This window comes from Hominenteromicrobium sp. (assembly GCF_046974225.1).
Lineage (GTDB): Bacteria > Bacillota > Clostridia > Oscillospirales > Acutalibacteraceae > Hominenteromicrobium > Hominenteromicrobium mulieris.
Genome location: NZ_JBKWAE010000009.1, coordinates 57672 through 104271, shown reverse-complemented (window position 1 = coordinate 104271; position 46600 = coordinate 57672). Strand labels below are relative to the sequence as shown.

Genomic DNA, 46600 nt, shown 5'->3' with positions numbered 1-46600 from the left:
GGAGGAACCGATGAAGATTCATGCGTCCGGGGAGGATTATCTGGAGGCTGTGCTGGTTCTTCAAAAGAATCACGGTGCTGTCCGCTCTATTGATGTTGCACGGCGTGTTGGAGTTTCAAAAGCCAGTGTAAGCTATGCGGTGTCGGCTTTGCGTGAAGGGGGCTTTTTAACGGTAGATAGTGATTACGTTTTGCATTTGACCGAAACAGGCCGGAATGTTGCCGAAAAAATTTATGAGCGGCATCAGTTCTTTACAGAGCAATTTATCGCAGCTGGCGTTGACCCTGAAATTGCAGAGCGAGATGCTTGCCGGATTGAACACGCCATCAGTCAGGACACCTTTGAAAAGATCCGGGATGCACACAAACAGGAAAAATAGGATACTAATGCCCGTCGTTCCAACTGTGCGGACAAGAGCAGCCAGTGGGGAAAATATAAGCCCACTGGCTGCTCTACATGAAAGACAATCATCGGCCCTTTTGTTTTCCCCTGTACATCACTTCAGCTTATCTGCGCTCATGCACAGGTCTATGTACCGTTGCGACTCTTCTTCACCCTTTCCTGCAAAGTAATCAAGAACGCACTTGGCAACGGTCTGCGGCGCTCTATCGTGGAACACGATTCCATCCAGACTGATGTCCATTTCTTCTGAGATCAGCGCAACCGTTTCAAATTTCGGATTGCTCTTGCACTTTTCAATCTCAATGACAGTTCGGGTACACATATTAAGCCGTTCCGCTAATTCGCGCTGCGTGATCTTTTTCTGCTCCCGCTTTTCGCGAAGCTTTTGGGCGAACAGGTCAAGAAAGTTCATTGTAAATCACCTCTACTACATTGTAGAGTGAGCCTCAATTCACTTAAATACACATGAAGCTCACATTGAATGAGCCGCAAATCACATTCAGCGAGTTGGAGGTAATTTTATGATGTCACGGATGAACAGGAGATACTGCTAAGGCCGCTCGCGGTCATGTAAAAAAGCATAAGCACCGATTAGCCGTCCACTTCAAAAAGCACGCGGCTATCCCCCAGACGAGCTGCACTCACGAAAGCGAGTTGCAGCTCTCTTTTTATGCGGTTTGGTTCATCCGTGATTTAGCCCCTCCCGGTACAGTATTCGTTACTCATGTTTTCACTCGCACGCAAGGCGCTCGTTCAGGTCATCATGCCTGTTCGAGCGCCTTTTTACGTTTTCCTGTCGGCTGTCGTTCTCCGCCGGTGTTGGTCTGGTTCACCACCCACCCAACACCGAAACGGAGGACATATTATGTTTAACAGAAAGAGCAGCTATGCGCTGAACAAGAAAGACCCCAACGCTATCGTTTACATGGATGCCAACGAAGCCATCATCCGCCTGACCCGCGAGGACTTTGCCAGCGAGGAAGAATTTCTGAAATGGAAGTCCCTGTCGGATGCAGACTATCATGCTTCCGAGAAAGAGGATCATGTCTACGCTAATCATACCCTTGCACTGGACGAGCTTTCCGAGGAAGCAGCATCTATTCCCGCTGCGGATATCTGCATGGAGCAGGCGCATGACCGGGTGGCGGAAATCCGCCGTAGCACCCAAAAGGTTACGCAAATCAGGAAGCACCTGACGGACACTCAGTTCCGCAGGATGTGGATGTATTTCGTGGATGGAATGACGATTGACGAGATTGGAAAAGTCGAAGGCGTGTCGCATCAGGCTATTTCTCTCAACATTACAGCAGCAATCAGAAAAATCAAAAAATATTTCTGAGGTTTTTCAAAAACACCTTGCAAAAGTGGCCCAAAATCGGCGATAGGTGAAGGGACATTCTCCACGAAGCCTTTCGTTGAACGTTGAAAACTGAATAGACCATGATGCAGGCACAAAACCCGCGTGATAGCGGCATAAGGTGCGCCGCCACGACGATGGCTTCAAGGAGGTGATTCCGGAAAAGCCATCCGAGCGATCTACGCAGCCTTAGACCCGATTCGGCAAATCGGGCGCGATGACAGCGCGGCGGATAATGAAACTTGCTCACGCCCTCCCACAGACTTGAGGGGGAACCCTGCGGTATGCGCCAGCTCTTTGAGGCAGCGGTATCGTGGAGTTATGACAGCCCTGCCAAGGGCGGCCTGCATCATGCCCACTATCCGGGGCGCGTGGCAAATAGGATGGATCTTCTCAAATGGACAAGCAGAGCGGCTGCGCCGGTATTCGCCATTATGTTATGTGGCTCCAATTCTACCCGCGCAGCCGCCTCTCAAAGTCAGATACCATGCGCTGACGGCCTTTCCGTCAGCGCATTCATGTGACCTTGAGGAAACCCACCAAACCGAGAAAGGAGATCGCCATGATGCAGCCGACGCCAAACGAAACCCAAATCCACACGGATGAACTGGTGGACATCCGGGAAGTATCCGTAGACAAAAATCTTCCCAAGGAAGAACGCATTGTCGCCTTTATCCGCCAGATCAAAAATCCTTACCGCTTAGCCATGGGCTAATAAGGCAGTATTTAAGGAATTATGGTGTAATCCCGATAAAGGGGGGGTTACACCTTTTCTTTATTTAAGCGGATTTTTCCGCATTTTTCTGTTCTACTCTTTCCATTGTTTTCAAAAGTTGCTGCTCAGTTGGAATGTCAAATAATCCGACTGCGGTAAAATAAATATCCACTTTAACATTGTTATGCGAGTGCTTTTTCTCATTATTATGGATTTCAATACGCTCGATAAGCTTGTTGACAACGGTCGGCGTAAGCTGTTTCATTTCTGTAAATTCCATAAGCCCTTGATAGAGCATTTTCATATCAACAGTTTGCTTTTGAAGTTCAATGAGAGCTTTTTCATTTTCCTCAACCTCTGATATAAGTCGCTTTTGCTCAGCTTCGTATTCATTTGCCATACGGGAATAACGCTCATCGGATAACTTACCGAGAATATTATCCTCATAAATTCTTGAGAATAACTTGTCCAAATCGGATATTCTTTGCTTTGCACTTTCGGTTTTGGCTCGCAAAGATTTTTCTCGATTTATAGATTCTGCACCTTTCTTTTCGGAGATAAGATAAAGAAATGCACTGTTGTAGCAACGAACAAAATCCGCAAGTTCGGATATGGCTTCTTTAACGATTGCTTCAAGTACAACATCTCGTATAAAGTGAATTGTGCAAGTACCACGACCGTCTTTGTAGGAAGAACACCTCCAAAACTCTTGATTTTTCTTTAAGCTTTTAGATGCACAAAAGTGAAGTTTAGAACCGCAATCGGCACAATATACTAAACCTGAGAACAAACTCCTTCTTCCTGTTGCGGTATTTCGCCTTTTATTCTTCCTGAGTTCTTGCACTCTCAGCCAAGTGTTTTCACTGATGATTGCTTCTTGTGTGTTTGGAATAATCTGATAATCCTCTTGTAATTTCTCAATTTTCTTATGCACTTTATAACTGACTGTTGTACTTTTGCCGTTTACAGTACAGCCGGTATATTGTCTGTTTTCAAGAATATGAACAATAGAATTTTCTCTCCAATGATAGATATTAATAGGCATAGGATTGCTTGTTTTCTTACCTACGGAATTGAAATATGCTGTCGGCGTAAGCACTTTTTCGGCTTCAAGTTGTCTTGCAATTTGCGACGGACCTTTACCCGAAATGCAAAGATTAAATATCTTTCTAACAATTTCAGCCGCAGGATCATCTATGTACCATTGTTCCTTGTTACCTTCAATTTTCTTGTAACCATAAGGCACTGTTGAAGAAATCCTCATACCCTTTGAGGCTTTCATTTCATTAACGGCACGGATTTTCTTTGAAGTTTGTGCAGCATACCATTCGTTAAAAATGTTATGAAACGGCATCATTTCCGTTCCCATGCCTTTCGTGGTATCAACATTTTCCTGTATGGCTATGAAGTTGACACCTAAGGTCGGATAGACAATTTCCGTATAATGACCGCAAAGCAAATGCTCTCTGCCAAAACGGGATAAGTCTTTTACAATTACGGTTGATACCTTACCTGCTTCAATAAGGCTTTCCATTTCCTGAAAACCGGGACGGTTAAATGTTGTTCCGCTGATACCGTCATCGACAAAGAATTGCGGATGTAAATATCCGTTTTTCTTTGCATAAGTCATAAGAATTTCCTTTTGATTTGATATTGAATTACTCTCACCCTCTAAATTGTCGTCTTGAGATAAGCGGCAATACAGAGCGGTGATTTTTTCTTCTTGTCCTTGTATATTTTTGTTTGTTGCCATAAATTATCTGCTCCTTTCTGTGACAACAGGGCATTGAAATGTATAGGTATTGTACACTTGCAATGCCGCAGTGTCGATTGTGCAAACTTATGCTATCTTTAATTCTGTAAGTAAATCTTCAAATTGTTGAAGCACATTTTCTCTGCCGTTAGGATTAAAATGTGTACTGACTTCATAAGTTGTGTTGCCTATTTTCATAAAGAACAGTTCATCATTCTTTTCAAAATACGGTGCATATATTGATTTGTTTTTATCTGTCATCTTTCGTCCCTCCTGTTTCTTTCTCTTTGTTTCTGCCATTTTTCAAGCAGGGAAATTATTGTCTTTTGCATATCGGATTTGGTGTAGCTTTTCGGGAAATATTTGCGTATATCCTCTTCCATAAATCTAACTTGCTCTTTTTGATTTGGCTTTTCTTCATTGAGAACGGCGAAAACCGTATCGACGAAAAAGTTACCGTCTTTACTGAATTTTCTTAATCGCTGTGCCTGTGATAATGACGGTGTTGCGTCGGTAAATTCAATTTGGTCAAGCAATGTTCTTTGCTCATATTCCGACAAATATGAAATTTCCACCGCAGGAGTAAAGGCTATCCTTTCCTCATCAACAAGTTTAAGCAATTCGGGGATTAAATATGTCAGGCAAATATATCGCTGTATTTGTCTTGCACTGTCATCGACGGTTTCTGCAATCTTTTCATCTGTTCTTAACTTTGTGCCAAGTTGGCACGAAGTTTTACCCTGATGCTTCAAAGCCTCTGATTTCATTTTGTATGCAAAGGCTTTTTCACTCGGTAAAATATGTTCACGGTGTATGTTTGAATCCACCATTTGCACAATTGCCTCGTCTTTTGTGAGTTCTTCGATTATTGCGGGTACTTCGGTTATCCCCAATTCCTTGCACGCCTCAACTCGTCTGTGTCCGCTGATAATTTCATATTTACCAGCCGGAAAAGAACGAACTATTATAGGTTCAAGCAATCCGTTTTCTTTTATGCTTTCTGTTAATTCTTGTTGCTCAATCCCGCTTCTTTCCTTAAACGGATGATTTTCAAAAGGAACAAGCAAATCTATGCTTATGTTTTTTATCATTTTAACCTCCATATATATTCTTTTCTCGGCCGGTAACAGTCTTAATCTTCTAAGTCTTATTAACTTCTGTTATTCGGAAATCAAGAAAACCGAAAATCAGAATTGTTTCAGATAGATAATGCTCGGCTTCCCCTGACCTTGTCTTTTGCGAATAATCAAATCTGCGACTTCAAGTTCGAAGAATAACTTGCATATCTTTTCGTGACCGAAATGCAGTTTTTCCTGAGCGGATTTTATTGTGAAATATTGATATACTCTGCCTTGATTATCTATCCAACCGTTTTTGACGGACAGATACATTCGGTCAAGTAAAAGTCCGTACAGCATTTTGGCGTCTGTTGAAACTGATTTGTACTTTTCTTCAAATAACGCTTTAGGTACTTTGTAGAATGCAAAGTTTTTGGCATCCGATGTTTTGAAATATCTGTTCACCGTGTTACCTCTGTTTCTGTATTGATTTGGTGCCGAAATCGGTAATTTTTTCTTTTGTATCGACATTTTATTGAAAACAAGTATCGCTATATCAAATTAACCGCTGTCGTCATATTCACGGCGATTTTTAATGCTTTTTGCACCTCTTTTGAATTTGTACTTCGGGCAGAAAACAACGATTACCTTATGGCTCTGCTTACATTTGCTTTTGCATTTACGACAAAGGCTGTTGTATGTTCTTCTGCCTGTTTTGGGATTTATGAAAAAATCCCATTCTTGTTTTGCTTTCTTTGATAATCTCGGCATTGTAAAAACTCCTTTCACTTGTTTGAACCGGGAGAGGCATTTTGCACCCCCTATTTGCAAATAATTTTTCCCTCTCACTTGGTAGGCAACGAAAACGGGCAAAAATTAACCCTCTGACCAATATTTTTTTATTACCCCTTCACTTGTTAGAACTGAGAACGCTTTTTTGGGGGGCGTTTTTGAAAAATTTATATTTTTTAATATTTACCTCTCTACTCATTTGGACAAAGGGTGACGAAATGCACACCCAAAATTGACGGTTTAATGAAAATTATTTGGAAAAATTTTTTATGCCCTTTACTTGTTTGAACAGGGGGAAGCGTTTTGTACCACCATAAGATGGAAAAGTTAAAAAATTAAAATAGCCGCCTGTGTGTTCAGACGGATATTTATTAGTCAATTTGATTTTTTGAGAGTTTTAAAGTATAATTAAGAAAAATATTTATCATTTTGATATACAACAGATTGTGATTTAATTTTGTTATGTAGGTGGTGGGATGATGTATAATCCACAGATAGAAACATTTATAAAGGTTGCGGACGCAGGAAGTTTTAACAAAGCGGCAGATGAATTGTATATCACGCCGACTGCCGTTATTAAGCAAATCAATTTGCTTGAAAGCTCGCTTGACTTGGTTTTGTTTGAGCGTACGCACCGTGGGTTGATACTGACTAACGCAGGCAAGTCGCTTTATCAAGACGCTAAGTACATTATCGGCTATTGCAAGGACAGTGTTGTCAGGGCGAAAAACGCAATGAGCGAGGGCGAAAATATTATTCGTATCGGCTCGTCGCCTACAACTCCTGCTCAATTACTTATGCAAATGTGGCCGAAAATTCAAGAGCAATGCCCGGATATAAAATTTGAAATTGTTCCATTTGAGAACACACCCGAAAACGCAAAAGAAATACTTGCGAATTTGGGAAAGAACATTGATATTATCGGCGGAATATTTGACGACACAATGCTTAAACTCAGAAAATGCGAGGGCTTGCAATTATCCCGTGAGCCGTTTTGCTGTGCCGTATCCATTCACCACAAGCTTGCACAAAAGGATAAGCTTCAAATCAGCGATTTATACGGCGAAAATTTAATGCTTATGCACCGCGGCTGGAGCAATTATGTTGACCAATTGCGTGACGATATTTGGCAAAATCATACGCAGATACATATTGTTGATTTCGATTTTTACAATATGAGCATATTTAACAGATGCGAAAACACGAACGATGTTTTGCTTGCGATACCGGGTTGGGCAAATGTTCATCCTTTGCTAAAAGTTATTCCTGTTGAGTGGGAATACAGCATTCCGTACGGTCTTTTACATTCGATGACTCCAAGCGAAAATGTTCAACGGGTTTTAGATGCGGCTAAGAATATAGTTAAAACTAAATAAACAGTTATAACCGAAAGGTATATACTGAATAACAAAACGAGACTTCATACGAGGTCTCGTTTTTCTTATAATATAGTTGAAAAGAAAAGCAACGAAGGAGTGGCAGATATGAAAAAGTTAAAAGCACTGCTTGTAAACGGCAGTCCGAGAGCAAAGGGGTGTACTTACACGGCATTGACCGAACTAAAAAACACATTGGAGCAAGAAGGTATAGAGGTTGAGCTTATCCATGTAGGTCACAAGGATGTGCACGGTTGTATCGCTTGTAGAAAATGTAAGGAAATCGGTAAGTGCGTATTTGATGATATTGTAAACGAGGTTGCACCTAAATTTAACGAGGCAGACGCTTTTGTTATCGGAGCACCTGTTTATTACGCATCTCCTGCCGGTGGAGCAATCGCATTTCTTGACAGATTGTTTTTCAGTACGGCGAATGTTGATAAGACAATGAAAGTTGGCGCAGCAGTAACAACCTGTCGCAGAGGTGGTAACACAGCATCATACGATGTGCTCAACAAATATTTTTCAATCAGCTCTATGCCGATTGCCACAAGTCAGTATTGGAATATGGTTTACGGCGGTCAGGCAGAAGAAGTTTTGAAGGACAAAGAGGGCTTGCAGACTATGAGAACGCTCGGCAAAAACATTGCTTTTATGGCAAAGAGTATTGCACTGGGCAAGGAGCAATTCGGTCTTCCCGAAAAAGAACAGATTACATTTACAAATTTTCACCACTAAGGAGAAATAATGGATTACAAAATTTTAGGCAAAGACTTAAAGGTATCGGCTGTCAGTCTCGGATGTATGGGAATGAGCCACGCTTACGGCTCACCTGCCGATAAAAATGAAATGTGCGAGCTTATCGCAAAGGCTGTTGATTTAGGCTATAACTTTTTTGATACGGCAGAGGTTTACGGTACTGCAAATAACCCACACGATAACGAGGAGCTTGTAGGCAGAGCGTTAAAGCCATACCGTGATAAGGTTATTATCGCAACAAAGTTTGGCATTGAATTTGACAAAACAAGCAATGCCACAAACCCACCTCTTATACCGAATTCAAGACCGGAGGTTATCAGAAAATCGGTTGAAGGCTCGCTTAAAAGACTTGACACAGACCATATTGATTTATACTATCAGCACCGTTTCGACCCTAATGTTCCTATCGAAGAGGTAGCAGGAGTAATGGCAGATTTGATTAAAGAGGGTAAAATAACGCATTGGGGTATGAGCGAAGCGACCGAGGAAAATATAAGAAAAGCAAATTCGGTTTGTCCGCTGACTGCTATACAAAATCGCTACTCAATGATGGCAAGGCATTATGAATCGCTGTTTCCTGTTCTTGAGGAGCTTAATATCGGTTTTGTTGCATTTTCGCCGCTAGCAAACGGATTTTTAAGCGGCAAGTATAACGAAAATTCCAAGTTTGAAAAAGGCACGGATTACAGAACGGTTATGCCACAGTTCACTGCCGACGGTGTTCGTCAAAATAAAGAATTGCTTGAGCTGTTAAACACGCTTGCAAAGGATAAAAACGCAACGCCTGCACAAATTTCGCTTGCGTGGATGATGTGCAAAAAACCGTATATAGTACCTATTCCGGGTACAAGAAAGCTTGACAGACTGATTGAAAACGCAGGCTCGGCAGATATTATATTAACGAGCGATGAGGTATCAGCGATTGATAATAAGCTTGATAATATAAATATGTCCGCTGTTTTCGGTGGGTCGAAAGTGATAAAAAAGAGGGAGTAATTATGGTATTTTATTTCACCGCAACGGGCAACAGCCTTTATGTTGCAAAGTGTATTGAAGAATATCCTGTCAGCATACCGCAGGTTATCAAAAATTCGTCAATCTATTCAGACAATCAAATCGGTATTGTTTGCCCTGTTTATTGCGGCGAAATACCGAATACGGTAAAAGAGTTTTTGAAAGAATCGAAGTTTGATACAAAATATATGTATCTCATTTTAACCTATGGCAACAGTGCAAGCGACTGCCCCGAGTTTACATATAACGAGTTTAAGGCGCTCGGTATCAACTTTGATTATATAGATACCGTTCACTGCGTTGATAATTACCTGCCTGTTTTTGATATGGCAGAAGAAAAGAAAATTGACAAAGATACAGATGTTCAAATTGCATATATTATCAAGAATATTCGACTGATGAAAAAAGGCATTCCCTCTGCAACAGACGCAGACAGGAAACTCCACAAGCAAGTAGCAACGCTGAATAAAATCATTCCGTCATTTAATAACGGCAAGATGATTAAAATAACCGATAAATGTGTCGGCTGTAAAGTGTGCGAAAAGGTTTGCCCGACAGGCAATATAATTGTGCTGACGGATTACGCACAAAGGCGAAGCAAAAAATGCGAATACTGCCTTGCCTGCGTTCACGCTTGCCCTCAAAAAGCAATTATCTTTAAGCACGAGAAAAACAAAAACGAGCGATACAGGAATGAAAATGTATCACTCGATGAAATAATAAAATCAAATTTTCAGGATAGGAGAAAAAGCCATGAATAATTTTATTTTTGAAAATTCCTCAAAAGTATATTTCGGCGAAGGCTGTGTAAAAGAATATCTTTCAAATATTCTTTCAGCTTACGGCAACACGGTTATGCTCTGCTACGGCGGTGGCTCGATTAAGAAAAATGGCATTTATGACGAGGTTATAACCGTACTCAAAAAAGAAAACAAGGCAGTTGTTGAGTTTAGCGGTATTCCGTCAAACCCGACTTACAGCAAGGTGCTTGAGGGGGTTAAGCTTGCTAAAGAAAACAACGCCGATTTGATTCTTGCAGTAGGCGGCGGAAGTGTTATGGACTGCTGTAAGGCAATTTCACTCGGTGCAAAATATGACGGCGACATTTGGGCTGACTTTTGGGCAAGACCGGGTGTGATTGATTTTGAACCGTTGCCGCTCGGTATTATCGTCACTGTTTCAGGCACGGGCAGTGAATGTAACGGCGGTGCCGTAATCACAAACGAAGAACTTAAAATCAAAACAGGCAAAGACTATCCTCAGCTTAACGCAAAATTTGTCATGCTTGATCCGACATATACTTACAGCGTGCCTAAATTCCAAATGGTATCGGGTGCTTTTGATACTCTTTCACACATTATGGAAATCTATTTCAGCGAGCCGAATGAAAGCAATGTATCGGACGATATATCCGAGGCTCTTATGAAAAATGTTATCACCAATTTGCGTGCCGCTATCAAAAATCCCGAGGACTACACAGCAAGAAGTAACCTGATGTGGGACGCAACAATGGCAGAAAACCGTATCATCAAACTTGGCAAAAAGACGGATTTTGAGTGCCACCAAATGGAGCACCAGCTCGGCGCATACACTAACTGTAACCACGGTGCAGGTCTTGCCGTTCTTCATCCTGTTTATTACAGACATATTTGCAAGGCAGGCGAAAAGAAATTTGCTCAGTTTGCAGTTAATGTTTGGGGCATTTCAAAGGACGGCAAAACAGATGAAGAACTTGCAAAAGCAGGTGTTGAGGCCCTGGCAGATTTTATTAAGGAAATCGGTATGCCGACAACCTTTAAGGAACTTGGAATTGATGAAAATATCAACCTTAAAGAAATTGCAGACTCATGCGGCATTGTACCGGGTGCATACAAAAAGATGACACACGAAGAAATTCTTCAAATTTTTGAAGAATGCAAATAACTATTTAATCTAAAACTAATTTTAGATATTAGATTTTCAAACAGAAAAGGAGTAATCAGTATGAAATTTATAAATTTAAACAATGGCGTAGAAATGCCAATGGCAGGCATAGGAACATTTTTGCTGTCCCCTGACGAGGCAGAAGCATCTGCAACCTACGCTCTCAAAAACGGATGTCAGCTTATTGATACGGCAAATGCTTATTGCAACGAAAAAGCAGTAGGCAGAGCAATGAAAAACGCAGGCATTGACCGAAAAAATATTTTTCTTGAAACAAAGCTTTGGCCGTCATTTTATGAGCAGGACGATGCAGTAGACAAAACTCTCGAAAGACTTCAAACAGATTATATTGATTTGCTTTTAATTCATCAGCCTGCCGGAAACTACATTGCAGGATATAAGCAAATGGAAAAAGCATACAAGGAAGGCAAGGTTCGTGCAATCGGTCTTTCAAACTTTAACGAAGAGCAGATTTGCGAAATCCTAAATATCTGCGAGGTTAAGCCGTCTGTTCTTCAAACCGAGGTGCACCCGTATTATCAGGAAAAGGAACTTAAAAAATTCCTTTCTCACGAGGATATTAAAATTCAGGCTTGGTATCCGCTGGGTCACGGTGATAATGCGCTTCTCAATGAGCCACTCTTTAAGAGCCTTGCGGAAAAATATGATAAGTCGACAGCTCAAATCATTCTTCGTTGGCATATTCAGGAGGGCAACATTATTATCCCGGGTTCAAAGAACAGCGACCATATCAAGGCTAATTTTGATATTTTTGATTTTTCACTTACTGATGAAGAAATGGCAAAAATATCATTACTTGATAAGGGTGTAAGATATTATACCTCAACACCGGAAATGCTTAAAAAGTATGTCGAGATGATACCGCCTGTTGACGAACAAAAATAATTAAACTAAAGGAGATTAAGATTATGAAAAAATTAACCTCAATTCTTTTGGCACTTGTGCTTGTGTTTTCGTTCGTAGCTTGCTCTAATAATTCGAGCGACAATTCAAATACAACCTCAAGCACTTCACAAACGGCAGATACTTCAAAATCTATCGATGAAAATACCCAAAATTCTAATACAAGTTCAAAAATATTAGTTGTTTATTATTCTGCAACAGGCAGCACAAAAGCTGTTGCAGAAACTATAGCCGACACTTCCGGAGCAGATTTGTTTGAGATTACACCTGTTGACCCTTACACAAGCGATGACCTTAACTGGACTAATGACAACAGCCGTGTAAGTGTTGAGTACAACGACGAAAGCAAGCGTGATGTACCACTTACAAAGACTACGCCTGATAATTGGGCAGATTATGATACAGTATTTATCGGCTATCCGATTTGGTGGGGCATTGCTGCTTGGCCTGTAAACAATTTTGTTAAGGGCAATGATTTCAGTGGTAAAACCGTTATTCCGTTTTGCACATCAACATCATCAGGCTTAGGTCAGAGTGGTGACCTTTTAGCCGATATGGCAGGCACAGGCAACTGGCAGGACGGCGAAAGATTTTCTTCAGGTGCCTCATCAAGCAAGGTCGAATCTTGGGTAAACGGTCTTGACCTTAAATAAAATCCGCAAATTTACAGTTGTGCTTTTGGCGGTTACTGTTACGGGGATACCATTATGTCTTGGCTTTTCGGCGAACATTAAATTATTAAGAGAGGTAATATTATGAAAATTCTTTTTATTAACGGCAGTCCGAACGAAAACGGAAATACTGCTAATCTTGCCTCAATTCTTTTGAGCGGCAAGGAATACGAAACACTTAATTTAACTAACTTCACAATCGGCTCATACGGTCAAACTTTACCTTATGACGGACTTGACAAAGTGATTAAAAAAATGAAAGAGGCTGACACAATCGTTATCGGTTCTCCGCTTTATTGGCACAATATTTGCGGCTCTGTTCGTAATGTTTTAGACCGTTTTTACGGCAAGGTTGACGAGAGCGAGCTCTTAGGCAGAAAGCTTTATTTTGTATTCCAAGGTGCGGCACCCGAAAAGTGGATGCTTGACGCAGGCGAATACACGATGAAACGCTTTGCCTCTCTTTACGGTATGGAATATATGGGAATGGCAACGAATAGCAAAGAGGCTGAAGACTTAAACAAAACCGTATGAATTCAAAAATAAAATTAAAGCTAAAACCGATAATTGATATTTTAATGACATTTGCTCTGCTTCTTTTGATGTCCTACGAGCTTTTAGGCTCAACTGCACACGAGGTAGTCGGCGTTGCTATGTTTGTGCTTTTTGTTGTTCATCACGCACTCAATATAAATTGGGCAAAGCATTTAACGAAAGGCAGGCAAACACCTATAAGAATTTTTCAAAATATTCTTGTTTTGCTTGTGCTTATGTCATTTGTCGGCTCAATCGTCAGCGGAGTAATTGTTTCAAGGCATCTGTTTGCATTTTTGAATATAAAATCAACCTATGCAGCGAACAGAATCCATATGCTTTCTGCATATTGGGGCTTTATATTTATGTCGCTCCACCTCGGACTTCATTTCAATATGATTTTGCTAATGATAAAAAAGAAAAAGCAACTCTCACCAAAAGTGAAGACTGTTTTCAAAATATTATTCATACTCATTTTTGCATACGGAATTTACGCATTTTTCAAACGGGATATAGCATCTTACCTGTTCCTGAAAAATCAGTTTTTTCTCCTTGGCGATAACGAGCACCTACTGCTTTATCTCTTTGACTATATGTCAATAATGTTTTCCTTTGCAACATTGAGCCACTTTGTTTTTTCAATATTAAAGTCGAATACAAAAAGCGGGTCTTAGGGTGTCCCTAATGAGAAAATTACCGTTTGGATAACCAAATGGTCTGCTCGCTAAGATTGTACATTCAATTTTACAAAAAAATCAAGGCACAACATACGAAAATTTTCTCCGTAAGTTGTGCCTTTTTCTCATTTATAAATCACTTGTTCATTAACGATTTCTGTTGCTCTGTTGCGAATATTATTCATCTTTTGCACCCACAACATCATATTTTCGGCTTTGAGTTTTTCCGTAACTTGTTCCTGCTCAGCAAGTGATTTTATTGTCTGTTCAAACAAATTCTCTGCCTGAAACTCAACATCGGCAAGGTAATTGTAAAGCTTACCCGATGTAAGAAGATTGTAATAAAGCACTCGATGACTTGATTTCAAATAGCGTCTGTGCCTCATTGCCCACACACTGATTTGCCTTTGGTTTTCATCAGGTAGCGTAAGAGTTGGCAAAAGATAATCGCCTTGTTGCGAATAACTACCGCCTATATTTTCAAAATTTGTTTTCATATCGAAGCCTCCTTGTATTTGGTAACTTCATTATACTGAATACAAAATAAAATGACGAATGTGCGAATTTCTGATACAGAAAAAGGCTCTGACCTTTTACAGTCAAAGCCTCATCTGCCATTGCAATGCCTTAGTTTTATTAAGTTTTATCATACTGCCTTATAAAACCTCAGCATTCCGCTGCGGCGATTTTGTGGTAAACGCCTGCTTTGCCGGGAACGGCGTTACGTTGGAGGAATGTCTGCAAGGCATTTTGCGCTGAGCGACATCCTCGCTTTTTTCCGCAGAGAGTGCTATGATCGGTGTGGAAAAGGATGAAAACCTAATAGCCAGATAACCACTCTTTTCATGCGGGAGCAGTCCGGGAGAAAGGAGTGCTTTTTCATGCCTAAATACAAAGCTACCGCTTACATCCGCCTGTCCTACACCGACGATCATTCCAGCGAAAGCGACAGCGTTTCCAATCAGCGCAAGCTCATTGAAAACTTTGTAGAGCGTAACCCGGATATTGAGGTCGTTTCCGAAAAGATCGACGATGGATACAGCGGCATCATCTTTGACCGCCCCGCGTTCAAGGAAATGATGCAGGATGTCACCGATGGCAACATCAACTGCGTCATTGTAAAAGACCTCTCCCGCTTAGGGCGCGAGTACATCGAAACAGGCCGGTATCTGCGCCGGGTATTCCCGGCCTACGGGGTGCGTTTCATCGCTATCACCGACAGCATCGACACCGCCCACGACAGCGGCGATGATCTGACCGTATCGGTCAAGAACATTATGAATGAAGCCTACTGCCGGGACATTTCCATCAAGACCCGTTCTTCTCTGGACGTGAAGCGGCGCAATGGCGATTTCGTCGGCGCGTTCCCGGTGTACGGCTACATGAAAGCCGAGGACAACAAGAATTTGCTCGTCCCTGACCCCTACGCCGCCCGCGTTGTCTGCGACATTTTCCGTATGCGGCTGGAGGGCGCAAGCGCCTCCAAGATCGCATCTGAGCTGAACCGGCTGGGTATTCTCTCCCCGCTGGCGTACAAGAAGAACAACGGTCTGCCCTACGCGAAAAAGGGCTATGCGGACAAGGCTGACTGCAAGTGGTCGGCTACCACCATCATCCGCATCTTGCAGGACGAAACCTACACCGGAACGCTGGTGCAGGGCAAACAGGGTACGCCGCATTACAAGATCAAGCAGATGGAGCAGCGCCCCGCCTCCGAGTGGGTGCGCGTCCCGGATGCCCATGAAGCGCTGATCGCCCGTCAGGATTTTGAGCTGGTGCAGCGCATCAAGGGGCTGGATACCCGCACTTCTCCCAACGAGGACACGGTGTACCTGTTCTCCGGTATTCTGATCTGCGGGTGCTGCGGAAGCCGCATGACCCGCAAGACCAACCGTGCGAACGGCAAGGAGTACCACTACTATTATTGTCCAACCGGCAAGAAAAAGGGCTGCGCCCATCCGGTCATGCTGAAAGAAAGCAGCCTGATCGACTGTGTGCGGGACAGCCTGAAAGCCTATATCGGCAATATTGCTTCTCTGGAGGCGCTGCTGACCGGCATTGACCAGACCAGCATCAATCAGGCGCTTGCCAAGGAATACAGCGACCACATCACCGACAACGAGCGCCGGTTGGAGCAGGTGCTGGAGTTCAAGGCACGGCTTTATGAGAGCCTTGTGGGGGGTATGCTTACCAAGGAAGAATACGCTTCCTATAAGGCAAAGTACACCAAGCAGGCCGAGGACATCCGAGAAAGCGTCCGCGTTCTCAAGGAAAAACTCACGGAGGTGCTGGAAAACCGGAGTGAGCGCAACCGCTGGATTTCACAGTTTACGCAGTTCTCCACGCTGGAAACCTTAGACCGCAGGGCGCTCATTCACATGGTACAGAGCATCCGCGTCCGTGGGAAGAAGGAGCTGGATATTACCTTTACCCATGAGGACGAATACAAAAAGGCGTTGCAGCTTCTGGCGCTGGCAGCGCAGCAGAAAGATTACGAACAGAGAAAGGTGGGCTGAGCATGGCAAGGAAAAGCAGAAAAGAAACGGCTGCGGTGGCCGTGCAGGAGGCTGACGCCGCTTGCCGCGCCGCGATCTATGTCCGCCTTTCGGTGGAGGATACCCACACGCACAGCGTATCCATTGAAACCCAGCAGATGATTATTGCCCGCTATCTGGAGCAGTACCCGGAGATCAGCGTGTACGATACCTACATTGACAACGGCGCGACCGGGACAAACTTCCACCGTCCGGGCTTTCAGCAGATGCTCTCGGATATTGAGGCCGGTCATGTAAACTGCGTGATTGTCAAAGACCTTTCCCGTTTGGGACGGAACACCATCGACACCGGCTATTACATCGAGCAGTATTTCCGCATCCGCAGCATCCGCTTTATTGCGGTCAACGAAAACTTCGACACCGCCAACCCGGAGGACGCCCATTCCGGTATCATTATCCCGCTGCGGAACATGATAAACGAAGCCTACGCTTTAGACATTGGGCGCAAGATCAGGGCGCAGCAGCGGCAGGCCATGAAGGACGGCAAGTTCATCGGTGCGCGTACTCCCTACGGCTATCTGAAAGCCGAGGACGATTGCCACCAGCTTATCATCGACCCTGTTGCCGCCGTTGTGGTGCAGCGGATGTTCCGCTGGGCTTCCGAGGGCGCTGGCCTCAATACCATCGCCGTGCGGCTGAACGAAGCGGGCGTCCTCACCCCCAGCCACTATAAGAAGATGCAGGGCAAGATCACTCACGAGAATTTGCTCGGCAGCGGCAAGTGGCAGACCCGGACAGTCGGCGTTATTCTCCGCTCCGAGGTCTACACCGGAGATCTCGTTCAGGGGCAGACCAAAACCGTGGATCACCGGCAGGTCAAGGCCGATGCCGAGGAATGGACGGTGGTACGGGACACCCACGAGGCCATCATCAGCCGGGAACAGTTCGCGGCGGTGCAGGAAATACTCAATCAGACCGCCAGCCGCGCCAAGGCACGGGAGGTCAAAGCCTACACGCCGAATCTTCTCAAAGGCAAGGTGTTCTGCGCCCATTGCGGCGGCAGCCTGCACCGGCAGAGAAACATCCGCAAGAAGTCCGACGATGTGTACTTCTACCATTGTCTGAGCCAGAGCCGAATCAGCAAGGATGCCTGCCCCGGCGTGACCATCCGCGAGGATGCGTTGCTGGATATGTTGGCAGATATGCTTCAGGACTCGCTTGATACGGCGCTGGGGCAATACACCCTCTCTCTTGCGGAGCTGCCCCGGCAGGCCGCTGACCGCGCTGAGCTGCGGGAGAAGATCACCAGCCGCAAACAGGAAATCCAGCGGCTTCGCAGTATCGTGCGGAGTTTATATGAAAACCTCGTCCAAGGCGTTCTCACCAAGGATGAATACTTTGACTACAAGGAGAAGTACGAAAGCCGCATTGCCGACCTCGCCGTGGAAATGGAACAGTTGGAGGACGGCCTGCGAACGATGGATGCTCAAGCAGAGCAGCACCGGGCGCTGGAACAGGATGCCGCACAAATCAAGACCGACCGGGCGCTGACCGGCGCACTCATCGAGCGGCTGATCGACCGCATCGAGGTGTCCCATGATAAGCAAATCACGGTGCGCTATCGTTTCCAGAGCGAGTTTGAAACCTATGCGGAGGTGCTGGAACAATGCAGAAATATGTGATTGCTCTCTATATCCGCCTCTCCATTGAGGACTACAAGTATGACAGTCTGAGTATCGAAAACCAGAGTCTTGTCCTCCACGAATATGCGGCCTCCATGCCGGAAGCCCTGAACGCGGAGATCATGGAGTTCATCGACAACGGGTACAGCGGCACGAATTTTGAGCGTCCGCAGGTACAGAAGCTCATTGAGCTGGTGCGGGCCAATCAAATCGACTGCATCATCGTCAAGGATTTTTCCCGCTTCGGGCGAAACAGCATTGAAACCGGCTACTTTATCGAGCGCGTGTTCCCGCTGTTCCATACCCGCTTCATTTCCATCAGCGACGATTTTGACAGCAGCAAATTCAAGGGTGACACCGGCGGCATGGACGTGGCGTTCAAGTATCTCATCAGCGAATATTACAGCCGCGATATGTCCATTAAGACCAAGAGCGCCAAGTACGCCAAGATGCAGCGCGGCGAGTATCAGAGCAAAATCTGTCCCTATGGCTACCGCAAAAGCGCCGATGGCAGAATGGAGCCTGACCCGGAGGCCGCTGCCGTTGTGCAGCTCATCTTCCAGCTTGCCGCCGAGGGCATCAACGCCACCGCCATCACGCGAGAGCTGTTCCGCAGAAACATCCCCACCCCCGGCCAGTACAAAGCGGCGCACGGCAATCATACCCACGATATTTCCCGCTGTCACGGGATTTGGAGTACATCCACCATTCTCCGCATTTTGGAGGACGAACGCTACACCGGCGTGTATGTGATCGGCAAGCGGGCGGTTCTCGAAGTAGGCGGCACCAGAAGCCGCCTGAAGGACAGAGAATCGTGGTACATCATCCCCGACCATCACCCGGCCATCGTCGAGAAAGCCGTGTTTGATACCGTGCAGGCCAGCCAGCTCCGCTTTTCCCAGCCCAACAAAAAGAAGCGGGACTACCCGCTGAAAGGCAAAGCCTTCTGTGGCTGCTGCGGTCATGCGCTGTCCCGCACCATGCAGAAAACCTCGTATTATCACTGCCGCCATTCCGAGGCGGACGTAGAAAGCCGCTGCCACAAGATGCGTCTGAACGCCGCGGAGCTGGAACAGGCGGTATTCCTGACGCTGAAAAAGCAGATGGAAGCCACCGCGCCGCTTGCCCCTGACGGTACGCTCCGGGTAGATGCTTCCGTACCGGAACGCGCCGAATATGAGCAGCAGATTGAAACGCTGCAAGACGGCAAGCGCACACTTTACGAACGCTATCTCATGGGCGAGATCGACCTGAACACCTACAAGGCGGAAAAGGCCGCGTGTGACGAGCTGCTTTTGAAAACGAAAAATGCCTATGCCGCAGTATTGGCACAGGCGAAACAGAAGCAGGACGAACAGGCACGGCAGGACAGCCGCAAGGAAGCGTCCAAGGTGATTTTCGATGCGGACACGCTGACCACCGAGCTGGCCGAGCTGCTGATCGACCGGGTGCTGGTATATCCCGATAAGCGCATCGAGATCGCATACAAAATCCAGGACATTTTTGATTGAGGTGGCAGTCATGAAAATCGCTTTCTATTGCAGAGTGGACGGACAGGGCTTTGGCTTTGTCCTCCCCGATGAAGCTGACAAGCTCCGCGAGTTTTTCGCCGAGCATCAGGATAAGCCTGCGCTTGAAAATCCATCAAGCGCAAGCTAAAAATTTTTGTCGTGTGCTTGACATACGGGTGACGCAGATCGTGAAAGCGCATCCGGCGCAAACCGTGACTCTCCAGAAATTTCGGAAATGCGTTGGTCAGGTATTCCACCCGCATCCGCTCGCCCAACTCATCCACGAATACAAAGCCATCGTATTCATAGTTGTAGCAGTTGCCGCAGACCTGCTTGTTCAGCTCCTGCGCCTCTTTCACCTGCATAAAGTATTCCCGGAAGCTGCCGATGAGCGGCAGGGTGCGCAGACTGGACTTGGTCTTGGCGGATTGCTGCTCGAACTCCTGATACTTGCCGTCGATGATCGTTGAGGTCACGGTGCGCTTTACGGAAATGGTGCCCTGCTCAAAGTCGATGGCATCCCATTTCAAGCCCACCACCTCGCCACGGCGAAGTCCGTAAAAGGCAGCCACCAGCACCGGCAGCTCCAGCTTGGTTCCCCGAAGGGCTTCAAACATCTTCTGCATCTCGTCCGCCGAGAGAAAGACCGGCTGAAAGCTGTTCTTTCTGGGCCGGTCCACCTTGTCCGCCACATTCTGGATCAGCATATCGGTCTTGACTGCATATTTCAGTGCCGAGTGAATGACGGCGTGATAATGGATAACGGTATTGGGCGTGACCCGCCTGAGCATTTCAGAATAAAACATCTGCAAATGTCGGGCTTCCAGTTCCCGCAGTGTCAATTTCTTCTTGCGGAAATAAGGGACGATGGTGCTTTTCAGCAGTCCTTGGTAGGCACCGTAGGTTGCGTGGGCCAGCCGTCCCTTGGCGATCTCCAGCCATTCCAACAGATAATCGGCGAACAGCATATCACTGCTCAGGTCGCCCGCCTCTTTGGGCGGCTCAAACTCCGCCCGAAGCCTCGCCAGCTCCGCCTCCGCCTTGCGCTTGTTGCCCTTTTCGGGAAGCCCCAGCGAGATCCATTTCGTTTTCCGCTGCCCTCCGGCGTTTCTATAGTTCAGCACGGCGTAATACCTGCCGTTTTTCAATGTCAGATGTCCTGCTACCAATTTCATCTCCTCCTGTCCTTTGTATTTGCAGAACAGAACTCCAAACCGACAGCATCAGTATACCATCGGTTTGGGGTTCTCTCTATTCTGCGATTTGTTTGATTACAGCCGCATCAATACGAATCAGCGGGCATCCCGGTTCCGTTCTCTCTGCCGCTTCAGTAATTCCAGCCCCTTGATGATGTCCCGGCGCATCTGCTCCTCGGTGTAGCCGGAGGGGAAGTATTTCCGCAGCTCCTCCCGTTTGAATTTCAGCTGCTCCTGCTGGTTGGGCTTCGTCTCCGCCAGCACGGCGTAGACTATCTGGTCATCCAGCAAGCCCTCCTGCGCCAGCTTTTTCAGGCGGATGCTCTGGGCGTGGGACGGGGTGCAGTCGTTCAGCGCCATCGCGTCCAGCACCGCCCGCTGCTGATACGAGTCTAAGTAGGAAAGCTCCACCGCCGGGTTGAAGGCGATCTTGCCGTCGTCCACCATCGAAAGCAGTTCGGGGATCAGGTAGGTCAGGCGGATATATCTTCGCACTTGGTCTTTACTCTCACCTGCATCGTCTGCCACTTTTTCTACGCTAAGCAACTTCTCTGCAACTTGCACAGAAGCGATGCCTTGATGCTTGATGGCATCCAGCTTCATCTTGTAGGCGAACGCCTTTTCGCTGGGCAGGATAGTCTCCCGCTGCAAATTGGCGTCCACCATTGCGATCACCGCTTCATCGTCAGACAGCTCCCGGACGATGACGGGCATCGTCTCGACGCCCAACACCTGACACGCCGCCAGTCGCCGGTGGCCGGAGATCAGCTCGTAACCGCCGTCCGGCAGCGGCCTTGCCAGCGCCGGGGTGATGGCTCCCACCTTGCGGATGCTCTCGATCATTTGCTGCATCTCCTCGTTGTTCTGCACCTTGAAGGGGTGACCCTTGAACGGGTGCAGCTCGGCCAGCGGAATGTTCCGCACCCGCTCCAGCTTGGCATCGTCCCGCTCCGCCTGCGTGGAGAACAGGTCGTCCAGCGTGGGTAAAGTAAAATCCAATTTTCTCATTGTGTTGTCCTCACTTTCATAGTTTTTTCTTTCAGGGGTTTTAGGGCACGCCCTAACGAGTGTTTTTGCGCTCCGGCCCTGCCGGGAGTAAAAACGCACTGCTCGCTCAGATGACGCAGGCATCGGCGGCAGGGGCACTGTTTGGCTCCGACAGGAGTAAAAACAGTCTGCTCGCTTAGACTGCGCAGGCGTAATTCTCGCTTACTTTAATTCATTCAAAACTGCTTCCAGTCTGCTTATAATTTCCTCTTTCTGAAGCTGTGGGAGTTCCGCTTTCAGGCCGTTCAGCATCCGAAACAGGCGGTAATCCCGCTCCGTGATGGCCGCTTTGACCTCTTTTCCAAGCCCCAGCCGCCGCAAGTATTCCGACAGCGGCAGAGAACAGAACCGGGCATTTTCCAGCAGCTTCTGCTTCTCCTGCTCGGTCACACGGACATTGATCCCGTAGTTTTTGCTGCGCATTTGTTCACCCCCTTTCTTCGGTTTGTGACGGCAATGACGGTTGTGACGGGGATTTCCTTATATAGCGATCCCGGCGTCATTTGCGTCATCACCGTCACGGCGCAGAAATTTGATGAGTCGGCTTTTTCCCGTTCGCTTGGTGCGATACTCGATGCCCAGCGGCTCCAGCACCTCATAGGCAAACTGGCCGAGATACTTCGTGGCCATATTGGGCGTGACCTCCTGCTCCTTCATTTCGGTCAGCAGCTCCGTGGCCGTGCCTACCCATTCGGTGCGGCACTCCATAAAGTCCACCACCCGAAACAGAAATTTCGGCAGCTCTGCCTTGTGAATATCCTCGCTGTTCTTGCGCTCCACCAGTTCCCAGACAAGGTCGTTAAACTGCAAGGTCAGTTCCTGATATTCCACATCCCGCCCGCTGACCAGCAGCGTAGCGGCGTTTCCGCTGCGCTTACGGCGCAGAATAAAGTTGGTGTCCGCAGCGCCGATGATGCCGGTAGAGCCGCTGACATCGTTAAAGGGATCGTCGCTGTCTTGCAGCTTTCGCAGGTGATGCACCAGCAAAATGGCGATGTTGAAGCCGTCGGCAATGCGCTTGATGGAGGAAATGTCGTCGTAGTCGTTGCCGTACATTCCCGCCTTTCCGGCGCTGCCCTTGGAGTCCCGCACCTTTTGCAGCGTGTCGATGATGACCAGCTTGGTGGCGGGATGCTCGGTCAGGAAATCCGTGATCTGCTCCTCCAGCCCGCCGCCGATCAGCCCGGAGGTCACGGCAAAATACAGGTTGTCCGGGGCGCTGTCGGTGAGGTTGTAGAGCCGGTCTTTGATGCGGCGCTGGGTGTCCTCAAGGCTCATATAGAGCACATCGCATTGCAGTGTAGGCAGCCCCCAAATAGAGTTTCCCTGCGCCACTTGCAGCCCCAGCCACAGCATCAGCCAGCTTTTGCCGATCTTGCTGGCACCGCTGATGACATTGACACCCTGCGAAATAAGGCCGTCTACGATGAACATCGTCTTGCTCATCGGCGTGGACAGCAAGGTCTCTGCGTCCACGGTTTTCAGTTTGTTGCCCATAGAAATTTCTCCTTTGTAGAATGTTAGAAATGGATTTTGACAGGTGCAGATGGAAACGGCCACCCGCACCCGCTTCGCCCTCAAAAAAGCCCCGGAAATCAAGGCTTTCCCGGTGCTTAATGTTCGACACTGCGTCGCCGCCTGGCCGAGTCCGCCTTCTGCTTGCGCCGGATGGAACGGCCGCATTCCGGGCAGTACTTCTGCCGGTTGCTGCCGGGTGCAAAGGGCTTTCCGCATCGGTCGCAGAGCCGTGTGCGCTGCCGGTAAATATCGGCGCAGAGTACCTTGTCGGCGGGCAGAACCGCCCGCCGGAAGTACTTGCACAGCAGCGAATAGGAAATCGTCTGCACGCACACGCAGCCTTCGCCATCGTCCAACGGCAGACAGTTGCCACCGTCGTAGTTGGCGCACAGCCGCCGGATCAGCCGGTTACAGCGTGCCCGCTGTGCAGGTGTCAGGCGTTTGATCTCATCCAACCTTCTTCACCTCTTTCTCCATCACATAGTTGATGACACTGATTTTCGGGATCTTCAGCGTCGTGCCGATCTTCACGGCGTGAATGTACCCATAGTCAATCAGCTTGTAAGCCAGCTTGCGGCTGATGCCCAGCATCTCCCGAAGCTCTTTAACGGTCACAATGTCCGGGTATTCCGGAAACATCATCTGATAAAGCTCTCTGAGCTCTCCTTTCTTCATAGGTTTGAACCTCCTTTGTCTGTTCTTGACGCCGCATTTCTGCGGTGGTTTTTGCTTGCTGCCGCTCATCCGCATCGTTCCTGCCCCGGAGTCTCACCACGGCGTATCGCTTCTTTGATGCGCTCGTTCCTTTTTCGGGAAGTCATGGCATCACTTGCCGGAAGCATATCCTTTGGAGGCGGCGATTCAATTTTCAAGGTACACAGGGAGACAGTCCCCTCAATAGGTAGCCAGCGAGAAAGGCATTTTATAGACCCCCTCACTAACCAACTGGGAAAAATTTTTCGATTTGTACGAAGGAATTTTGAAAAAAATCTTTGAAAGTCTCTCTACTAACCAACTGGGAAATTTTTTTGGATTTGAACGAAAAAATTTTTGAGAATTTTTCTGCGACCCCCTCTACTACTTAATTGGGAATTTTTCCGGCAAAAATAAAAAGAATTTTGAAGAAAATTTTTAAGTGCCCCTCCCACTAATCAACTGGGAACTTTTCGGGCAAATAACAAATGGGTTTTAGAAAAATTTTTTAAGTGCCCCTCCTACTAACCAATTGGGAAATTTTTTGAGATTTTGGCAAAGTAATTTGAAAAATTCTCTCAACTTTTCAAAAGGTCCCTCTACTTACTCTGAATAAGGGGTGCCATTTGGCAGGGTACTTTTCAAAATTCCCCACAAAAATATTTCTCCCTTCACTTACTCTGAATAAGGGGCGCCGTTTGTGGGGGTGTTTTCGAGAAATTTCTCAAATATTTTTTATCTGAACGCAAAAAGAGGCGCAGCCTCCGGATTTCTCCGAAGGCTACGCCTCTAAATATACTATTCGGTTTTCAGCAGTTATACTGATTCGCTATTTCTGTTCGCAATGTCCATTCTATCTTATTGCTGATAATGATGTGCGTTGCGTGAAGCCGTGGCTATCTGTTTCTCCAAAAAGTTAGATACATCTGAGCAACCGATTCAAGCAACACCCCAAGAATATGCATAATGGCAAAGATGCATACTGCAGCAACATATTTCAATGCCTGTAAAGGAATAATTGGCCGTATGAGAGCAATTCCTATGAGAATAACTAAGTAAATAATTTCAACAATGACATTGTATGCAATGTTGGAAAGCAAAATTTGGAATAGAGACAGCTGTTTTCCGCCAACAGGCTTATATTGAGTAGAGTCAGCCATTTCCTCCTTTAGACTTTTGGTGTTTGCATTGTCTGCTGTAACCAGTATAGAAATAATTGCAACAGAAAATGAAACAAGGATGGCAACGACATTAATTTGGACATTCACAAATTCGGAAAAAGTTGACCGGATGGTTTCCTCGTTGCCGATGTTAAATATGAGTGCACCTGCCAATGCCAAAAGCCCCAAAACTACCGGAATCAAATATTTTACCCATATTCGTTTTCTGGATTGATAATAGTCCCTAAGTGGAACAAGTAATATTGTCTTCATATTCTACCACCCATTGAGGCAATGAACTCCTGAGCCTTCACAAAAAAATCTGAGCTCTCCACTTCGTTTGTGACGCTTTCACCCTTCACCTTTAAGAAATGCTTCATTCCCGTGATATTAGTATCCACTTCAAAACTTCCGGCGTCATTTGTCCCTATAATCTTAATACGCTTAATCTTGCCCTTAGCTTTGTCTTGCGAATCCTTAAAATATTCCTTAATTAAGTTTTCAGGAAAGCATTTATATCCTTTAGGACGCTTCAAGCAAATATCGACTTCGTCAGCGATGTCAGTTCTTCCCGCAAACCGCATAAAGCCATCCTTAATATCGTCTTTGTATACTGTCAACTTGAGGACTGACATTGTTTTGGCTCTTTTGATTGAAGACAGGAAATCTTCTCCCGGCATAATCTGACTTTCAATGGTGTAGTGGTACGGGTCATTTCCGTCTTCATTGAACTTCTTGAATTGTTCATTCAAGTAGTCGATAATACACTTTAGAGTTATGCCATAGTGATTGCTTTCGTGAACTGCAAGAAACCTGTTTTCGCCTTTTGCAAGGCGAATGCATAGATGTGTCTTTTCTTCGTCTCCATCCTGAGGTCTCTTTCGTCGTCCTCGCTCCTGCATAGTTTCAGTGTCGATTTCATTCCGAACGTGGTTGTATTTTGCCGACTTGAAAATCACATCATAATTTCCGTTTTTCAAATCCTCGTAAGAATCTAACCACACGACCTTTTCTGACGATGTAATGTCTTTCTTGCGTTCAGAAAGTCCTTTTGTCATTATATATTCCAGCAATTGGGAAAAAGCGATGATAATCTGATCCGTACTGTAAGCCGAATCATCTTTTGCATCTTTATGCTTAGAGATAGAAAGGTAGTAGAAATAGATAGGCACTTTTTTCCACAGTTCTTGCTCTCTCATATTCCGCCTCCTTAAAGCACTTCCGAAAGCAGTTGCCAGTTTTCATCGTGGATATTGTCTGAGTACTTGTCTACGCAAATGCATAGTTCTCCACTTTGTTTATCCTGTCTGACAATGCCACCCTGTAGGTTGTATCCATCAAGGTATTTTCTCAAAACGCCGAATTTCTTTGCAGTGAAGCGATCAATATCTTCACTGCTTCCTGACTTTGTAAAACCACCTTTTGTTTCTATAATCCAGATATCGCCACCATTTGTGCCAACCACATAATCGGGGTAAAAGGATTTTTGTTTTCCAAAGTTATCCGTATAAACAATCGAGAAATACTCTGAGCCCTTATCTCCGTTCTTATAGAACCACTTCACTTTGCCACTACCTTCGCAAAAACGCTCAAACAGCTTCTCCGGCATAGATCTCTTTTCCGCAGAAGATAAATACCCTGTATAGACATTCTTGGTGTATTCCATCTGTGACTTTGATGTTCCGTCATATGTGAAAATCATTTCAAGAGGAAACCCCACTGGTTTTTCTGTTATCCGGGGAATTGCAAGCGTTAGCTGCAAAGACTCATCAGCCATAGCATCACGGACATCTTCTATAAGCCTTCGCTCGTTGTTGATAATAAATGCATATAGGTTTCGTGTTTCCAGACGAAGAATTTTTGCGTCGCACCGAACTCCTTTTAGGAACAGCTTACGCATAATGGTATTAGTGCTGCTATAGTCCAAATTGGCTTTGTATCCAATCTCAGCGACACAGTGATGATACTCTTTGCCGTGTTTATGCGTATTCAATGGCTCGTGAATCGAGATGTCATTTAATTCTGTGATTTGGTCTTTGCTCAGTACGCTGACGGAACCAGATTTGGTAAAATCCACAATATCTTCGTCGAAAGAATAGCCATAAGCTTCTAACTGACTTTGGTTTTTATCGAGGTCCGTAGCGGTATGGTATTTTTTCTCAAAGAACTTCCAAATAACTTTGAGTGCAAACTTAGCATCGCGTGGAAATGGAATATCAGTTTTAAATTGGCTGATAAGCGTAAAGGAACGATATTCCGGCTTCAAGAACACTTTATAAGCATCTAATGCTCCCGTGCCCAAACTCAATTTAACGCTTTCCGTAAATTTCTCATCCAGAGTATAAAGATAACAGCAATCTAAAAGATCTTCACCATAATGCTTTGCTTCCGGCATCCGGCGAATCCTTCCAATCGTCTGAATTTCAAATACCTCGCTCATATTGTCACGGAGCTTCACGAGAATCTGCGCTCTTGGGCAATCCCAACCGGTAGCAACCGCCTGTTTGATAATTACAGCTATTGGAGTAGCGTCATTATCTTCAATATCCTCAAGGTTCTGTTTCTTATCAGACAACCATACCGATAGAAGGTTATTCTCGTAAGTAATGCCTTTGCTTTCGAAGTACTCTTCGACACGGTCAAGCAGTGCATCTGATTTATTCGGTAATTGGACGATAATCAATGGATTTACGCCAGAATCTTTCTTGGCGTATGCGGCTCGTAAGTCTCGTTGTTTCTCGAGGGCTTTATCCAGCAGGTAGGATATCTGATCTTCAACGCTAATATGCTGTTCAAAATTTTCATTGATTATCAGGAGCTTTTTTATCAGGCCTTCAGCAATAACATCTTCTTCTGGAATCTCTATCAGCAGAGCATTCTTGTAGTTTTTAGGTGTAGCGGAACAACGGATAATCTTATTCGCATTGAACAGAGCAAGAATGTCATCTGCTTTGATCGTATCATTCTGATGTGACTCGTCAACAATTATGGTAAAAGTCAAACCGTTGTCAATTGCATTCTGAATATGTTCGACAAAGTTTGTTCGCTCACTATCCTTAAGTGCATTGTTCCCTTTCTTAGTAAGCTTTTCCCAGTTGATGAAACAGGCATCATTTTCTTCAAAGCCAGAAGACATTATATCGGATAAGAGTTTTGTGTTGCTGCCGTGAATGTATTTATCCATTTTGGCTTTACTCTGTAATTCAAGATTACCTTTTCCGGGGGTAAGCCAAACAAACACTGCTTTGTTTGTGCTCTTCAGATACTCATCCATAAAGTGTGTAAGGATAATGGTTTTGCCGCTACCAGTACAACTCTTCAGGATAATATCCCTATTGGGCTCTCCCATAGCTTCCATAAGGGCCTCAATGGCTTTAAGTTGAAAATTTGCAAGCGTGATCCCCATATTTATCCCTCCAATTCTTTGTAGTAATAATCCGGAATAACATTCACTGCAATGTTATATTCCTGCAGCGCTTGCGCTTGCTGAGCGTCCAGCAATACATCGTGCCCCATATAGAGCTTTCGGCATCTCTTACAGATACCTTCATCATCCAAAAATATCTCTAACTCCTCATCCGTCAGCACGATGGCAATTTCCTCGTTGCCCGTAAAATTGATGCCGTTTTCCAGCTCCACCAGCTCCCGGATATGGCGGAGCAGTTCATCGGCGTACTCGTAGTACATACGATCCGAAATAGGTACATAGTCAACTTTATAGTATTTCAGGCTGGCGGCATAGTCTTCTTTATCAATGACACGGCGGATGCGTTCGTAGGTCACATCCCGACAAATGCCGTTTTCGTTGTTGGTGCAGAGGATAAAGCGGCGGGTTCCACCATCCTCTGCGTTGAGCTTCATAACAGCGTGACCTGTTGTACCAGAGCCTGCAAAGAAGTCAAGTACGGTAGCATCTGTTCGTGATATCAATCGTAGTGTGCGTTCAATTAAACTTGTAGGCTTAGGGGTTCCAAATGCGCTCGAACCAAAGATTTCTTTGATTTCACTCATTGCGCTTCGGGTTGTTCCAACATCTTTTCCAAACCAAATTGTTTCTGGCGTTCGTCCTTCTAATGTATCCAAATATATCTTCCTAATAATACGGGTCTCATCTTTGCTAAAAATAATTTCACCGCTTTTAATCTTTTCTTCTACCGTTTCTTTACTCCAACGCCATCCATTAGCACAGGGTTTAATCACATTTCCGGACGGAGAAATAATGTCGTAAATTAGGTTAGGTCGATATAATGCATTGCGTACATCACCACTCCTCCATCTTCCCCGAGGATCGTTATCTGGATTTGCATAGGCCTTATTGTCTTCATCTGTGCGAGGCAAAGAGTTCAAAACAAACTGAGCTGTCTTCTGATAGCACAAAATATAGTTATGATGCACCGAAAACGTCCCTGAATATCCTTTAGGCTGAATGCTATGTTGCCATATAATACTCGCAAGGAAGTTTTCTTCCCCAAACAATTGATCGCACAGTAGCTTTAATGCAGCTTGCTCATTATCATCTATGGCAATAAATATTACGCCATCGTTTTTTAGCAATCTCCGTGCTACCAATAACCGCTCGCTCATGAATGAGACCCATTTGCTGTGACGGAATGTATCTGTCAAATCAACACGAGAATCATCATATCCGAAATCTCCGTTTCTTGTGTTATACGGAGGATCAATAAAAATTAAATCTATATTTCCCCGATGCGTCTTTTCCAACAGTTTCAGTGCGGCAAGGTTATCCCCTTCAAGCAGGAAATTCATCTGCCCGCCGTGGTCAATAAACAGATCTGCATCCTCGGTCAGCACCGGCGTATGGGTATCCAACACCTCATCGATTTCCTCCCGATGCTCCTCGAACACGAGACCGTACTTTTTCCCGTTCACATCTTTTTCGAGTTCGGACAGGTAGGAGAGCAGGTTGCCCGTATTCTCATCCTGCGGTGCTGCGGCGATAAAGGCACGAATCTGCTTGATTTTGTCCAGCAGATCGTCCCGCTTCTTTTTCGAAATATTGGTGCTCATCGTGCATCCTCCAATATGGTTTAATTCATAATTTCTGCCCCAAAGTGCCAATTTGGCACTTTGGAACCACCGTGTTGGCACTTTGGGATTTCACCAAAGTATCAATTTGATACTTTGGAAGCTGAAAGCTGATACTTTGGAATTCTCACTCCTCATCCAACTGCCACTTCGACCTTTTTACCGCTGAAGGCCACGCCGTATTTATAAATCGTCCTGACCCCGGCTGTCGTCAGCTCGGTTTCGTATTTCTTATCGTTGATCTGCTGCAAGGCCGTCTCGGACAGCTTTTTCAGCTGCTCATCGCTGCAATTCTTCTCCGTTTTCAGCTCAATCAGGATGCCCGGAAGTCCCTTTTGCGTGGGCTTCAGCTGAATGTCATAGCGCCCGTCGCCGGATTCCCGGTTGGAGGTCACGAAAGCGCCGCCCAGCAGGGCGCACAGGCCCAGCATAAAGCCGTGGTAGAAGTTCTCCCCGGCAGTATCGAAGGAGCTGACCGACTGGGTCAGCAGCGTCTGTATCTGCACTTTCAGCCGTGCGTTATCGCCGGAGAAGATGGCTTCCTGAACGGAAATCGCCGTGGACGGCGGGATCAGATTCTCCAGCCGCTGCAAAATCTCCTTGTTATACACCAGAGAAATCTCCCGGTTGGGCAGGGAGACATCGCACATAAAATCGCCGCTGAAGGAGGGCGTGGTTTTCAGCGCCTTCAGATAGCCGGTCACCAGCAGGAAGCTGTAAATGGTGGAGGGATTGCTCTTGATCTGCGGATAGATCACGCCGGTGTCGATGAAGGTGGTGAAGGTCTCGCCGTTGACCAGGGAGGTCAGACGGTTATAAATCTCCTCGTCCGCCTGGGCAAGCACTTCCCCGATAATATCGTTGCTGCCGGTGGAGACCCAGAAGGGCCTCGGCTCACACTCGTTGCTGAAGTAGTTGACCACCGACCACGGGTTGAAAATTTCCGTCTTGCCGAAGCGGTAGCCGTCGTACCACTGGCAAATCTCGTCATACTTATCGGCAGCGCCGTAGTATTCCGCCATCTCCATCACCTCGTCGGCGGTGAAGCCGAAGTAGGCGCTGTATTTGTTGTCCAGCACGGAGTTGATGGACAGGTTGTTCATCCCGCTGAAAATACTCTCTTTTGCCACCCGCAGAATGCCGGTGAGGAAGCCGAAGGACAGGTGCTGATTATCCTTGAAACCGCCGGAAAACAGGTTCCGCATAAACCGGATGACCTTGTCGTAATAGTCCTTCTGGTAGCCCTGCTGGATGGGGGTGTCGTACTCGTCGATGATGATAATGGGCGCAACGGCATAGTGCTTGTGCAGCATAGCGGACAGGTCCAGCAGTGCCGAAGCCAGCTCTACCTCGCTGACCTTGCCGTCTGCCAGCTTTTCATAGGTCTTTTTGCTGTACTCGTCGCACTTATCGCTGGCCAGCAGCTCCTTGTGCCGCCGGGTCTCCTTTGCGAAAATATCCCGGATGGCCGCAAAGGTCTCCTCCCAAGTGTCGAACTTCACATCCTTGAAGGTCAGGAAGATCACAGGGTACTTGCCCTGATAATCCCGGTACTTCTGGCCGCAGGCCCAGATCTTCTTATCCCGGAAGTAGACGGAGGTATCCTTGTCGCTCTTTTCAAAATAAGTGCGCAGCATATCCATATTCAGCGTCTTGCCGAAGCGCCGGGGGCGGGTGAACAGCGTCACCATCGGACGCTCGTCGATAAAGTCCTTGATCATCATCGTCTTATCGATGTAGTAGTATTCCGACGATGCAAGGCAGTAGTTGGACACGCCGATGGGCAGGGGCAGCTTCGGCGCGCGCTCCGTCTTGCGGAAAGCGCCCGTCTTGAGCCGCTGATCCGCCGGCTTCTGCGTATCAGCGGGGATCAGCCAACGATTGCCCTGCTTTTTCGCACCGGCGATTCTCCCATTCTTGCAGAGCGTCGCAACTCTCCGCTCCGTTATATTCCAGCGCACTGCTGCCTCTCTTACCGAGATCATTTCAGCCATAGGGGATACCTCCACGCATAAAATCACAAGTACATTATACCCGAATAAAAGAATAATGTCAACAAGGTTCGGAACAATGCCGTTTAAAAACAGCATTGTTCTTTTCTGCACACAAAACAAGCGGAGGTCATCGACCTCCACTTGCTCATCATCCGTATACAATTTCCTGCATTACGACCTCATTTGCCCGATGTCGGATGCCGTTCATTTTTCGCACCCACGCCTGCGGGTCATTGGCCTTTACCTCCTCCGTCACGCCCTCGGTGTCTGCGTATTGTTTTACCAGCCGAAGAAAGAGTTCCTGCGCCTGCTCCTCGATGTCTGCAAGGTGCCCGTCCAGCGTCCCGGCGGTCAGCAGGTTATAATACAGCACCCGGTGATGTTCCTTCAGATAGGCTCGCCGCCGCTGGCCGTAAACACCAATGGGGCGTTCTTCTTCGGGTGGTAAGCAAACATCTGGCAGGCAGTAGTCGCCCTGCCTTGTGTAAGTGCCGCCCAGCTGCTCAAATAGCGATTTCATATGTGATCCTCCCATTCAAAATTTCCCCGGCAGGTCTGCAATGCAAAATGCACCCGCCTTTCGGTTACAGTCTACCAAAACCGAAAGGCAGGTGCGAGTGTGCGAATTTCAGAATCGCACATTATTTCTTCATCTTCCTGTTGAACTCATTCAGCGTCTGGATATGCCAGAGGCTTTTGGCTTTTTGCGCGGCCTGCACGCTGGCGCTGATCGCGCCGTTCACCACGCTGTGCATGTACACGCAGGGTCACACGGATGTTCAGAACGGCCTGATCCTCTCGATCGTCATGGTGGTGCAGGTGTTCTTCTCCTCCTTCGGCAGGATCCTGACAGATACGGCCTGGCGCGGAGGCGTTATCTGTGGGAAAGGCCGCAGCTCTTACAGAACAAGCCATTTGCCCTGTTCCGCGGAGGCCAAAACAGCATCTACGGCCTGCTGGTTTTTCAGACCGTCTTCGACGGTGGCGGCCAAGCCGTCCCCTTTCTTCAAAAGGATGTCGGCAAAGCTCTGCATCTGGTCGCTGCGGCACCGGTCCGGAATTGGCAATCTGGAGAACACGCGCCCCTCGGCGTAAACGTCGCCAGTGCAGACCTCGATAACATCTTCTTCGCCCGGCTGCGCGTCCAACGAATATACGATGGCACCCTCACTACCGTAGATTTCCATGCGTTGGTAGTTACCGCGCCCGTAGCCGAAGCGTGTAATCTGGAAGCTGACGGAGATGGCATCCTCCATATCCGCCATGTAATTACAGAAATCGTCGACGTCTACCGGGCCCATCCCGGTGCCGTCCAAATTCTGGCGCTCGTGGACGTACGTGCCTACATGGCCCACAAGACGCGTGTACTCCTTCCCGGTGACGAAGCGGACGAGATCCAACGCATGACAGCCCAAATCGCCCAGCGCGCCCGAGCCCGTACGCGACTTTACAAACCGCCATACACGCGGCGTGTTGAAGCGCGGCAAGCCCCAGGCTTGAAAATACTGCATGTCAACGTGGTACACCCGTCCGATTTTTCCGCTTGCGATCAGCTCCCGCGCATAGCGAGCCGCCGCCTTGAACCGGTACGAAAAGCAAACCATGTTGGGCAATGCCTTGACGCGCGTGGCCTGTGCAAGCTGCTTCGCCTGCGCCGCCGTCATAGTGATCGGCTTTTCCAGATCGTACGGCTTGCCGGCCTCGATTGCTGCCATGGCAATCTCAAAATGCGCGTCGTTCGACGTGCAGATGTCCACTGCGTCCACATCCGGACAACGGATCAGGTCGTGGTAATCCGTAAACCGGCGCTCCGCGGGGATGCCGTATTTCTCGCCGACCGCATCCAGCTTTTCCCGGTCAATATCGCAGATGGCCACAAGCTCCAGATTCGGGCTCTTGCGTATGCCGGGCTCATGCACGCCGGACCAGATGCCGCCTACGCCGACGGAACCAATTCGAATGACTTGATTTTCCATATACAATTTCTCCTTTTAACGCGTCCTTATTTCGGTTGATGCAGCCCCTGTATGCTGTGCTCAAGCTTGCCGTGTACTTCCATAATGGCGGGCGGATTGCCGTAGGTGACAGGCGGAAAATCAATCGGCGTAGCCCATTTGACCGCATTCACGATGACCTGCTGGATCTCCGGCTGATAATAGATTGGGAACGCCTCATGACCCGGGCGGAAGTAGAACACCTTACCCTTGCCGCGGTGCCAGCAGCAGCCGCTGCGGAACACCTCGCCGCCCTCGAACCAGCTGATGAATACCTGCTCGTCCGGTTGCGGGATATCGAAGTGTTCGCCGTACATCTCCTCGTGCGGGATCATAATCTTCTCGTCCAGCCCCGCGACGATCGGGTGGCTCGGATCGATGACCCAGAGAATTTCCTGCTCGCCGTCCTCGCGCCACTTCAGCCTGCCCGAGTTCGTGCCGCAGACCTTCTGGAAGATTTTCGACGCGTGGCCCGAGTGCAGCACGATCAGTCCCATACCGTCCAGCACGCGGCGGTACACGCGCTCGACGATCTCATCCGCTACCTTGTGGTGCGCCATGTGGCCCCACCAGATCAGCACGTCGGTGTTGTCCAGCACGTCCTGCGTCAGGCCGTGCTCCGGCTCCTCCAGCGTCGCTGTCTGCACCGTCATGCCCGCTTTCTGCAAAAAGTCGGCGATGCACCCGTGGATGCCCTTCGGATAGATAGACGCAATTTCCGGAAACTGCTTTTCGTGCAGGTACTCGTTCCATACTGTTACATGAATTGCCATTTTATTTTACTCCTCTCCAATGTCGATGTCAGTTGATCTTCTGCGCAGCAGTCACTCTGGGACGATGTCCGCTGCCTGCTTAAAAACGGTCTGTCTGCCTCCCTTCCAAAAGAAAGCGGGTATTTGACCCGCTGCCGTGCGTGCCGCGGCTTTTCTTTCTTAATTTAGAATACTGAATTCACAACAGCCAATCTATAATTTTCCGGTTAGAAAATTGTGATTTTTATGTCGGTTTACGGTTCGTTCGGCGATTTTATGCGGGACAGCTTGATGCGCACTTCCACAATAGCGCCGTAGTTGTCAGCCATGTTGGAAAGCTGGAAAGTCGCGTCGTTGCCGTAAATCAGCTTCAGGCGCTCTTTCAGGTTGGACAGCCCAATATGCCGCCGACCGTCCCGGTAGATTTCCCGGTCGTGCAGGATGGCGTCCATGACCGCATCGCTGAATCCTTTTCCCGTATCGGAGACACAGCAGTAAAGCCAGGTCTCGTTGTCCATGACTTCTTTTGTCAGGAACAGGGAAACCTCCACAGGTCGCTCATAGATGGCGTTGTGCTGTATGGAGTTTTCGACCAGTGTCTGCAGTATCAGCTTGGGGATGAAGTAATCCCGAAGATCCTCGTCGACGTCTATAGTACAGGAAAAGGCATCGCCGTACCGCTTGTGCTGCAGCTGTATGTACAGCTTTACGTGGTTGATCTCCTCGGAGATTTTTCGTAGGTTGGCCGTCGGGCCGAACAGGTATCGGATATAGCCGGAAAGGTCTTCGAGCAGTTCCGTAATTTCCCAGTTGCTGTCCCGGTCGGCCAGACTGTGCACCAGGCTCAGGCAGTTGAGGAAGAAGTGAGGTCGGACCTGTTCCTGCAGCAGCTCCAGCTCGGTCTGCTTCTTGGTGATCTCCTGCTCATACAAGGCGATGCGCATGTCCTTCAGGCGGTGTGAGAGCGTTTTGAACTGCCGGTTGATGGTTTCCAGCTCCAAAATGTCATTTTCGTCCAGCCGATCGAATATCTCCTCCGTCCCGACGTTCTCCAGACCGGTCACGAATTTCGTGAAAGGGTGGAACAGCCACCTGTAGCAGAGCCGCACGACCAGAATGACCTCCAACCAAAGCAGGACCATTTCCATGTTGAACAGGCCGAGCTGGAAGTGGACGTTTTGAAGGATCTCTCCGTCCTCAACCTTTTGAATGTACGCGGTGCCGAGGTTTGCAAGCGGGTATGTGTATACCTCGGCGCCGTCGGCGATGGCTTGCTCGGCCTGTTTTCGGTAAGCCTGCGGCGCAATCACGCGGCCGTCGTTCCACCGCAGAAAGGAAATGACCGAGTAGCTTTTCGGCATATCGTTGATTTCCGCAAAAAGCTGATTCAGGTCGATCAGGCAGGCGAGCATGATCTCCTTCTGTCTGTACCACCCCAGTATGTAGGCTTCCTCTCCACTTGTCAATATTTCCCAGCATACCTGGGTGGACAGGCTGTCCTTCTGCTGACGCAGCCGCTGCTTTACCTGACCGGTAATGCCGAAATCGTCCGTCGATGCAAAAGAGAGGCCCGTAGAGAATGCAAGCAGGTCGGATGCCGGCCAGTAGAGAAAGGACTGCTTAAGCTCCGGATAGCGTGTCTTCAGGCTGCCAACGAGGTCGCTGGCCATAAACAGAACGTCGTAGTATCCACCGTCCCGGGGACTGATATTTTGAGGGATGCCGGGAAGGATATTCCGCAGATTATTGGCCAGCATGAGAAACTCCTGATTGATGGACTGGATTTTCCGGTTGATGTTCTTTACGTACAGGATGGCGGTTTCCTCAATATATTGATCCTCCACAGCACGCAGCGTCTGGCCCAGATACAGGTGGATGACGGAGAAAATCAGAAATAGCCCCAGGAACAGAACAGAGAAAAAGCGCAGCAGTACGCGCAGTCTCTTTTTCTTATATATCTTGACCACCTCCCAAAATCGGTAAAGTCTAAAGAAGAAAATACCGAAACCGGACTGCTGCAGAACAATACGGCAGTCCGGTTCAGCATTTTTCCTTATTATCCCTTCACAGAGCCCAGCATAATGCCGTTATTGAAATACTTCTGTACGAACGGATACAGCAACATGATGGGGAGAGAAGAGACCACAATGGAGGCGTACTTAATCAGCTCTGCCAGTTGTCGTGCCTCTACGGCAGCCGCGCCGATTTGCGTCATACCCATCATCTGGTTGTTAATCAGGATGTTGCGTAGCGCAATCTGGATGGGTTGGAATTCGGGGCTGCGTAGATAGATTAACGCGTTGAAATACCCGTTCCATTGTCCAACGGCCGACCACAGGGCGATCACGGCCAGAACGGCTTTGGAAAGCGGAAGCGCCACGATGAAGAAGTATCTGACCTGCCCGCAGCCGTCCAACTGTGCGGCCTCCCACAGTTCTTCCGGAATGGTGTTCTGAAAAAAGGTACGGCCCACGATGATGTAGTAGCTGGCGACCGAGAACGGCAGGATCATCACGAGAGGGTTGTCCACCAGATTGACCGCCTTCACAACCATATAGGTCGGAATCAGGCCACCGGTAAAAAACATTGGGATGAGATACATGGCCATCAGCGCGCGCTTGCCGAAGAGTTGCTTTCTGGACAGAGCAAACGATGCGGGAATGTTGACGGCTAGGGTGATTGCTGTGCCGCCAATCACGTAGAGAATTGTGTTGCGATATCCGGTCCAGATGTCGTCAAATTCTGCCAGCTTTTCATAGGCCCGCAGGTTAAATCCATTCGGAACCAGGACAATCTCGCCGGAGGATACCAGAGCAGGGTCGCTGATCGATGCGATCAAGATGAAGTACATGGGGTAAATGGCAATCAGGATCATTAACCCGGTGATGATGTACACCACGGTGTCGAAGATAACGTCTCCTTTGCTACGGCGCACTTTATTGGATTTTCTGATGGTTGCTTGCATGATAGTTCTACCGCCTTTCCACTTTTTAGAACAGGGAGTCTTCCGATATCTTCGCCGATATGAAGTTGAACACCAGAAGAAGAATAAGGTTGATCACATTGTTAAACAGGCCGATGGCGGCGGACAGGCTGTACTGAGATTTCAGCAGGCCCATCTTGTAGACGTACGTAGCAATGATTTCGCTGGTTGCGTTGTTCAACGAGTTCTGCAGCAGGTAGACCTTCTCAAAACCGACGCTCATCACGCTGCCCATGCGCAAAATCAACATGATCATGATGGTGGGAAGAAGAGACGGAATATCGATGTGGAAAATCTTATGCCATTTGTTTGCGCCGTCGATGGTTGCCGCTTCATAGAGCGTGGGGTCTATGGACGACAGCGCGGCGATATACAGGATGCTGTCCCACCCGATATGCTGCCATGCTTCGGTCCAGACGTAGATGTGCGGGAACGCGGAGGCGGAACCCATCAGGTTCGGCATATCGATGCCGACAAAGCTCAGTAGCTTTGCGATGATACCGCTGGACGGAGAAAGAAACAGCATGATCATGCCACACATAACAACAGTGGAGATGAAGTGCGGCAGATAAGTCGTCACCTGAAAGAATTTCTTGTAGCGCGACGACGTAATCTGCGAACAGATCAGGGCGACGAGGATAGGCAGCGGAAACATCACCACAATAGAGTAAATGCTGATGACCAGCGTGTTCCGCAGGATAGGCCAGAACTGGTAAGAGTTGAAAAAGGTGGTGAAGTTTTTAAAGCCGACCCATTCGCTGCCGAAGATGCCCAAACCGGTCTTGTAATCCTTAAAGGCGATAGTTACGCCGTACATGGGAATGTACGTGAACACAATCAATAAGATCAACGAGGGCAAAATCAGCAGGTAAAGCGGCACGCTCCGCTTCAGCAGCAAAAGCCTGCGGCTTTTTTTCTCTTTTGCGGATATAGCGAATCCATTCGCGTGCATAGTTTTCTCTCTCCTTTATGTTTAGATTCACCGGGATAGTTCTATCACGGCTTTCAGTGTGGCAGTGCATAAACCGGGCGCAGCCCGCAAGAGCGGTCAGCGATCCTTTCCGGGTTCTTTTCAGGTTCTTTCCAAGTGTCCTCCGTCCCGTGCAGATGGTACATTCTCCACTCGTTCGGGGTAAACCCGGTATAATCGTGAAACGTTTTGGAAAAGTAGGAAAAATTAGAGTAACCGACGCGCATGGCGACTTTTCCAATCTTGATGTCCGGGTACTCCAGAAGCTCCTTGGCTTTTTCCATCCGTTTCTGGGCGATGTATGCCGGCAGCGTCATCCCGACGGCGCGCATGAACTGCTTCGAAAGATAGTCTTCTGACATGAACACGAGCTTCGCCAGCATTTTTCTGGACAGATCTTCTTCCAGATTGTCAAGAATATATTGGCATACGGTAGTGATGGCGTCCGACTTGTGATCCCGGCTGTCTTCGACAATGCCGAGGATCTTGTGCATAAACCAGGCAGTCGCACACAGGCTGGAAACAGCAAAGGTTTCCATCTGGTCGTACTCCTCTGAGTCGATGATATCCTCCAGAGACATATCCCGGCTTTGCAGGTAATTGGACAGCATCAGCGTGCAGGTCCGCAAAAAAACCGTCAGTCGGTTCACCGTCCATCCTTCTTCCGCTTGGACCCGCACCATTTCTTCCCGAATGGACGCTTCTAGACTTGTGAGGGGACCGAAGCCAACCAACATTTTTTTCCATGTCTTTAAGGGGAAAGAGCGCCGCTGTGTCTTGTCTGCGGGCAGGTCGACTCCCTGCGCGATTCTCTGCATATCCGGAACGGTGTGCTTTTCCAGCTGGCAGAGCGCCTCCCACATGGACACTGCCTGCCCGACGGTGCCTTTTTCTCCGCAGTATGCGCAGACCTGAAGGCCGATCCGCGCCTCTACGGCGTCGAGAAACGCCGCCAGCGGCGCGCGAGGAAAGGGATCTTTCCCTGTGGCACGGCAGACCAGGATCCATCGGGTCTCGCTCAGGCGAACGACGGTTTGCAGGGCGTTCTGGTCGGCCAGATCCAAAATGGCCTGCCGGACCAGCGGCCTGCCATAGTGCGAAGGGACGGGCTGACCGGGCACGGGGACAAAGCGCAGTAGGAGAATCGCGAGACTGGAATTTTCGGTCAAGCCATGCTTTTGCGCTTGACGAGTGAAATCCGCCTGTTTGACGGCGCCGTCAAACAGGGCGGCCCACAGGGTTTCCAGCGGTTCCTCCTGCCAGCCGCGCCGTGCATCCAGAAGCCCAACAACCCGGGAAATCGTCTCTTCCAGCTCCTTGGCCTTGATGGGCTTTAGCAGGTAGTCACAGACATCGAACCGCAACGCACTCTGGGCATAGGAAAATTCTGCGTAGCTCGAAAGGACAATGCATTCCATCGACGCGTGGTTTTCCCGAATCCACTTGAGCAGCTGAAGACCGTTGCCACCCGGCATTTCGATGTCGCAAAGAACGATGTCTGCCTTCGTCTTCGAGAGAAACGCGATGGCTTCCCTAACGGAAAACGCCGTGTATACTTCGGTGATCCGCAGCCGGTTCCACTGCAGGGCCGACTTGAGCTCCTCTACAAAGGTCCGGTCATCATCTACAATCAGGATGGAATATGCCATAGCTTTCTCTGCCTCCTAACGGGTCGGGGTATCGGTTCTGCAGGCGCTTTTCACCATTTTACCGTGAAAGGCCCGGTAAATTTCCGAAGAAGAGATAACCCGGCGCCGCCGTGATCACCTCTTCCTTCGGTTTCGATCAGCCCATCATTTCCACATAGGCGTCATAGGCGCCCTGATCAATCTCAATCAGTCTCTGCAGGCCCATGGCGTCCAGCTGCTGCAGATAATCGTCCCATTCTTCTTCAACGCCGCCTTCGGTAATCCAGTGTGCCCACTGGGCTTCCACGTAACTATTAATGTCTACGTTCAAGGCGGTTCTCTCGTTGATTTCGTCATCGGTGAACTTAATCGTACCCGGCCAAGCGTGCAGCAGATTCGGGTTGTCGGCGTACTGCGCGTTGAGCTCGTCTTCGACCAGCTTGAGCCCGTCGCCCTGATCGGTGGGCAGCGTGACCTTTTCTTCAAATTCCTTGCGCATGTACTTGGGACCGAAATCGCGGGGAGAGTACCACCAGGCGGAAGTATCCAACGTGTTGTCCTTCGGCGTCAGAAGCTCATAGGTGCCATCGCCGTTATCCTTGATCTGACCGGTGGATATGGAGCCGTAGAAGGTCTGGAGCGAAACCAGATCGTCGTAGAACAGGTCGGCCCACCTCAGCACCTTTTCGGGATTCGGGCAGTTAATGTTGAGGATCAGCTCCTTATCGCTGTACTCTGTGCTCGCGATGCTCTGAGCGTTCTTCGTGCCCCATGGGCTTTCCAGCGTGGGCATCTGCACAAACTGCTTGGTATTGGGGCCAGCCCAGGAGTCTGCCGTCCAACCGGAGAAGATGCCGATCTGAGAGCCGCCTTCCTTTTGCAACTTGGCAGTGTACATAGATCCTTCTTGGGTGAAGTATTCCTCGTCCATCACGCCGAGCTCCCAGAGCTCGCGTAAATACTTGACTGCTTCTTTGTAATGATCTTGCGTGGGAACAAAGACGACCTTGTTGTTGGCGTCCAGCGACATGTGCTCGTCACCGCGCTCGATCAGGTCGAATGAATCCAGAAGCACGCTACCGTATCCGGGCTTGTAACCGCTGATCGGGATCTCATTGTTCGGGTCGCCGTCGCCGTCCGCGTCCTGCTCCTTGAAGGCGATCAGTACTTCCTTCAGCTCGTCGTAATTCGTGGGCATCTCCAGATTCAGATTGTCCAGCCATTCCTTGTTGATGTAGTTCTGGCTGTTCAGCTTCGGCCGGAAGGGGATCTTCTTCGGCAGGCTGTAGATCTGCTCGTTTCGGTCGGTGCAGGCCATGCGCATAGTGGGATCTTCTTCAAAGATTTTCATCAGGTTGGGCATGGTCTCCTCGTTGATCAGATCGGTGAGCTCCAGAAGCTTTTCCTTGTTCTGCACGATGTCGGAATCGCCGAGGCCGCAGGAGCCGAAGAAAGCGTCGGGCAGGTCGTCACTGGCAAACAGCAGTGCCTTCTGCTCACCGAAATCATTGGAGTAGTAGATTTGCCACTCGATGTCAATGTCGGCTTCCTTAGCCAGATCCCCCATGACACCGTCGGTCAAAAAGTCCGTGGGCCAGGTGTCGTTCCAGCGTACAGTTGCGATCTTGTACGTGTAGCCTTCCGCTGCGCCTACGGTTGTGTTCTGTTCCGCACCAGGGGATGCCGACGTAGAGTCCTGACCTGGGGTGCCGCATCCGGCAAGCATGGAAAGACTCAGACCGGCTGCCATGAGCAGAGCAGCAGTTCTTTTGAGTTTGTTCATGATTTACTCCTCCTTGTTTTTTCGCCATGTCTCCTTGGCGTTTTACAATATTCTACCGTCTTTGTTCCAATAAGTCTGTCAAATTTGCGATAAAAAATTGTCAAAAAAAGCTTTTTTTATAACTTTTTCCAACACAAATTCGGCGGATCGCCGGTAAGTCCGGATGGGCGGCAAAAAGGGAAGCCGCCGTATCTGTGGAAAACGCAAAACCGAAAAGGCAACAAATATCGCGCTGTTTTTTTATAGATATCCGGGCGGTTGCGCCACTATAATGGGTTCAACCACCGGGCGAAAGGCACCCGGAAACAAAACGGATGGAGGTAATTAGAAATATGAATCAGCACAGATTCGGAGTAAACGCAGCCTATCTCGGTGCCAAGGCGGCACGGACACCGGACGAGCGACCCGGCCCGGCGGGGTGGAGCGGTGCGCTCCTGCTCGATGAGTTCTACCGAGCCAACGGGAACCCAGGATTGGTTACGCCGACCAAAGCGCAGGCTGCATGGGATGACACCTTTCTCTACGTGTTGTTTCTTAACTGGGAATCTGCGGAGAACGCGGACCAAGTGCGTCGAGACATCGACGAGCTTGTGGTGTCTTCCGGCACTTTGGGCCATCGGGACTTCGCGGTATTTTCGGTCGGACGCAATGGAGAAGCGCATGGGGTTCTGGAAAGTGGCATGACGTACATCGGCGGCGATGAGGCGTTTGGTGGAAGCCAACCCAACCTGCCGTTTCGTCACGTCGGCAACCAAGCGGACATCCAGACAATCGACCCGCAGTCGTATACGGTCGTGGTAGACCACCAGGCGGGCTTCTGGAGCGCGGCGTATAAGATTCCGTGGACGCTGGTGGGGGGATTTCCGAAAGGCGACTGCTTTGCGTTTCAGGTGTACCGCAAAAAGCAGGCAACCGGAGAGATCCTGTGCCCAACGCCGCTGGACCTGTATATCAACCTACCTTATTGGTTCGAGTACGATCCTTCCACGTTTATGGAAGCGTATCTGGGCGGCGACGCCGGTCCGGTATACGGAACCGAGCTCTACGCGGTGCTGCCCAGCGCCCGAAGACGCTGGACGCGCTATACGGAGATTTCCGGCGTGCAACCGGGCGAGCTAAAGCAGCTCTGGACGGAGTTAACTGCCCTGCCGGAAACGACGGAGGAAAATGTGGCGGCACATGTGGCGCTTGCCCAGCGCCTGCAGGATGTGCTCTATCAGGAGGCTGTGGATTTCTTCTGGGATGAGGCCGGAAGCCGCCCTGTGGGTCATATGGAACCGTGGAATGAGCGCCATGTGTTCAACGAACTGCTGGCGGCCGGTGAGGCTGGAAAAGCCTATGCCCGCCTGAACCGGTTCCTACGCTGGCTCGCCCGCTATATTCAGTGGTACTACACCGATGGAACCTTGGGCGACCAGTCTGCCGATTGGACACCGTATGAACAGCTTCGGCAGGTTACAACGGAAAACAGTAAGATTGTTTTGGATTTTGGAAACGCGGTGCCCACGCTAGAGCTTATCTTTGCCGAAGCGGGATTCCGCCTGAAAAGCAAGCCGGATGGCGGTCTTTTTTCTGCGGTACCGGATACGTTTACCGTCTCGGAGGACGGCGCCGTACTGCGTGCGGCGGCGGGAAACCGAAATGTCGTGATTACGCGCGGTGCGGACTGGAGCGTCGTGCTGTCTGTCGGGGACCGGCAGGTTTTCTTCATGGACAAAGAGACGCTTTCCTGCGTGCATGTTTGCGGGAAGGACGGTTTCCGCCTGCAGATGCCTTTGCTTCAGGAGGAGTCCGTCATCGGGTTCGGCGAACGCTTCAACGGCGTCGACCAGCGCGGGCATATCGTTGCCATGTACCAGCGAGACGCCTACCTTTCGGTGATCGCTGGACTGGCCAATGAGAGCTATAAGAATATTCCGCTTGTCCATTTCAGCTCTGGCTATACGCTGTACATCAACAGCACGTACAGAATGCGTGCGGATATCGGTGTGCAGGTGCAGGACCGTTTTTCCATTACTGTACAGGATCCCCATGTGGATCTGTATTTCTGGGGCGATACGCCGGTGGAAAACATGGCGTCATATGCGCGATTGACCGGCCTGCCGATTCTCCCGCCTCGGTGGGCGTTTGAGCCCTGGAGCGGCGCGGGCGGCGGACGGTGGATGAACGGGCCGCTGCACAACGTGATGGAGGAGCAGATCGGCGTGCTGCAGAAATTCAAAGAGCTTGATATCCCGCACGGCGGGTTCTATGCCGAAGGTGCCGGCGCGGACGGCAAACACCTCGCCGAATTACACAGGGTTTCCAACTTTGCCGCGCAGAACGGGATACACACCTTCTCCTGGGAGTATTCGGTTATGCCGGCGGAACGCGCCAAAGCATTCCTGCAGAATTCCGGCGATACGGAAGATCTGCCCATCAGCAAAACGCCGCAGTATACAGGGAACATGCAATATATCAGTTACATCGACTTCACGCATCCCCGGGCCATGGAGCTACTGCAGGCACAGTGGAAAGACCGGTTTGATGCCGGCATCTGCGGAACTATGGTGGACTTCGGGGACAAGATTCCAGACGAAGCGGTCTTTTCCGACGGGCGAAACGGTAAGGAAATGCACAACGGCTACGCGCTGGACTACGCGCGCGGCTACCGGAAGCTCTTCGAAAGCGCTTACGGAGACGACCACGTCCTGTTCCAGCGAGCCGGTGCTCCCGGGTGTCAGGCCTATGCCTGCCAGTTTGGCGGAGATCAACCGACTACCTTCCCAGGCATGCAGCAGTCCCTGTCCGGCATGATTTCCGTCTCGGCCTCGGGCCTGCCGTTCTGGGGCGTCGACGCCTGCGGGTACGACGGCTTTTCCGGCGGCGATGCGGAAACCTATATACGCTGGACGCAATGGGCGGCATTTTGCCCTCTGATGCGGTACCACGGCACGTTCCCGAAAGAGCCCTGGGAGTATTCCGAACAGGTCATAGAACTGTATAAATTCTACACCTGGCTGCGCGAGAACCTTCTGCCGTATGCGTACAGCACAGCCGTTCAGGCGCATCACCGCGGCATTCCTATGGTTCGCCCGCTGCCGATGATGTTCCCCGAGGACGCCTTTGTTGCGCAGGTGACCGACGCCTATATGTACGGCGACCATCTGCTGGTGGCGCCAATCTGCACCGATAGCAACAGAAAACAGGTAATCTTCCCCGCGGGCCGATATGTCAATTTTTTCGACAATACCGAGGTCGTAGACGGCGATACGGCGCAGACGCGTGCGTATCCCATCACAGAGATCCCGGTTTACGTGGCGGCCGGCGCGCTGTTCCCGGTTGAACTCAACGAATCCCTGGAGTTTGGAAGAAGCATGACCACAAGCCGGATTAGAGCGCTCGTCCTGACGCAGCCGGTGTTCGCGACAGCCGGTAGCTGGAACGGGTCGGATACGGAGGAAAACGATTACGCCTTTACCGTCGGCTCGAACGGCTTCTCCGTGCAGGCGAAGGGGTGCGCGGGCGTGCGGTATCTTCTTGTAAAAGGCGTCTCGAACGTACAGGATGTTATACTCAATGGGGTCCGTCTGCGCCGCGTGCCGGCAAAACAGGGGCTGAACCTGCATGAAGCCTATTTTGTGGCGCAGGATGGAACGATCTATATTCGTATTTTTGCACATTCTGACCTGCAGATGGACGTTGTCACACGGTAACGTTCTGCGAGGGGACTCACAGAGCAGGACACCGTTGCGCACTTTTCCGGAGCATCTTTAGCATAGCGAAAATACAGCGCGGGAGCAACCGACCGCTGGTTTACTGCCGGCTTTGCCTGCAGAACAGGCGTATCTCGAAATGCCGCGTATGAAAAAAACAAAACCAAGGACAGGCAGAGTCACACAGCTCTTACCTGTCCCTGCTTCCTGTTCCGGCGTCCCGAAACCGGCGTTTGCGCAAATTTTGTTGACTATTGAGAACGGAATCTGTATAATGAAAGCAAAAGTATTCTGAGCAGGAGGACGAAATGCATGGCGACGATCAAGGATGTTGCTAGGATAGCGGGCGTGTCCGTGTCGACCGTCTCTCACGTGGTCAACGGAACCCGATACGTTAGTCCTGAGAAAGTCCAGAAGGTCGAGGACGCTATTCGCCAGCTGGACGAGCTCCCGAATTTCATCGCAAAACGGAGTGCATTGAAGAGCAAACTGTCCGAA

At 48.8% G+C, this 46600-nt stretch carries 44 protein-coding genes (1 of these 44 running past the window's edge); 18 read left to right on the top strand and 26 right to left on the bottom strand.

Going from position 1 to position 46600, the window contains the following annotated elements; genetic code table 11:
- Nucleotides 1-10: 10 nt before the first annotated feature.
- On the top strand, nt 11-379 hold the full coding sequence (locus ACLTX1_RS08540; protein WP_055270715.1) for a metal-dependent transcriptional regulator: 369 nt from the start codon (nt 11-13) through the stop codon (nt 377-379).
- Nucleotides 380-496: 117 nt separating this feature from the next.
- Here the strand turns inward: ACLTX1_RS08540 and ACLTX1_RS08535 are convergent, their stop codons facing one another.
- Nucleotides 497-814 carry a helix-turn-helix domain-containing protein gene (locus ACLTX1_RS08535; protein WP_021633225.1) on the bottom strand — a complete coding sequence of 106 codons (318 nt, stop codon included), beginning with the start codon at nt 812-814 and terminating at the stop codon, nt 497-499.
- Nucleotides 815-1267: 453 nt separating this feature from the next.
- On the opposite strand from ACLTX1_RS08535, the gene ACLTX1_RS08530 reads away from it, so the two are divergent.
- Together ACLTX1_RS08530 and ACLTX1_RS08525 are read left to right on the top strand one after the other, a co-directional pair.
- Nucleotides 1268-1741 (top strand): sigma-70 family RNA polymerase sigma factor, encoded by a 474-nt coding sequence (locus ACLTX1_RS08530; protein ID WP_138374207.1) that lies wholly within the window; start codon nt 1268-1270, stop codon nt 1739-1741.
- Nucleotides 1742-2321: 580 nt separating this feature from the next.
- Nucleotides 2322-2474: a DUF6870 family protein gene (locus ACLTX1_RS08525; protein WP_412330763.1), complete on the top strand. Its 153-nt coding sequence runs from the start codon at nt 2322-2324 to the stop codon at nt 2472-2474.
- Nucleotides 2475-2538: 64 nt separating this feature from the next.
- Here the strand turns inward: ACLTX1_RS08525 and ACLTX1_RS08520 are convergent, their stop codons facing one another.
- The 5 genes from ACLTX1_RS08520 to ACLTX1_RS08500 form a co-directional block, all read right to left on the bottom strand.
- Complete coding sequence (locus tag ACLTX1_RS08520) at nt 2539-4227, bottom strand: recombinase family protein (protein WP_412330762.1); 1689 nt, start codon at nt 4225-4227, stop codon at nt 2539-2541.
- An 87-nt stretch (nt 4228-4314) separates the two neighbouring features.
- On the bottom strand, nt 4315-4488 hold the full coding sequence (locus tag ACLTX1_RS08515; protein WP_186934972.1) for a transposon-encoded TnpW family protein: 174 nt from the start codon (nt 4486-4488) through the stop codon (nt 4315-4317).
- Nucleotides 4485-5330, bottom strand: a complete 846-nt coding sequence (locus ACLTX1_RS08510) for a ParB/RepB/Spo0J family partition protein (RefSeq protein ID WP_412330761.1) — start codon at nt 5328-5330, stop codon at nt 4485-4487. Before ACLTX1_RS08510 ends, ACLTX1_RS08515 begins: the two co-directional genes overlap by 4 nt.
- Nucleotides 5331-5414: 84 nt before the next feature.
- Nucleotides 5415-5750, bottom strand: coding sequence for a replication initiator protein A (locus ACLTX1_RS08505; RefSeq protein ID WP_242956359.1), 336 nt, complete (start codon nt 5748-5750; stop codon nt 5415-5417).
- 96 nt (nt 5751-5846) lie between these two features.
- Nucleotides 5847-6056 carry a hypothetical protein gene (locus ACLTX1_RS08500; RefSeq protein WP_412330760.1) on the bottom strand — a complete coding sequence of 70 codons (210 nt, stop codon included), beginning with the start codon at nt 6054-6056 and terminating at the stop codon, nt 5847-5849.
- Between the two features lie 500 nt (nt 6057-6556).
- Here ACLTX1_RS08500 and ACLTX1_RS08495 point away from each other — a divergent pair, with 500 nt between their 5' ends.
- The 9 genes from ACLTX1_RS08495 (at nt 6557) to ACLTX1_RS08455 (ending at nt 13952) form a co-directional block, all read left to right on the top strand.
- Nucleotides 6557-7453: a LysR family transcriptional regulator gene (locus ACLTX1_RS08495; protein ID WP_412330765.1), complete on the top strand. Its 897-nt coding sequence runs from the start codon at nt 6557-6559 to the stop codon at nt 7451-7453.
- Between the two features lie 108 nt (nt 7454-7561).
- Nucleotides 7562-8191 carry a flavodoxin family protein gene (locus tag ACLTX1_RS08490; RefSeq protein ID WP_412330759.1) on the top strand — a complete coding sequence of 210 codons (630 nt, stop codon included), beginning with the start codon at nt 7562-7564 and terminating at the stop codon, nt 8189-8191.
- Nucleotides 8192-8200: 9 nt separating this feature from the next.
- A complete protein-coding gene (locus ACLTX1_RS08485; RefSeq protein WP_412330758.1) occupies nt 8201-9208 on the top strand; it encodes an aldo/keto reductase in 1008 nt (335 codons plus the stop codon).
- A 2-nt stretch (nt 9209-9210) separates the two neighbouring features.
- Entirely contained in the window at nt 9211-9987 is a 777-nt protein-coding gene (locus ACLTX1_RS08480) for an EFR1 family ferrodoxin (RefSeq protein WP_412330757.1), read from the top strand.
- Nucleotides 9980-11149: an iron-containing alcohol dehydrogenase gene (locus ACLTX1_RS08475; protein WP_412330756.1), complete on the top strand. Its 1170-nt coding sequence runs from the start codon at nt 9980-9982 to the stop codon at nt 11147-11149. Before ACLTX1_RS08480 ends, ACLTX1_RS08475 begins: the two co-directional genes overlap by 8 nt.
- 60 nt (nt 11150-11209) lie before the next feature.
- Nucleotides 11210-12055 (top strand): aldo/keto reductase, encoded by an 846-nt coding sequence (locus ACLTX1_RS08470; RefSeq protein ID WP_412330755.1) that lies wholly within the window; start codon nt 11210-11212, stop codon nt 12053-12055.
- Between the two features lie 23 nt (nt 12056-12078).
- Entirely contained in the window at nt 12079-12726 is a 648-nt protein-coding gene (locus tag ACLTX1_RS08465; protein WP_412330754.1) for a flavodoxin, read from the top strand.
- A gap of 102 nt (nt 12727-12828) precedes the next feature.
- Nucleotides 12829-13278 carry a flavodoxin family protein gene (locus ACLTX1_RS08460; protein ID WP_412330753.1) on the top strand — a complete coding sequence of 150 codons (450 nt, stop codon included), beginning with the start codon at nt 12829-12831 and terminating at the stop codon, nt 13276-13278.
- Entirely contained in the window at nt 13275-13952 is a 678-nt protein-coding gene (locus ACLTX1_RS08455; RefSeq protein ID WP_308803255.1) for a DUF4405 domain-containing protein, read from the top strand. The genes ACLTX1_RS08460 and ACLTX1_RS08455 overlap by 4 nt, the downstream gene beginning before the upstream one ends.
- A gap of 128 nt (nt 13953-14080) precedes the next feature.
- Here the strand turns inward: ACLTX1_RS08455 and ACLTX1_RS08450 are convergent, their stop codons facing one another.
- Entirely contained in the window at nt 14081-14452 is a 372-nt protein-coding gene (locus ACLTX1_RS08450; protein ID WP_215636095.1) for a TnpV protein, read from the bottom strand.
- Between the two features lie 58 nt (nt 14453-14510).
- Here ACLTX1_RS08450 and ACLTX1_RS08445 point away from each other — a divergent pair, with 58 nt between their 5' ends.
- The 4 genes from ACLTX1_RS08445 (at nt 14511) to ACLTX1_RS08430 (ending at nt 19643) form a co-directional block, all read left to right on the top strand.
- Complete coding sequence (locus tag ACLTX1_RS08445) at nt 14511-14714, top strand: DUF6870 family protein (RefSeq protein WP_412330752.1); 204 nt, start codon at nt 14511-14513, stop codon at nt 14712-14714.
- A 122-nt stretch (nt 14715-14836) separates the two neighbouring features.
- Nucleotides 14837-16471, top strand: coding sequence for a recombinase family protein (locus ACLTX1_RS08440; RefSeq protein WP_412330751.1), 1635 nt, complete (start codon nt 14837-14839; stop codon nt 16469-16471).
- Between the two features lie 2 nt (nt 16472-16473).
- Nucleotides 16474-18132, top strand: coding sequence for a recombinase family protein (locus tag ACLTX1_RS08435; protein ID WP_412330750.1), 1659 nt, complete (start codon nt 16474-16476; stop codon nt 18130-18132).
- Nucleotides 18117-19643: a recombinase family protein gene (locus ACLTX1_RS08430; protein ID WP_412330749.1), complete on the top strand. Its 1527-nt coding sequence runs from the start codon at nt 18117-18119 to the stop codon at nt 19641-19643. Before ACLTX1_RS08435 ends, ACLTX1_RS08430 begins: the two co-directional genes overlap by 16 nt.
- A gap of 8 nt (nt 19644-19651) precedes the next feature.
- Here the strand turns inward: ACLTX1_RS08430 and xerC are convergent, their stop codons facing one another.
- The 19 genes from xerC to ACLTX1_RS08335 form a co-directional block, all read right to left on the bottom strand.
- A complete protein-coding gene (gene xerC / locus ACLTX1_RS08425; protein WP_412330748.1) occupies nt 19652-20818 on the bottom strand; it encodes a tyrosine recombinase XerC in 1167 nt (388 codons plus the stop codon).
- 117 nt (nt 20819-20935) lie between these two features.
- A complete protein-coding gene (locus tag ACLTX1_RS08420; RefSeq protein ID WP_412330747.1) occupies nt 20936-21847 on the bottom strand; it encodes a ParB/RepB/Spo0J family partition protein in 912 nt (303 codons plus the stop codon).
- A gap of 201 nt (nt 21848-22048) precedes the next feature.
- The gene (locus tag ACLTX1_RS08415; RefSeq protein WP_308449357.1) at nt 22049-22309 is read right to left on the bottom strand and encodes a plasmid mobilization protein; all 261 of its coding nucleotides are present in this window, start codon (nt 22307-22309) and stop codon (nt 22049-22051) included.
- A gap of 57 nt (nt 22310-22366) precedes the next feature.
- Entirely contained in the window at nt 22367-23383 is a 1017-nt protein-coding gene (locus ACLTX1_RS08410; RefSeq protein ID WP_412330746.1) for an AAA family ATPase, read from the bottom strand.
- 116 nt (nt 23384-23499) lie between these two features.
- Entirely contained in the window at nt 23500-23859 is a 360-nt protein-coding gene (locus tag ACLTX1_RS08405) for a cysteine-rich VLP domain-containing protein (protein ID WP_412330745.1), read from the bottom strand.
- Nucleotides 23852-24079 (bottom strand): helix-turn-helix domain-containing protein, encoded by a 228-nt coding sequence (locus ACLTX1_RS08400; RefSeq protein WP_249318462.1) that lies wholly within the window; start codon nt 24077-24079, stop codon nt 23852-23854. The genes ACLTX1_RS08405 and ACLTX1_RS08400 overlap by 8 nt, the downstream gene beginning before the upstream one ends.
- Nucleotides 24080-24993: 914 nt before the next feature.
- The gene (locus ACLTX1_RS08395) at nt 24994-25530 is read right to left on the bottom strand and encodes a hypothetical protein (RefSeq protein ID WP_308449360.1); all 537 of its coding nucleotides are present in this window, start codon (nt 25528-25530) and stop codon (nt 24994-24996) included.
- On the bottom strand, nt 25527-26456 hold the full coding sequence (locus tag ACLTX1_RS08390) for a hypothetical protein (RefSeq protein WP_308449361.1): 930 nt from the start codon (nt 26454-26456) through the stop codon (nt 25527-25529). The genes ACLTX1_RS08395 and ACLTX1_RS08390 overlap by 4 nt, the downstream gene beginning before the upstream one ends.
- A gap of 11 nt (nt 26457-26467) precedes the next feature.
- On the bottom strand, nt 26468-28663 hold the full coding sequence (locus tag ACLTX1_RS08385) for a DEAD/DEAH box helicase (RefSeq protein WP_308449362.1): 2196 nt from the start codon (nt 28661-28663) through the stop codon (nt 26468-26470).
- Nucleotides 28664-28665: 2 nt separating this feature from the next.
- Nucleotides 28666-30285: a site-specific DNA-methyltransferase gene (locus tag ACLTX1_RS08380; RefSeq protein ID WP_412330744.1), complete on the bottom strand. Its 1620-nt coding sequence runs from the start codon at nt 30283-30285 to the stop codon at nt 28666-28668.
- A gap of 152 nt (nt 30286-30437) precedes the next feature.
- On the bottom strand, nt 30438-32297 hold the full coding sequence (locus ACLTX1_RS08375) for an AAA family ATPase (RefSeq protein ID WP_412330743.1): 1860 nt from the start codon (nt 32295-32297) through the stop codon (nt 30438-30440).
- Nucleotides 32298-32445: 148 nt separating this feature from the next.
- Nucleotides 32446-32817: a TnpV protein gene (locus tag ACLTX1_RS08370; protein WP_412330742.1), complete on the bottom strand. Its 372-nt coding sequence runs from the start codon at nt 32815-32817 to the stop codon at nt 32446-32448.
- Nucleotides 32818-33196: 379 nt separating this feature from the next.
- On the bottom strand, nt 33197-34273 hold the full coding sequence (locus ACLTX1_RS08365) for a Gfo/Idh/MocA family oxidoreductase (RefSeq protein WP_308449366.1): 1077 nt from the start codon (nt 34271-34273) through the stop codon (nt 33197-33199).
- A 26-nt stretch (nt 34274-34299) separates the two neighbouring features.
- Nucleotides 34300-35064 (bottom strand): ThuA domain-containing protein, encoded by a 765-nt coding sequence (locus ACLTX1_RS08360; RefSeq protein WP_308449367.1) that lies wholly within the window; start codon nt 35062-35064, stop codon nt 34300-34302.
- A gap of 233 nt (nt 35065-35297) precedes the next feature.
- Complete coding sequence (locus tag ACLTX1_RS08355) at nt 35298-37010, bottom strand: sensor histidine kinase (RefSeq protein ID WP_412330741.1); 1713 nt, start codon at nt 37008-37010, stop codon at nt 35298-35300.
- Between the two features lie 89 nt (nt 37011-37099).
- Nucleotides 37100-38008: a carbohydrate ABC transporter permease gene (locus ACLTX1_RS08350; protein ID WP_308449369.1), complete on the bottom strand. Its 909-nt coding sequence runs from the start codon at nt 38006-38008 to the stop codon at nt 37100-37102.
- Nucleotides 38009-38033: 25 nt separating this feature from the next.
- The gene (locus ACLTX1_RS08345; protein ID WP_412264598.1) at nt 38034-38924 is read right to left on the bottom strand and encodes an ABC transporter permease; all 891 of its coding nucleotides are present in this window, start codon (nt 38922-38924) and stop codon (nt 38034-38036) included.
- A 107-nt stretch (nt 38925-39031) separates the two neighbouring features.
- Nucleotides 39032-40645, bottom strand: coding sequence for a response regulator (locus tag ACLTX1_RS08340; protein WP_412330740.1), 1614 nt, complete (start codon nt 40643-40645; stop codon nt 39032-39034).
- A 136-nt stretch (nt 40646-40781) separates the two neighbouring features.
- Nucleotides 40782-42191 (bottom strand): hypothetical protein, encoded by a 1410-nt coding sequence (locus tag ACLTX1_RS08335; protein ID WP_308449372.1) that lies wholly within the window; start codon nt 42189-42191, stop codon nt 40782-40784.
- Between the two features lie 782 nt (nt 42192-42973).
- Here ACLTX1_RS08335 and ACLTX1_RS08330 point away from each other — a divergent pair.
- Both ACLTX1_RS08330 and ACLTX1_RS08325 read left to right on the top strand, forming a co-directional pair.
- Nucleotides 42974-46102 (top strand): TIM-barrel domain-containing protein, encoded by a 3129-nt coding sequence (locus ACLTX1_RS08330; protein WP_412330739.1) that lies wholly within the window; start codon nt 42974-42976, stop codon nt 46100-46102.
- 267 nt (nt 46103-46369) lie between these two features.
- Nucleotides 46370-46600, top strand: partial view of a LacI family DNA-binding transcriptional regulator gene (locus tag ACLTX1_RS08325; protein ID WP_412330764.1) — the 5' portion only. Its footprint extends 1854 nt past the window's final position; 231 of the gene's 2085 nt are visible here — the first part of the coding sequence; its start codon is at nt 46370-46372; its stop codon lies beyond the right edge, outside the window.

What these genes read in the sequence shown, in the direction of transcription:
- ACLTX1_RS08480 (WP_412330757.1), top strand. Translation starts at nt 9,211, where the DNA reads ATGGTATTTTATTTCACCGCAACGGGCAACAGCCTTTATGTTGCAAAG.
- ACLTX1_RS08445 (WP_412330752.1), top strand. Translation starts at nt 14,511, where the DNA reads ATGTGCGAATTTCTGATACAGAAAAAGGCTCTGACCTTTTACAGTCAA.
- ACLTX1_RS08450 (WP_215636095.1), bottom strand. Translation starts at nt 14,452, where the DNA reads ATGAAAACAAATTTTGAAAATATAGGCGGTAGTTATTCGCAACAAGGC.
- ACLTX1_RS08395 (WP_308449360.1), bottom strand. Translation starts at nt 25,530, where the DNA reads ATGAAGACAATATTACTTGTTCCACTTAGGGACTATTATCAATCCAGA.
- ACLTX1_RS08430 (WP_412330749.1), top strand. Translation starts at nt 18,117, where the DNA reads ATGCAGAAATATGTGATTGCTCTCTATATCCGCCTCTCCATTGAGGAC.
- ACLTX1_RS08525 (WP_412330763.1), top strand. Translation starts at nt 2,322, where the DNA reads ATGATGCAGCCGACGCCAAACGAAACCCAAATCCACACGGATGAACTG.
- ACLTX1_RS08520 (WP_412330762.1), bottom strand. Translation starts at nt 4,227, where the DNA reads ATGGCAACAAACAAAAATATACAAGGACAAGAAGAAAAAATCACCGCT.
- ACLTX1_RS08410 (WP_412330746.1), bottom strand. Translation starts at nt 23,383, where the DNA reads ATGGGCAACAAACTGAAAACCGTGGACGCAGAGACCTTGCTGTCCACG.
- ACLTX1_RS08455 (WP_308803255.1), top strand. Translation starts at nt 13,275, where the DNA reads ATGAATTCAAAAATAAAATTAAAGCTAAAACCGATAATTGATATTTTA.
- ACLTX1_RS08385 (WP_308449362.1), bottom strand. Translation starts at nt 28,663, where the DNA reads ATGGGGATCACGCTTGCAAATTTTCAACTTAAAGCCATTGAGGCCCTT.
- ACLTX1_RS08485 (WP_412330758.1), top strand. Translation starts at nt 8,201, where the DNA reads ATGGATTACAAAATTTTAGGCAAAGACTTAAAGGTATCGGCTGTCAGT.
- ACLTX1_RS08470 (WP_412330755.1), top strand. Translation starts at nt 11,210, where the DNA reads ATGAAATTTATAAATTTAAACAATGGCGTAGAAATGCCAATGGCAGGC.
- ACLTX1_RS08460 (WP_412330753.1), top strand. Translation starts at nt 12,829, where the DNA reads ATGAAAATTCTTTTTATTAACGGCAGTCCGAACGAAAACGGAAATACT.
- ACLTX1_RS08490 (WP_412330759.1), top strand. Translation starts at nt 7,562, where the DNA reads ATGAAAAAGTTAAAAGCACTGCTTGTAAACGGCAGTCCGAGAGCAAAG.
- ACLTX1_RS08495 (WP_412330765.1), top strand. Translation starts at nt 6,557, where the DNA reads ATGTATAATCCACAGATAGAAACATTTATAAAGGTTGCGGACGCAGGA.
- ACLTX1_RS08370 (WP_412330742.1), bottom strand. Translation starts at nt 32,817, where the DNA reads ATGAAATCGCTATTTGAGCAGCTGGGCGGCACTTACACAAGGCAGGGC.
- ACLTX1_RS08350 (WP_308449369.1), bottom strand. Translation starts at nt 38,008, where the DNA reads ATGCAAGCAACCATCAGAAAATCCAATAAAGTGCGCCGTAGCAAAGGA.
- ACLTX1_RS08390 (WP_308449361.1), bottom strand. Translation starts at nt 26,456, where the DNA reads ATGAGAGAGCAAGAACTGTGGAAAAAAGTGCCTATCTATTTCTACTAC.
- ACLTX1_RS08475 (WP_412330756.1), top strand. Translation starts at nt 9,980, where the DNA reads ATGAATAATTTTATTTTTGAAAATTCCTCAAAAGTATATTTCGGCGAA.
- ACLTX1_RS08540 (WP_055270715.1), top strand. Translation starts at nt 11, where the DNA reads ATGAAGATTCATGCGTCCGGGGAGGATTATCTGGAGGCTGTGCTGGTT.
- ACLTX1_RS08465 (WP_412330754.1), top strand. Translation starts at nt 12,079, where the DNA reads ATGAAAAAATTAACCTCAATTCTTTTGGCACTTGTGCTTGTGTTTTCG.
- xerC (WP_412330748.1), bottom strand. Translation starts at nt 20,818, where the DNA reads ATGAAATTGGTAGCAGGACATCTGACATTGAAAAACGGCAGGTATTAC.
- ACLTX1_RS08380 (WP_412330744.1), bottom strand. Translation starts at nt 30,285, where the DNA reads ATGAGCACCAATATTTCGAAAAAGAAGCGGGACGATCTGCTGGACAAA.
- ACLTX1_RS08335 (WP_308449372.1), bottom strand. Translation starts at nt 42,191, where the DNA reads ATGGGGGATCTGGCTAAGGAAGCCGACATTGACATCGAGTGGCAAATC.
- ACLTX1_RS08510 (WP_412330761.1), bottom strand. Translation starts at nt 5,330, where the DNA reads ATGGAGGTTAAAATGATAAAAAACATAAGCATAGATTTGCTTGTTCCT.
- ACLTX1_RS08415 (WP_308449357.1), bottom strand. Translation starts at nt 22,309, where the DNA reads ATGCGCAGCAAAAACTACGGGATCAATGTCCGTGTGACCGAGCAGGAG.
- ACLTX1_RS08435 (WP_412330750.1), top strand. Translation starts at nt 16,474, where the DNA reads ATGGCAAGGAAAAGCAGAAAAGAAACGGCTGCGGTGGCCGTGCAGGAG.
- ACLTX1_RS08400 (WP_249318462.1), bottom strand. Translation starts at nt 24,079, where the DNA reads ATGAAGAAAGGAGAGCTCAGAGAGCTTTATCAGATGATGTTTCCGGAA.
- ACLTX1_RS08535 (WP_021633225.1), bottom strand. Translation starts at nt 814, where the DNA reads ATGAACTTTCTTGACCTGTTCGCCCAAAAGCTTCGCGAAAAGCGGGAG.
- ACLTX1_RS08500 (WP_412330760.1), bottom strand. Translation starts at nt 6,056, where the DNA reads ATGCCGAGATTATCAAAGAAAGCAAAACAAGAATGGGATTTTTTCATA.
- ACLTX1_RS08420 (WP_412330747.1), bottom strand. Translation starts at nt 21,847, where the DNA reads ATGAGAAAATTGGATTTTACTTTACCCACGCTGGACGACCTGTTCTCC.
- ACLTX1_RS08515 (WP_186934972.1), bottom strand. Translation starts at nt 4,488, where the DNA reads ATGACAGATAAAAACAAATCAATATATGCACCGTATTTTGAAAAGAAT.
- ACLTX1_RS08440 (WP_412330751.1), top strand. Translation starts at nt 14,837, where the DNA reads ATGCCTAAATACAAAGCTACCGCTTACATCCGCCTGTCCTACACCGAC.
- ACLTX1_RS08365 (WP_308449366.1), bottom strand. Translation starts at nt 34,273, where the DNA reads ATGGAAAATCAAGTCATTCGAATTGGTTCCGTCGGCGTAGGCGGCATC.
- ACLTX1_RS08375 (WP_412330743.1), bottom strand. Translation starts at nt 32,297, where the DNA reads ATGGCTGAAATGATCTCGGTAAGAGAGGCAGCAGTGCGCTGGAATATA.
- ACLTX1_RS08340 (WP_412330740.1), bottom strand. Translation starts at nt 40,645, where the DNA reads ATGGCATATTCCATCCTGATTGTAGATGATGACCGGACCTTTGTAGAG.
- ACLTX1_RS08530 (WP_138374207.1), top strand. Translation starts at nt 1,268, where the DNA reads ATGTTTAACAGAAAGAGCAGCTATGCGCTGAACAAGAAAGACCCCAAC.
- ACLTX1_RS08360 (WP_308449367.1), bottom strand. Translation starts at nt 35,064, where the DNA reads ATGGCAATTCATGTAACAGTATGGAACGAGTACCTGCACGAAAAGCAG.